The organism is Rhodoferax fermentans, assembly GCF_002017865.1.
Lineage (GTDB): Bacteria > Pseudomonadota > Gammaproteobacteria > Burkholderiales > Burkholderiaceae_C > Rhodoferax > Rhodoferax fermentans.
On sequence record NZ_MTJN01000002.1, the window covers coordinates 3544704 to 3598914 of the forward strand.

Consider the following 54211-nt stretch of genomic DNA (forward strand, 5'->3'; position numbering starts at 1 on the left):
TTTTTGATCTGGCGGCTTTCCAGCAGCTTGCCCAGGCCAAAGCCGTCCACGCCAGCGTTGTTGGAGATCACGGTCAGGTCTTTTTTGCCACTGTCACGCAAGGCATCGATCAGCGCCTCGGGGATGCCGCACAGGCCAAAGCCGCCCACGGCCAGCAACTGGGAATCCCGGACGATGCCACGCAGCGCGGCCGCTGCTGACGGGTAGATTTTGTTCACGCCAAGTTCTCCGGTGTTGGTGGTTGTGGCGCTAGCATACTACTTAGTTCACTACGTAGTTTTTCCTAAAGGACAACCCTAGGCCATGAACGACTTCGACTACCGCCTGGCGTTTGAGATGGCCCCGGTGGGCCTGGCGCTGTCACGCAACCGCACCATGGTGGACTGCAACCGCCACCTGTGTGACATGTTTGGTGCACACCGTGAACAGCTGGTGGGCCAGTCGTTTCAGCTGCTCTACCCCACAGTGCAGGAGTTCGAGCGCGCCGGTGCGCGCATTGCACCGCTGCTGAACCGCCACGGCACCTACGCAGACGACCGCATCATGAAGCGGCTCGACGGGCCCCACAAAGGCCAGCCCTTCTGGTGCCATGTGACCGGCCGGGCTCTGAACCAGGCTGCCCCGCATGAGGCCGGCATCTGGAGCTTTGAAGATCTCAGTGCCCGGCGCCCGATGAAGGCCGAGTTGACAGCGCGCGAACGCGAGGTGGCAGCGCAGCTGATGGGGGGTCTGTCAAGCAAGGAAATTGGCCGCGCGCTGGGCATCAGCCACCGCACCGTGGAAATTTACCGGGCCAAGCTGATGCGAAAATACGCAGCATCCAACACGGGTGACCTCGTGCACAAGCTGATGTCGGGCTGATGCCCCGAATGGCATGGATATTGCTAACCTTTGTGTGACTTGTATCAAAGCATGCCCCACAAGTTCGCCACACACTCTGATTGCGTTCAACCCAAAGGAGAAATCATGGCTACAACCACCAAGAAGTCCACCGCTGCTGATGCAGAAGCCAAACCAGCGGTCAAGAAAGCTGCCGCCAAAAAGGTGGCCGCTGCTGCGTTGGCACCTGCGGTCACAGCGCCTGTGGCGACCACGGCCGCGCCTGAGGCCAGCCCGGCTGTCGCAGCCAAACCGGCGGCCAAGGCGCCTGCCAAAAAAGTCAGCGCCACCAAACTCAAACCCTCGTCAGCGCCAGCACCGGTGCTCACCAGCGAACAACGCAACCACTACGTCTCGGTGGCGGCGTTCTACATCGCCGAGCGCCGTGGCTTCACCCTGGGCAACCCGGCAGACGACTGGCTGGCCGCTGAAGCTGAAGTGGATCGTCTGATTGCCAGCGGTCATTTCAGCGCCTGAGTCAATTCTTCTCTTTTGATAGCTACCAGCCCTTTATCCAAAAGGGCTAGAGCCTCTTTTATCGATCAACGGCGGCTTCCTCAGCTGACCACAGCGCGCAACCACTCGGGCAGGGCCACGGCCTTTTGCTGGGGAAAATCAATCCAGATGGTGGTGGCACCGCCCGCCGCACAGATCACCCCCGGGCGGTCAGCACGTTCCATCGTGACCCAGGTCTCAAAGGTGGTGCGCCCCGGGTCACTGGTGTAGAGCTTGGTCAGCACCTCCCCCGGGTAGGCCAGCTGTTTGTAGAAATTGCAGAAGGCGTTGACGATCACCGGCCCCTGCCCGGTGGGTGTGGGCATGGCAGCAATGCTGTGCATCCAGTCCACCCGCGCGATTTCCAGGTACCTGAAGTAAGTCGCGTTGTTGACATGGTTGAGTGCGTCCATGTCGCCCCAGCGGATCGGGATCAGCAACTCGTACACCAGCTTCTTGTGCTCCGGAATCTCGATCTTCATGGTCTACCCTTCCAATCTATTGGCTGCCACCGTGCCACCGGACCTGTCCAGGCGGCCGGGGGTGCCAGAAACACCTCCATCACCAGCAGCGGCGCCTGTTGGCGCAAAAACACCGAACGCCGCGCCGACAGGCTGCGTGGTGCACCGGGGCGCACGCGCTGGATCTGCCGGGGCAAGGCCGTGTTGGGTTTGAACTGCTTGAACTGCATCGGCTGGCGGGTGATGCCCGAACGCCGGAACAACACATCGGCCAGCGGCCGAGTGCCCAAACCACGCACCGAGCGCCAGGCCGCCAGCGAGTGCGCATGGGCGGTGACACTGCGGGCAAACACCACAGGGACCCCATCCACCTTGAGCAGCACCTCGCGCACGTAACCATCACGCCGCCCGGCCACACCCAGTGCCTGCGCCTCATCCACCGTCAAGGGCAGCCGCCCCTGACGCAGCACCTGCACCGAAAAAACATCACCACTGGCAGCCAGACGTGCGCTCAGCGAGCCGGTCGCCGCCAGCCAGCGCCCCAGGCCACCGTGGCCAAAGTTGTGATCTGTCCAACCGCTCATCGGTGTGCCCTGATCGAGGCAAGGGTGCCCAAGGTGAACAGCAGCACGGCCAGCCACTGCGCCAGTGTGGGCCAGTCGCCCTGCCAGACAAACGCGTAGAACAGGCCAAACAGGGTTTCGCTGACAATCAGTTGCCCAGCCAGACTGACACTCAAACGGCGGCTGGCCAGGTTCCACAACATGCTGCCAGCCCAGCCCGAGCCCACCCCGGTCGCTATACAGGCCATAGCTGCCAGCCCAATATTTTCCTGGGCCAGAAGCTCTTTTGGATCTGAACCGGCGATCAGCCACAAGAGCAAGGCCCCCACACCGGTGGCTATGCCCATCCAGTTGGTCCACTGCGCCGCACTCACCTGCGGGTGGCGTTTGAGCCAGAGTGCGTTCAGCAGCGCAAAAACGGTCCAGCTGAGCATGGCGACCACCGCCAGCAACACACCCCACCAGAAATCAGCCCCGTGCTGCGGCAGCACCAGGGCATGGGCCAGGCTGGCCTGCGTCATCAGCAACAAACCCGCTGCGGTCAGCACCAACCCGGGCAGCAGGGCCGACCATTTGAGCCCGAGCGGTTTGCCCAGCAGCATCACCCAGATCGGGATGGTGCCCACAATCAGTGTCGGCACTTCGGAGCCAGCCGCGCTGATCGCCTCGGCCAGCAACAGGTAGTAACCGGTGGCGCCCAGCAGGCTCATGCCCAGGGCGGTGGCCGCCTGCGACCAGGTCGGCAGGCTGTGGCTGCGTCGCCCCAGCACCATCATCACGGCGGCCATCAGCCCGAAACTGACAAACCGCCCGGCGGTCAAGTCCACCGAGGACAAGCCCGGCGTCAACTGTGGCACCACAAACACCAAACCCCACAAGGCCCCCGCCCCGACCCCGGCGGCGATACCGATCCAGATGGCGCGGGAAGGTGTGTGGGCGGCGCTAGACCCCAAAACCATCATCTGCAGAAATCACCGCGCCGTTGATGAAATGGCTTTGGTCCGAACACAACATCACCAGCAGCGCGTCCAGGTCTTGCGGCTGACCGACGCGTTTGCGCGGCAGCATCTGCAGCAACCTCTGACCGGCCTCGGTCTGCCAGTGGTGGTGGTTGATCTCGGTGTCGATGTAGCCCGGGCAGATGGCATTGACATTGATGCCATGTTTGCCCCATTCGAGCGCCATGGCTTTGGTCATCTGGATCACCGCTGCCTTGCTCATCGCATACACCCCGATCTTGGGCAACACCCGCAGGCCCGCCGCCGAGGCCACGTTGATGATGCGCCCACCGGTGAACGAGCCCGGCGCCTGCCCTTGGGCACGCCCCAGCATGCGTTTGGCGACTTCTTGCGCCATGAAAAACGCACCCTTGGTGTTGGTGTTGAAAACAAAGTCAAAGTCGGCATCACTCACGTCCTGCAGACGCTGGCTGGTGCTCACACCCGAGTTGTTGACCAGGATGTCGATCGAGCCGACCTCGGTCTCGGCGTGCGCCACGGCGGACTTGATGCTGTTGTGGTCGGTCACATCGAGTTCCAGCACATGGGCGTCCCCGCCCTCACCGTCAATCTGGGCACGCAGCTCTTTGAGCTTGTCGATGCGGCGACTCGCCAGAACCACCGCCGCACCGGCGCTGGCCAGGGTGCGTGCGAACTGGGCACCCAGGCCGCTGGAGGCGCCCGTCACCAGGGCCACACGGCCCGACAGATCAATGTTGTATGTCATGTTCTTCTTTCCAGAAAAATAGAACGACCGTTCTATTTAGTGCAGCTCAGCCTCTAGAATTCGTTTTATCTTCGACAATCCGTCATCTGCAGCAGATGCGCTGCACTCTGACCATTATCCAGCGAGAACCACCATGACCCCCCAGGACATCCTAGCTCAGTACGGCCCACGCGAATCGATGGAATACGACATCGTCATCGTCGGCGGCGGCCCCGCTGGCCTGTCGAGCGCCATCCGCCTCAAACAACTTGCCACCGAACAAGGCAAAGAGGTTTCGGTGGTGGTGCTCGAAAAAGGCTCCGAGCCCGGTGCCCACATCCTCTCGGGCGCGGTGCTCGACCCGCAGTCCCTCACCGAGCTGTTCCCCGACTGGAAAGCCATGGGCGCACCACTGGACCAGCCCGTCACCGACGAGGCCATGTTGTTCCTCAGTGAAGGTGGCGCCTACCGCACACCCAACTTTTTGCTGCCCGAATGCAGCCAGAACCACGGCAACTACATCATCAGTGTGGGCGCGCTGACCCGCTGGCTGGCCCAGCAGGCCGAAAACCTCGGTGTGGAAATTTTCCCGGGCTTTGCCGCCGCCGAGGTGTTGTATGACGAACAAGGCGCGGTGCGCGGTGTGGCCACCGGCAACATGGGCATCGAGAAAAACGGTGAACCCGGCCCCAACTTCCAGATCGGCATGGAGCTGCTGGGCAAATACACCATTTTTGCCGAAGGTGCGCGCGGCCACCTGGGCAAACAGCTGATTGCCAAATACCAACTCGACGCCGGTTGTGACCCACAAAGTTACGGCATTGGCATCAAAGAACTGTGGGAGGTCGACCCGGCACGCCACGAACCCGGCTTGGTGGTGCACACCGCTGGCTGGCCGATGGACAACAAAACCTACGGCGGCTCCTTCCTGTACCACATGGCCGACAACAAGATCGCCCTGGGGTTCGTGACCGGTCTGAACTACGAAAACCCCTACCTGAGCCCGTTCGAGGAATTCCAGCGCTGGAAAACCCACCCCAACATCCGCTGGTACCTGGAAAATGACAAGGGTGAAGTAACTGCGAAAAGAATAGCATACGGCGCACGCGCCATCACGGCTGGCGGCCTGTTGGCCCTGCCAAAGACGGTGTTCCCGGGTGGTGCACTGGTGGGCTGTGACGCGGGTTTCCTGAATGTCAGCCGCATCAAGGGCACCCACGCCGCGATCAAGACCGGCATGCAAGCCGCCGAGGCGGCGTTTGAGGCCGTCACCAGCGGGCGAGCGCAGGACGAACTCAGCGCCTACCCGCAGGCATTCAAAAACAGCTGGCTCTACACCGAGCTCAACAAAGCTCGCAACTTCAAGGCCTGGTTCAAATACGGCCTGGGCGTGGGCACCCTGATGAACGGGCTGGAGCAGTTTGGCCTCAAGGGCAAGATGTCCTGGACCATCCACCGCGACAAGCCCGACCACGCCTACCTGAAGCCGGCCTCTGAATGCAAGCCGATTGCCTACCCCAAACCCGATGGCAAGCTGACTTTTGACCGCCTCTCCAGCGTCTTCATCAGCAACGCCAACCACGAAGAAAACCAGCCTGCCCACCTGACGCTCAAAGACGCCAGCGTGCCGGTTGCCATCAACCTGGCCAAGTACGCGGGGCCCGAGGCGCGTTATTGCCCGGCCGGGGTGTACGAGTTTGTCAAGGACGCCAACGGCGCCGACCAGTTGCAGATCAGTGCCCAAAACTGTGTGCACTGCAAAACCTGCGACATCAAGGACCCGACGCAAAACATCGTCTGGGTCACGCCAGAAGGTGGCGGTGGCCCCAATTACGCGGAGATGTGATGCCACCTTCGATGCCTGTCAAACCACATTGGTCGACTGAGCCGCAGGGACGCTGGTACCGCTGGCGCGGCTACACCGTGCGCTGGCTGCTGTTTGGGCTGGTGGTCAATGTGTTTCAGCCGGTGGCCAAGGATGTGGAATCCGTCTGGGTGGACAAGCTCTACCAGGCCTGGATCGGCCTGGTGTTTGGCGCTGCCTGTGCCGTGGTCTTCACACTGGCCGAAAACCGTTTCAACACACCACGCATCAAGTGGAAATCCTGGCTGATTGTGCTGGCCACCTGGCTCGGTGTGAAAGTGGCTTTTGTCAGCCTGATCGCGGTGGTGGACTGAGTTAAGAGACAACGCCCCAGTCACACTGGGGGCAGCCAGCTCAGGGGCGGCGGAACGCCACGCGTTGTGAGGCCCAGTATCTGCTGGCCAGAGACTCCAGCCTGACCTCACCGCCAGTCGAGGGTGCATGCACAAAACGCCCCTCCCCCACGTAGATGCCCGCATGGGTCACCGTGTCGCGCTGGGCAAACAAGACCACATCACCGGAACGGATCGCCTCACCCGCCACCGGCGCGCCCCAAAACTGCAGTTTGGCCACGGTGCGCGGCGGCACCACACCAGCACGTGACCGGTACACATGGCTGATCAGGCCGCTGCAGTCAAAACCACTCTCAGGGGTGTTGCCACCATACCGGTAAGGTGTGCCCACCAATCCAACAGCGTACAGGGTGACATCACCCGCTTGCTCAGGCGTCAAGCGCGACGGGATGTCTGCCGCAGGAGCCGCAGCGCCGCCTGACGCCGGATAGGCTTGCCAGCCACGTTGCGCCGTTGGTGGGCTAGCGCAGCCCGCCAGCAACAGCGCCAACATCAGCGTCGACAGGGCAAGACACCTGGGGTGGCCCCAGCTGCCAGCCACTGGGCGAGAGGGTGTTTGGCGCAAAGCTCTTGTCACTTCCAGCGCACCGCCAACAACACCATCAGCGCCACACCAATCGACCACAACAACCAGACCTGCGACACCGCATAAGGAAACACCATCAGGGCAAAACCAATCGCGGTGAATTCGGCGCGTTTGGTTTGTTTGCCACGGCGAAAGGCCAGCAAGCCAATCACCAAGAACACCACGATGCCGGTGATGAACGCGGTCTGGTTGGACACCAGGCCCAGAAAGAGTGCTTTGTTCGAATCATTCATGCTGCAAGAGTCAACCCGTTGGAACAGAACCGCATTATCGGTGGTGCAGTTAGAATTCCGCGCGTCAGGAGAGAGCCGCCCAAGCCAACAGGTTTCAGGGCAGCCGCCGAAGGCGCAGAACCGCTGATTGCAGTCGTTTGAACGCTCAGGCAAAAGGACTGACAAACGTCACACTCTGTTCAGAGTGTTGACGCATCCCCACTGGAGAGAGACACACCCAACCTGATGTGGTTTGTGTGTCCACCGAAGGAGCAACCCGCAGTCGACCCGCCATCTGGTGGGTCTTGGCCCGGCGAATCTCTCAGGTAAAGCGGACAGCGGGGGCAGCCTGTGACAGAACAGCCGTTGTGTCATGGTTTTTTTGGTCTGCCCCTGGAGTGCTTGATGTCCGCATCACCTGAATCGCTTTTGAACGTTCCCCTCAATGACCTGCACATCGCTCTCGGTGCGCGCATGGTGCCCTTTGCCGGCTACAGCATGCCGGTGCAATACCCGGCCGGTCTGATTGCCGAACACAAACACACCCGCACCGCAGCGGGTCTGTTTGATGTGTCCCACATGGGCCAGTTGCGCCTGGTCGGCCCAGATGCCGCCGCCGCGCTGGAGAGCCTGCTGCCGGTCGATGTGATCGACCTGCCCATCGGCAAACAGCGCTACGGCCTGCTGCTCAATGAAGACGGCGGCATCATTGACGACCTGATGTTTTTTCGCAAAGCGGCTGATGAGATTTTTGTCATCGTCAACGGCGCCTGCAAGGTCGGTGACATCGCCCACATCCAGGCCAAGATCGGCAGCCGCTGCCAGGTCATCCCGATGCCCGAATTTGCCCTGCTGGCGTTACAAGGCCCACAGGCGGTGACAGCGTTGTCCCGACTCGCACCCGGCGTGGAAAAACTGGTGTTCATGACCGGTGGCAACTTCACGATCAACACCGGCACACAGAGTATCAACGTATTCCTGACCCGCAGCGGCTACACCGGTGAAGACGGTTTCGAGATCTCGGTGCATGCTTCCGAAGCCCTGGCACTGGCCAATGCCCTGCTGGCCCAACCTGAGGTCAAACCGATTGGCCTGGGCGCACGCAACTCGCTGCGCCTGGAAGCCGGTCTGCCGCTCTACGGCAACGACATCGACGCCAGCACCACACCGGTCGAAGCCAGCCTCAACTGGGCCATGCAAAAGGTACGTCGCACCGACGGTGCCCGCGCTGGAGGCTTCCCAGGTGCTAGCAAAATACTAGCTCAACTGGCAGATCCAACAAGGGCTACAAGCCGAAAACGTGTTGGATTGATCGCCCTGGAGCGTATTCCCGTGCGCGAACACACCGAGTTGCAAGACCTGACCGGCGCCCGTGTCGGTGAAGTCACCAGCGGCCTGCTTGGCCCCACCATCGACAAACCCATTGCCATGGGTTATCTACCGCCCGCCTTGGCAACCATCGGCACCCAGGTCAACGCCATCGTGCGGGGCAAACCCGTCAAGATGGAAGTTGTGACCATGCCCTTTGTGCCGACCAACTATTTCCGCGGGTAAAGTCTGCGCCAGCCTGGGCTGGCGTTGGGCCGTACCGTGACCCGGTTTTTTCTTTTTCCTTCTGATTTCAACCTGTTTCTTTGGAGCACCACATGAGCATCAAATTCACCCCCGACCACGAATGGGTCCAGATCGACGGCAACAACGCCACCGTGGGCATCACCCACCATGCGCAGGACGCGCTGGGCGACGTGGTGTTTGTTGACCTGCCCGAAGTTGGCAAAACCTACGCTGCGAAAGACGCCGCTGCGGTGGTGGAGTCGGTCAAGGCTGCCGCTGACGTCTACATGCCCGCCAACGGCACCGTCACCGAAGTCAATGAAGCCCTGCGTGCCGACCCCGCTTTGGCCAACTCCGACCCGCTGGGCGCAGGCTGGTTCTTCAAGATGACACTGAGCAACCCGGCCGAACTCGACGGCCTGATGGACGAAACCAGCTACACCAGCTTTGCCGCTGACGCACATTAAAACTGCAGCGTGCCGCCGCCAGTGACCTGACTGGCGGCGCATGCACTGCTCTGCACTCCTGTGATGGCCTTGTCTGGCCGCGTTTCCCCGCCTGTTGTTTTGTCACCTCTGAGTCACCGCCATGCCCAACACCCCACCCCTGTCCGAACTTGAAAACAGCAGCGAATTCATCGCCCGCCACATTGGTGTGGACGCCGCCGATGAAGCGCTCATGCTCAAGGCGGTCGGCGCCAATTCGCGCGCCGAACTGATCAACGAGATCGTGCCTGGCAGCATCCGCCGCAGCCAGCCGATGGCGATCCCACCCGCCATCACCGAGGCCGCTGCACTGGCCGAACTCAAAGCCATTGCGGCCAAGAACAAGGTGGCCAAGAGCTACATCGGCCAGGGGTATTACGACACCCTGACCCCGGGTGTGATCCTGCGCAACATCCTTGAAAACCCGGCCTGGTACACCGCCTACACCCCCTACCAGGCTGAAATCAGCCAGGGCCGCATGGAAGCGCTTGTGAACTTCCAGACCATGATCACCGACCTGACCGCCATGCCGATGGCCAACGCCTCGATGCTGGATGAAGCCACCGCCGCGGCCGAGGCGATGACGCTGGCGCTGCGCATGAGCAAGTCCAAGTCGACCACCTTTTTTGTCGACAATGAGGTGCTGCCGCAGACCCTGGAAGTGATCCGCACCCGCGCCGAGCCGCTGGGCATCACCGTCAAAACCTGCACTGGCGACGAGGCCCTGGCCGACGAGAGTTTTGCGGTGCTGCTGCAATACCCCGGCGTGAGCGGTGTGGTGCGTGACGACCGCGAATGGATCGCCAACTACAAAGACAAAGGTGGTGTGGTCATTCTGGCTGCCGACCTGCTGGCGCTCACCCTCTTGACACCCCCCGGTGAACTTGGTGCCGACATCGCCATTGGCACCACCCAGCGTTTTGGCATGCCCATGGGCAACGGCGGCCCACACGCCGCCTACATGGCCTGCCGTGACGAGTTCAAGCGCTCGATGCCCGGCCGCCTGGTGGGGGTCAGTGTCGACGTGCACGGCAACCCGGCCTACCGGCTGGCCTTGCAAACGCGTGAACAACACATCCGCCGTGAAAAAGCCACCTCCAACATCTGCACCGCGCAGGTGCTGCCCGCCGTCATCACCAGCATGTACGCGGTCTACCACGGCCCGCAGGGCTTGAAGCGCATCGCCCAACGCGTGGCCAGCCTGACCGCTGTGCTGGCTGCTGGCCTGGAGTCGCTGGGCTACACCGTGGCCAACGCCACCGCGTTTGACACCCTCACCGTGGAAACCGGCGACGCTACTGCTTCGATAGCTAACAACGCCCTGCAGGCGGGGGCTAACCTCCGATTGGTGTCTAAAGACAGCTTGGGCATCTCGCTCGATGAGACCAGTACCCGCGCCGATGTGGAGGCGCTCTGGTCCTTCTTTGCTGACGCAGTGAGTGGCTGGCCCAACACCGCCCGCCGTGGTGAAACTGGCGGCCGTGGCCGCACCCTGACGTTTGCCCAGGTGGAGCCGCTGGCCGACTCCCTGCTGCCCGCCAAGCTGCTGCGCACCAGCACCTACCTGAGCCACCCGGTGTTCAACAGCTACCACTCTGAGACCGGCATGCTGCGTTACATCCGCCGCCTCTCGGACTTTGACCTGGCGCTGGACCGCACGATGATCCCGCTGGGCAGCTGCACCATGAAGCTCAACGCCACGTCCGAGATGATCCCGATCACCTGGCCCGAGTTTGCAGGCATCCACCCGTTTGCCCCGGCTGACCAGCGCCAGGGTTATGCCGAGCTGGACGCCCAGTTGCGCACCTGGTTGTGCCAGGCCACCGGTTACGCGGGCATCAGCCTGCAGCCCAACGCGGGCAGCCAAGGTGAATACGCCGGCATGCTGGCGATTCGCGGTTACCACGCCTCGCGTGGTGAAGCGCACCGCAACATCTGCCTGATCCCAAGCAGCGCCCACGGTACCAACCCCGCCAGCGCCACCATGGTCGGCATGAAGGTGGTCGTGACCGCCTGTGACGCCCAAGGCAATGTCGACATGGCCGACTTGAAGGCCAAGTGTGAACAATACAGCGCCAATCTGGCCGCGATGATGATCACCTACCCCAGCACCCACGGTGTGTTCGAGACCAATGTCAAGGAACTCTGCGCGCTGGTGCACAGCCACGGCAGTCGCGTCTACGTGGACGGCGCCAACATGAACGCACTGGTCGGCCTGGCCGCGCCAGGTGAGTTTGGCGGTGACGTGAGCCACCTTAACCTGCACAAGACCTTCTGCATCCCACATGGCGGTGGCGGCCCCGGTGTGGGCCCGGTGTGTGTGGTGGCCGATCTGGTGCCCTTCCTGCCCGGTCATGACGCGGGTGGCTTGGCGGGCTCGGGCGTCGGTGCAGTATCTGCGGCCCCGCTCGGCAATGCCGCTGTGCTACCGATCAGCTGGATGTACTGCCGCATGATGGGCTCGGCTGGCCTGCAGGCCGCGACCGAAGTCGCCATTCTGAGCGCCAACTACATCAGCGCGCGCCTCAAAGACCACTTCCCCACGCTCTACACCAGTGTGCCGGTAGACGGCAAACCGGGTCGTGTGGCGCACGAATGTATCCTGGACGTGCGCCAGCTCAAAGAAGCCACCGGTGGCGCCAACGGCATCAGCGCCGAGGACGTGACCAAACGCCTGATGGACTACGGCTTCCACGCCCCGACACTGAGTTTCCCGGTGCCCGGCACCCTGATGGTGGAGCCGACCGAGAGTGAAACACTGGAAGAGCTGGACCGCTTCATCGACGCGATGATCGCCATCCGCGCCGAAATCGCCCAGGTCGAACAAGGGGTCTGGCCGCAGGACAACAACCCGCTCAAAAACGCGCCACACACCGCCGCCACGCTATTGGAAGAAGAGTGGACCAAGCCCTATGCACGAGGGCTGGCGGCCTTCCCGGTGCCAAGTCTCAAACAAAGCAAATACTGGCCACCCGTGGGACGTATCGACAACGTCTATGGCGACCGCAACCTGTTCTGCTCGTGTGTGCCGGTGGGTGATTAAACCCTGAGGGTTTCGGCCCACTGTGAAGCTTGTTGGAAGGTCGTACCTGTCGTGGGTACGACCTTTTTCATTGGGCACGAGGTGCCACTAGACTCCAGAAAACTTCGCAACGCACACAGGGAGCCAGATTGACCACAAAACCGCTTCGCATCGTGACCTGGAACTGCAATGGCGCGCTGCGCAAAAAGTGGAGTCGACTCGCTGCTCTCAAAGCGGATGTCTACGTGGTTCAGGAGTGCGAAGACCCCAGCCAAACCACTGACGCTGCGTACACCGCCTGGTGCGGCAAGCACCTGTGGGTCGGCACGCACAGAAGCAAGGGCATCGGCGTCTTCGCGTCAGGCGATCTGACCCTGCAGGCAGTCCCCCTGGATGTGGGACGCTTGGAACTGTTTCTACCCTGCATCGTCAACGGCGACTGGCCGCTGCTGGCCACTTGGACCAAAAAGGCCAACTCTCCCAATTTTGGGTACATCGGGCAGTTATGGAAGTTCCTGCAGATGCATCAAACCTTTCTGATTCATCCGCGCGCCATGCTCATAGGCGACCTCAACAGCAATACCCAATGGGATCAATGGGACCGCTGGTGGAACCACTCCGATGTTGTGCGCGAGCTGTCTGAACTGGGGCTGGAAAGCTGCTATCACAGGCACTACTCAGAGGTGCAAGGTAAGGAAACGCGGCCCACGTTCTTTCTGCACCGCAACGCGGAGAAGCCCTACCACATCGACTATGGTTTCACCGCAGCGCAATGGGTCGTGCAAAACGTGGCCGTTGGCGCCAACTCAGACTGGCTGGCAGACAGTGACCACTTGCCCCTGGTCTTTGATTTGGAGCGGTCAGACTGACGTCAAAAACAAAGGCACACAACGCCTCTTTGTGATATTGTCGGCAATATCATGATAATCCGCGCTGTACTGGACACCAACATCCTGGTCGCTGGTATTTCCAGTCAGCTCGGTGCGTCGTTTATATTGCTGACGCATGCCTTGAACCGGAACTTTGAGCTGGTCGCCTCGCCAGCGCTGTGGCTCGAATACGAGGCGGTGCTCAAACGCCGCGAGATCATGAACCTGCATGGCCTGGCGGCCAACGATGTGGATGACATCCTGAACGCCTTGGCGCAGGTGGTCACGCCGGTGCAATCACACTTTTTGTGGCGGCCGCAGCTGCGTGACCCCAACGATGAGATGGTGCTGGAGGCTACCGTCAATGGCCACGCCGACTATCTGGTGACGCTGAATGTGAGAGATTTCACATTGGCAACGAGTCGCTGGCAGTTCAGGCTGCTGTCACCTGGCCTCTTTTTACGTTTATTGGAGAACACATCATGAGCCAAGTCGCCCTGCGTTTGCCCGACTCACTGCACCAACACGCCAAGCAACTGGCAGCCCAAGATGACGCCTCGCTCAACCAATTCATCGTGACAGCTGTTGCCGAGAAGATTTCGGCCCTCAACACCGAGGCCTTTTTTCAAGAGCGCGCCCGCCGCAGCGACCAGGACAAAGCGGTGGCAGCCCTAGCCAAAGTTCGGCGGGTTGCACCACAAGCAGGTGACGAACGCTGAGCCGGTGCACACACACTCAGGTCCTGGATACGGCCCGCTTGCATCCGTTTCGCGGTCAGTCCAGTCATTAAAAAAACCGCCTGGGGTAACCCCGGCGGTTTTTTTGTTGGGCGGGTCGATCAGACCCGGGGTCCAGCTCAGGCCTTGCGCTGCTTGAGCGCGGTTTGGATCTGGCGCACATCCATGCCGAGTTCAGCGGCGAAGTCTTCCACGGTCTTGCCGCTGGCATCAAAGGCCCGCAGCAGCGCCGCCTGGCGGGCACGTTGCTGTTCGACCTCGTCGATCACCTCGTCGAGCAAGGCGGCAACTTTCTCATCCAGCGTGGTCAGGCGCGACAGGTAGTCCTGGCGGGTCAGGCCGCTGGCCTGGTAGGCGGCCAGCATCTGCTTGCGCAGTTTGGGCAGCAAATCTTCGTCAGAGCGCGCCTGGCGGCGCTGGAACACTTCTACGATCGACAGCAGCACATGCTCGGGCGCCACCGGCTCCACCACCTGGCCTAACAAGTCATGGCGCGGCAGGCCTTGGGCCACACTTTGCAAATAGCGGGTAGAGCGGGTGTGCACACCCAGCGCCACTTTGAGCTCGTCCTTGGCAAACACCTCGGGGTGGGCCGCCAGCAGGTCCTGGAACACACCCAGCTTGAGCGGCACAAAACGCTGGCCAAACAGATGGGGATACAGCTCAAACAGCTTCTCCAGCACCGGCTGGGCACTGGCAAAGCGGTTTTTACCCTTGGCAGGTGGTGTGCTGGCAGCTGCTGGCGCAGTGGCCGGGGCAAGGTTCTCCGAAGGTGAATCGGTCATGGTCTCAGCGGAAACTGGCAGGATATCGGTCATGGCGTGAATCGGGTCGATCAGTTTGTTTAACCCGCGATTGTCATTCAAAGCGCGACTTCGCTGGCATACTCAACGCCATGAAGCCCGCCAAATCGTCACCCACCCAAGAAGCTGGCCCAGGCAACCCCAGCTTAGCCGACTTGGTGGCGGGCTACAAAAGCGCCAAAGGGCACTTTGACGAACTCGCGGGTGTGGTGTCAAACGGCGCTCTGCCCGGCCCCGAAGACACTACACAAAACATAGCTACCAGCCCTTTTATTACAAGGGACTGGGGCGATTTCTTTGCCACATTGGGTGACGACACCGCCGCCGACATGAACCAGCGCAGCGTGGCGCTGGCGCGCCAGATCCGTGACAACGGCATCACCTACAACGTTTATGCCGACGAGAACGGCCCGCAGCGCCCCTGGTCGCTGGACCTGTTCCCGCTGCTGGTGGATGCAGCGAGCTGGCAACACATTGAGGCCGGTGTGCTGCAACGTGTGCGCCTGCTGGAGCGGGTCATGGCCGATGTCTATGGCCCGCAAGAACTGCTGGCCTCGGGCTTTTTGCCACCGGCCCTGGTGCACGGTCACCCGGGCTATTTACGCGCCATGCACGGCATCCGGCCCGTGGGTGGGCGTTATTTGCACATTGCCGCGTTTGACATGGCCCACGGCCCCGATGGCAACTGGTGGGTAGTGGGGCAGCGCACCCAGGCGCCCTCGGGCCTGGGTTACCTGCTGGAAAACCGCCTGGCGATCTCGGCTCAGTTTGGCACCGCTTTTGACAGCCTCAGAGTGCAGCGCCTGGCCAGCACCTACCGCGCGCTGATGGACAGCCTGCGCACCCTGAGCCCGATGGGGATGGATGCACACCTGGCCCTGCTGACCCCCGGCCCCTACAACGAAACCTATTTTGAACACGCCTACCTGGCGCGTTACCTCGGTCTGACCCTGGTCGAAGGCAGTGACCTGCTGGTGCGTGACGAGCGCCTGTACCTCAAGACCCTCAAAGGCCTGGTGCCGGTGCACGGCCTGCTCAAACGTGTGGACGACCAGTACATGGACCCGCTGGAGTTGCGTGCAGACTCCACCCTGGGTGTGCCGGGCCTGCTGCAGGCGATCCGTGCGGGCAACGTGCTGGTGGCCAACACCCCGGGTTCGGCGTTTCTGGAGTCTGCGGCGCTGCTGGGCTTTTTGCCCGCGCTGTCGCGCCACCTGTTTGACGAAGAGCTGCGCCTGCCCGCCCTGCCCACCTGGTGGTGTGGTGAAAGCAGCGCCATGTTTGACGCCATGGTGCGGCTGCAGGAATGCGCCATCAAACCCACCTACCCGGGCTCCAGCAGCCACGCCAGTTTTGACGCGGTGCTGGGCGCCCGCCAGACACCCCAGTCGCTCAATGAGTGGGCTGGCCGCGTTGCCCGCCACCCCGAAGAACACACGGTGCAGGCCTACACCCCGCTGTCACAAATGCCTACCTGGCAGGCCGAGCCCGACAAACAGCCCGGCCTGGTGCCGCGCTCGGTGATGCTGCGGGTGTTTGCGGTGTCTGACGGTGAACAGGGCTGGCGCGTGTTGCCCGGCGGCTTGGCCCGCGTGGCCAGCAGTTCACAAGAGATCACCTCCATGCAGCACGGCGGCAGCAGTGCCGACGTCTGGGCGCTGACCACCGGCGAGGTCGACCACGCCACCCTGCTGCACCCGCACCTGACACCTGAGAGCCTGATGCAGCGCAAGCGCCTGGTCACCAGCCGCGCCGCTGAAAACCTGTTCTGGCTGGGCCGTTACACCGAACGCACCGAAAACGCGCTGCGCCTGGCGCGCCTGACCCTGGAATGCCTGCACGGCGAAGACCCCTCGGGTGTGCCGCTGCTGACCTGGCTGGGCCAGATGGCGGTGGCCAACACCCTGGTGCTGCCCGGTGTACCGACACCCTTGCAGGCGCCCCGGGTGTTTGAGCGCGCCCTGATCGACAGCCTGGGCAGCACCCGCAACGCCACCAGCGTGGGCTTTTATCTGCGCGCCCTGAAAATGGCCGCATCGAGCGTGCGCGAACGCCTGTCGCAAGAGCACTGGCGCATCATCACCCGTGCCGAAGAGGTGCTGTTTGCCCGTTTTGCCGAACACCGCCAGCGCGGTGACTTTCCGGTGCAACAGGCGCTGCAAATCCTCAAGGACACCAGCGACCACATGGCCGCGATCACCGGCGCGCAAACCGACCGCATGACCCGCGACGACGGCTGGCGCCTGCTGAGCATTGGCCGCCACATCGAACGCCTGGGCTTTTTGTCGACCGCCTTGAACCAGGCGCTGGCCTGCAAGAGCCTGGAGACCGACAGCGGCTTTGACGCCATGCTGGAGCTGTTTGACAACGCCATCACCTTCCATGCCGAGTTCCAGCAAAGCCGCGACATGGCGGCGATGATTGACCTGCTGGTGATTGACCGCGACAACCCGCGTTCGGTGTCCTGGGTGGCCCATACCCTGCGCGGGCGCCTGGCCAAGCTGGCTGGCAGCGATGCCAACCAGCTCTCGCCCTTGGCGCTCAAGGTGCCCAACCCCAATGCCTGGGGGCTGGCGCAACTGTGTGAAGTGGCCCCCGACCTGGTGACACCGGCCATGGCCGGTACAAGCGGCGCCACGCCCCAGTACGAGTTGCTCAGGTCGGTGCTGCAGCAGTGCAGCAACGCCGCCTATGAGGTCTCTGAAGACATCAGCGCCACCTATTTCACCCATGCAGGCCTGAGCAACCACAGCGTTGGCTTTTTATGAAGCTCAGCATCACCCATGAAACGATGTACGACTACCGCCCGGCGGTAGAGACGGCACAACACATGGCCTACCTGACACCGCGCGACCTGCCCAGCCAGCAGCGGCTGCACCACCTGCTGGAGATCACGCCCCAGCCCGCCCAGATCAGCAGCACCGAGGACGTGTTTGGCAACACCCGGCATTTTTTCTCCTTGCAAGTGCCTCACCGTCGGCTGCAGGTGGTTGCCACCAGCGAGGTCACCACCCAAACCAGCACCCTGCCGCGCCACCTGACCAGTTGGGAGGTGGTGCGCGAACGCTTTCGTTACCACGCGGCTGCGGTGTTTGACGCCGCCAACGAGTTTGTTTTTGCCTCCAGCATGGCGCCGCACCACAGCGACTTTGCGGCCTACGCGCGGCCCAGCTTCCCTCCTGGCCAGAGCCTGCTGCTGTGTGCGCTGGACCTGATGCACCGCATCTACCACGACTTCAGCTACGAGAGCCTGAGCACCGAGGTCAACACCCCGGCGCTGCAGGCACTGGCGCAGCGCAAAGGGGTGTGTCAGGACTTTGCCCACATTTTTGTCGCCTGCCTGCGCTCCATGGGCCTGGCCGCAAGGTACGTCAGCGGTTACCTGCTGACCAATCCGGCGCCGGGCACCGTCAAGTTGCGCGGCAGCGACGCCTCCCACGCCTGGGCCTCGGTCTACCTGCCGGCCCAAAGCGCCAGCAACGACCTGCCCGCACTGCCCGCCTGCTGGGTGGATCTGGACCCCACCAACGACCGCGCGGGCTGGCCCTCGCCCGGTGAGGACTATGTGACTCTGGCCATTGGCCGCGATTTCTCCGATGTGTCACCGATGCGTGGTGTGATCCACGGCGGCGCCAGCCATGTGCTCACCGTGGGTGTGACGGTGGAGCCGGTGCCGTCGATGAGTTTTGGCTCGGAACAAAGCCAAACGCAATCCCAAAGCCAATCCCAATCTCAGTCACAAAGACAAGGTCCGCCCCCCGCAGCCGCCAAGTCGGGCGAACCATCCCGCGGACAGGGCCTGTAGCCACACGCCAGCTCCCTGCCCGGTGCTGCGAGTTTGGGGTCTAGCCGCTCCACAACATGGCAAAGGAGCCGTCTGAGGGACAATAGCGGCTTTGCCTGATCTTGTTTACCGCCCTGCCCCCCACTTCTATGACCTACTGCGTCGCCATCAAACTCAATGCCGGACTGGTGTTCCTGTCCGACTCACGCACCAACGCCGGGCTGGACCAGATCAGCACCTTTCGCAAGATGATCGTCTACGAAAAGCCCGACGACCGTTTTATGGTGCTGCTGTCAGCTGGCAACCTGAGCATTTCGCAGTCGGTGCGCGAGATCCTGCAGGTCGAAAAACTCAAGGACAACGACGACGAAGACGGCCTGACCATCTGGAACGCCAAAAGCATGTTTGACGCCGCCCGTGTGCTGGGCTCGGCCATCCGCCATGTGTACGAGCGCGACGCCGCGTCGCTCAAGCTCGCCGGGGTCGACTTCAACGTCAGCCTGATTTTTGGCGGCCAGATCAAGGGCGAAGGCATGCGCCTGTTCCAGGTCTACTCGGCGGGCAACTTCATCGAAGCCACGCCCGAGACACCTTACTTCCAGGTCGGTGAATCCAAATACGGCAAACCGGTGCTCGACCGTGTCATCACCCCGCACACCCCGCTCGACGAGGCCGCCAAGTGCGCCCTGGTGTCAATGGACTCCACCCTCAAGTCCAACCTGTCGGTGGGCCTGCCGCTGGACCTGGTGGTCTACGAGGCTGACCGCTTCCAGACCGACAAGGTGGTGTGTATCGACGAGAACAACCCCTACTTCCAGATGCTGCACAACAGCTGGGGCGCCAAGCTGCGCGAGGTGTTTGACAGCATCGAAGACCCGATGTGGAACGGCGAAGCCACCGACGTGCCGCTGATGCAAACCGCCGGCCGCAGCCTGCCCCTGAAAAAAATCACCACCCCGCAAGAGAAACTGATCTGAACATCGTTTTTTCACACGCCAACAGTTTTGGCGCCAGCACCTACCGCCTGATGTTTCAGGCGCTGCAGGCGCGTGGTCTGGTGGCGCATGCGGTGGATCAGTTTGGCCACGACCCGCTTTACCCGGTCACCAGCAACTGGCCGCACCTGGTGCGGCAACTGCTGGACTTTGCGCGGCCTGTGGTGGCGCAAGCGGGTGAACCCCTGTTTTTTGTCGGCCACTCTTTGGGTGGTTTTCTGAGTCTGATGGCCGCGGCCAGGGCGCCGGATCTGGCGCGGGGTGTGCTGCTGCTGGACGCCCCCATTCTGGGTGGCTGGCGAGCCAACCTGGTGGGCGTGGCCAAACGCACCCAGCTTGTGGGCGCCATCTCACCCGGCAAGGTCAGCCGCAACCGGCGCAACCAGTGGCCCGACGCCGCTGCAGCCCTGGCCCACTTCCAGAGCAAACAAGCGTTTGCCCAATGGCACCCGCAGGTGCTGGCCGACTACATCAGCCATGGCACGGTAGACACACAAGTCGACGGGGAACCCCGGCGTGTGCTGCGCTTCGAGCGCGAGGTCGAAACCGCCATCTACAACACCCTGCCCGACAACCTGGACGCCATGTTGCGCCAGCACCCCGTGCGCTGCCCGGTGGCCTTTATTGGTGGCACCCGCTCGGCCGAGATGAAACAGGTGGGCATGGCCCTGACCCAGCGGGTGACGCACGGCCGCACCATGATGCTTGACGGCAGCCACCTGTTTCCGATGGAGCAGCCCCTGGTGACCGCCGCCGCCATCGAGGCCGCGCTGCTGAACCTGTCCGCCCTGCAGTTCTGATCAGGGGGCTTATTCCGCCCAGGTCACCAGGCCGCTCCAGGCGGTGGCCAGCACCACCAGGCCAAAAACAATGCGGTAGTAGGCAAAACCGACAAAACTGTGGGTCGAAATAAACCGCAGCAACCAGCGGATACACAGCCAGGCACTCAGGAACGACACCACCAGCCCAACCCCGAACAGCGGCAAGTCTGCTACAGACAACAGAGCACGTTCCTTATACAGGCTATAGGCTCCCGCCCCAATCAGCGTAGGAATAGCGAGGTAGAACGAAAAATCGGTGGCGGCCTTGCGCGACAGGCCCATCAACATGCCACCAATGATGGTGGCGCCACTGCGGCTGGTGCCCGGAATCATCGCAAAACACTGCACCAGGCCCACCTTCAAAGCGTCCATCGCGGTCATGGCATCCACGTCCTGGATACGTGCCACGGCCGGGTTCTTTTCCTGGCGGCGCTCAGCCCACAAAATGATGAAACCACCAATGATGAAGGTGCTGGCCACCACCACCGGGGTGAACAAATGCGCCTTGATGGCCTTGCCAAACAGCAGGCCCAGAATCACCGCTGGCAAAAAGGCAATCACCACATTCAGCGCAAAACGTTGCGCCTGTTTGTCGGTGGGCAAAGCCACCACGGTGTCGCGGATCTTTTGCCAATAAACCAGAATCACCGCAAAAATGGCACCGGTCTGGATGGCAATGTCAAACACCTTGGCCTTGTCGTCATCAAAACCCAACAAAGCCCCTGCCAGAATCAGGTGACCGGTGGATGAAATGGGCAAAAACTCGGTCAAACCCTCTACCAGGCCCATGATGGCGGCCTTGATCAGCAACACAATATCCACGCGCACTCCTTCTTTTGTTGCGGCATTATCACAGCGCGCATGTTTGGCCCATTCGTGGGATCATGCATGCCATTTCTGACAAACACACGACATGACTGACACGCTGGCGCTCCAATCCGTTCCGCTGTTTCCGCTGAGTACGGTGCTGTTTCCAGGCGGCTATTTGCCGCTGCAGATTTTTGAGGTGCGTTACCTCGACATGGTGGGTAAATGTTTCAAAACCGGCGCACCGTTTGGTGTGGTCACCTTGAACCAGGGCAGCGAGGTGCGCCAGCCCCCCAGCGGCCTGCCAGACAGTGCCCAGGTGGCTGACGAGATTTTTTACCCCACTGGCACCCTGGCGCGTATCACCGCGCTGAGCCGACCGCAGCCCGGCCTGATGCTGATCCAGTGCACCGGCGCACAACGTTTTACCGTCAAAACACACCAGCTCCTCAAACACGGCCTGTGGGTGGCCGATGTGAACCTGCTGCCCGCCGACCAGAGTGTGCCCATCCCGCCTGACCTGCAGGCGGTGGCCAGCACCCTGCTGCGGGTTATCAACACCCTGCTTGAGCAAGAGCTGCCCGCCGACCAGATGCCAATCCATGAACCCTACCGGCTGGACGACTGCGCCTGGGTGGCCAACCGCTGGTGTGAGCTGCTGCCCATGCCGCTGGAACTCAAACACCAGCTGATGGCGCTGGACAACCCGCTGGTGCGCCTGGAGCTGGTGAGCGACCTGCTGGAGCGCAACGGCATCGCCACCTGAAGTTACATCAAACAAAGCACTTGCAAGACTTGCCAAGTGGCCCCATTTGGCACACGATAGCGCACTGCTTTCAGCCCCCACGACAACCGCACCCACCGAGCCCCCACCATGAGCATCCGCTACGCCAACGTCCTCAACCACCTGCCCGAAACCAAGATGCGCCTGTACCCCACCAAGGTGATCAACATCATTGGTGGCCCGGGCAGTGACAAGTCGCTGTTTTCAGCGGCCATCGTGTTGCACCTGAGCCTGCAGGGCAAAACGGTCGAAACCATTCCCGACTTTGCCAAGTCGCTGGTCTGGCAGCAAAACTTTGAGGTGTTGAAGAACCAGTATTTCATTGCCCAGCGGCAGTTTGAGATGCTCAACCTGATCGACGGCCAGGTGCATTTTTTGATCACCGAATGCTCTTTGCCCCAGGTGCTGTTCTACAACGAGAACTACTCGGAAAACATCTGCGACATTGCCAAAACCCGCGAGCAAATCCTGCAGTGGTACCGGCAAAACGACAACGTCAACGTGCTGGTCAAACGTGGCGACAAAAAATACGTGCGCTCAGGCCGTTTTCAGGACGAAGAACAAGCGCGTGAGGTGGACCAGGGCCTGCGCGAAATCCTGGTGCGTGAACGCCTGCCCTTCACCGAGCTGGCGCCCGACCTCAAAGCCATCCACGCCTTTGCCAACACCTTGTTGGTCTAATCCTTGGGCCGGGGCCGCAGCCCCGGTGGCAGCCAGGCTGAAAAATAGGCGTTGATCTGCGCCTCATGCCGCTGCCACCAGACCCCCAAAGCCACCACACCCAGGCCCAGCAGGCTCAGCACAAAGGCAAAACCCAGGCTGTCACCAAACACCCGGTGTGACAAATAACCCAGGTAAATCGCCACCCCCAGCCCGCCAAACACGGTGAACACCCGCCGCCCGATGGCCGCCCCGGCAAACACCAGCAGCAGGTTGATCAGGCAATACAGCGCCTTGCCCACCTCAGAGTCCGAGTCGCGCAGGCTCAGGCCACCCCAGAACATGATGGTGCCAAACAGGTACAGCCAAAACGCGTAGTCCTGCCGCCACTCTGCCTCACGCGCTTGGCGGCTGCGTGCATCCACCCACAGCGCGATAAACACCGTGGCGATGCCAAACACCAGCGACACATCGCGGGTGAACTCCCAGTCCCAATAACCCACGTCCGACCACAGAGCCTGCGCCACATCCATGCTCATGTACCACAGCGTCACCGGAATCGGCATCACCATGAACGGCAGGCGGTAGCGCCAGAGCATCACCACACCGGCGGCCAGGGTCACAAACTCCAGCGTGAGCCAGCGCCAGTTGATGTGCGTGTGGTAGGCCGAATAACTGGTTGGCCCGCCCGGCGGCCACCAGCCCAGACCATGCTGGGCACACCACACCACCAGCGGCACCAGCACCACCGCCAGCGTGGCCAAAATGCCCGCAGGCACACGCAGTTGGCGGCTTGCCAGGTGGTCGGCCACCTTCATGCAGGCCAGCAGATAGGCCGCACTCAGCAGCATCAGGCCCCAAGGGCCAAAAGCGTCCCAGCTCAGGCGCAAAAACAACGTCATGGCACCAATGGCCACCATCCCGCCAAAGTAATACAGCGTGTTGGTGAAGCTGAAACCCGGCCCGGCCGGCGCTGCAGCCGGTGACAGCCCGCCAGCCCCCGCCACCGGCTGCGCCAGCCGCGACCAGCGCGCCCACAAGGCATCGGCTTGCTGGCGGGTGATCAGCCCGTCCAACACGGCCTGGCTCAGGTCGGCCGGGCCAAGCCGCACCTGGGCGGGTTGATCGGGGTTGGGAACGCGCGGTGGGGACATGGCTATAGGTGCTTGGGTTGAACAAAGATGCGGCGCAGGGTACGCACAATACACGCCCAGCGCAAGGGCGCCGCCTAAAATGGCTGGTATGAGCCATCCTTCCCACCCAGCCTCCACCGCCGCAGCCAACAGCGCCGCAGCCCCAGACACCACCAAATCCAGCAACTTTTTGCGCCAGATCATCGAATCTGACCTCGAAAAAGGCACCTACGCATCCCGCCGCTGGGCTGGCAGCCCCGGCGACGCCGCCCACCACGCCCAGGGTGAGCCCGACCCGGCCAAGATCCGCACCCGTTTCCCGCCCGAGCCCAATGGTTACTTGCATGTGGGCCACGCCAAAAGCATCTGCATCAACTTTGGCCTGGCGCGCGACTACAACGGCGTGTGCCACCTGCGCTTTGACGACACCAACCCCGAGAAAGAAGACATTGAATACGTCAACAGCATTGTTGACGCCATCAAATGGCTGGGCTTTGACTGGAACGGCGCACCAGACGCCGCGCCCTACCAGGCCAGCGACTACTTCGACTTCATGTACCGCGCAGCGGAATATTTGATTGAAGCGGGCCTGGCCTATGTGGACGAACAAACGCCCGACCAAATGCGCGCCAACCGGGGCGACTTTGGCAAACCCGGTGTGGACAGCCCGTTCCGCAACCGCACAACGGCCGAAAATTTGGCACGTTTTCGCGAGATGCGCGACGGCAAGTATGAAGACGGCGCTATGGTTTTGCGCGCAAAGATCGACATGGCCAGCCCCAACATCAACATGCGCGACCCGGCCATCTACCGCATCAAACACGCCGAACACCACAACACCGGCAACAAGTGGTGCATCTACCCGATGTACACCTTTGCCCACCCGATTGAAGACGCGCTGGAGCAGATCACCCACAGCATCTGCACGCTGGAGTTTGAAGACCAACGCCCGTTTTACGATTGGCTGATGGACCGTTTGTGTGAAGGTGGCCTGCTGGCCGCGCCCGCGCCGCACCAGTATGAATTTGCCCGTCTGAACCTCACCTACGTGATCACCAGCAAACGCAAGCTGGCCGCACTGGTGAACGAGAAAAAGGTCAACGGCTGGGACGACCCACGCATGCCCACAATAGTTGGCCTGCGCCGCCGGGGCTACACCCCCGCTGCGATCCAAGCCTTTGCCGAACGCATTGGCGTGACCAAAAGCGACAGCTGGATCGACTACAGCACCCTGGAAGGCTGCCTGCGCGAAGACCTGGAGCTCAAAGCCCACCGTGGTTTTGCGGTGCTGAACCCGGTGAAACTGGTGCTGACCAACTGGGACGAGGTCATGGGCGCTGGCCACCTGGAGCCCTGCACCCAGCCCGCCCTGCCCCACCCGCCCGAGGGAGTGGAAAGCCCCACCCGCCATTTCACGATTGGCAAAGAGGTGTGGATCGAACGTGAAGACTTTGAAGAAGTGCCACCCAAGGGCTACAAGCGTTTGTTCCCGGGCAACAAGGTGCGCCTGAAAGGCGGCTACGTCATCGAATGCACCGGCTGCACCAAAGACGCCGACGGCAAGATCACCGAAGTGCATGCCACCGTGGTGCCCGACACCAAAAGCGGCACCCCCGGCAGCGACAGCGTCAAGGTCAAAGCCGCCATCACCTGGGTGGGCGTGGCCGATGGCGTCAACGCCGAAGTGCGTATGTACGACCGCCTGTTCCTGGACGCCCAGCCCGACGCGGGCGGCAAAGACTACCTGGAAAGCCTGAACCCCAACAGCCTGAAAGTCATCACCGCGATCGTCGAGCCCTCACTGGCCAACGCCGCAGCGGGCCAGAACTTCCAGTTTGAGCGACATGGGTACTTTGTGGCGGACCGGGTGGATCACGTTACGGGAGCTAAGCCGGTGTTTAACTTGGCGGTGGGGTTGAGGGATAGTTGGGGGAAGTAGTAATCGAATTAACAACGCCAAGTGGCAACAATAGCCATCAAATCAAAAAATAGGGAGAGGCAAAATTGGGACAATCAGAAAGCATATTCACTGACAAAAATCCGATGCAACTTTGCGATGCAACTGTTGAAAGTCACAGAGAAATTTGCCGCAAATTGAATATATTTGATTCGTACGAGGAAGAATTGACCAAAGGTGGTGCAAAAGGAGGCGAAGGCGCACCGGAAAGTTGCAAACACCTACTCACCCGTTTTTTGAATAGTGCAGCACGAACCCAACTAGCAATTTTCCCTCTTGACGGAGATTTGCCTGAAATCAATGAAGAATTGATTGCTCAACTGTCAGCCAAAAACTTGTACATCATCGATATAGCATCTGGACACGGCGCTGGCACACTATCGATAATTAACAGCATCCATCATCTGCGCATTAAAGAAGAATCCTTTCCAACAGATCCACTAGATATTGATATACATGCACTGGATTTCAGTGAGACTTCGCTGAGTTATTACGAGAATCTAATTGAAATTCTCAGATCCGACTATCTAAAAGTCGGCATAACAATCAAATTCCACAGACACATAGTCGACCTTAGAAGTGACGAAAATATAAAAACTGCTGTCGAGAATATAAAGACTAGTATTGGAAAAAATCCTCAATATTTACTAACATGCTCAGCAATATCTGGCGTTAAAAGAACGGTTTTTCAGGAGTCCTTCGCTCGCTCATACAGCTACATCGTCACAGAATTTCGTGAAGAAAATAGCTTATTTTTTTGGGTGGAGCCGCAGACCAAGGGAGACTGGATAAAGGAAAGCTGGCAAGAGCTCGCAACAGAACAAAAAATTGAATACCCATCCGATGGTTGCAAAACAAAGAACATCAGGTTCCATTGGTCTGATCCACATACAAAATCGGTTTTGCACGCGGATGCCGAGTACCTACTAATGGGACTGGCGACATGAATTCCTATTTACTAAGTCGTCCAGTTAATGCTCTAAAGAAGTTATATGCTCCTTCATATTTAGGTGCAAAAATTCGCGCATCAAAGGCGAGCGCCACTTTCATAAAAATTCAAGAGCTCGCCATTAAGAAGCGTCTCCATTCATCTGAACAATGGAACTACCGAAAATTTCAGGTATTCAAAGGACACACCGAAGATCAGCAGCCTGAATATCGTGAATATTTTGCCCCTAGCCCAAGCACTGCAGCAGCCGAGGCATACATACTGAACGATCTTTGTGATGACTTGGCAAGTACACAAATTTCAAACATTTATAGTTATATACGAACTCCGAAAGGGTCCTCGTATAACTATGAACACTACTTGCATTCTTATAGAAAAAGGAATCAAAATATTCTAGAGGCATTGAGTAGTCAGAAAAAGGCGGCAGCTCTCTTCTTGGACTTGAAGAACTACTATGCGTCAGTAAACAAAGATCTACTCATTGACGCAATAAAAAAACATCCAATATTGACCACCAAGAAAAATCGGTACTCTGTAGATTTTCTAGTTGATCAAGTTAATCAATCACCTAGCGGCATCCCAATTGGAACCGAGCTTTCACATTTACTTGGCGATATTTATATCGAGCCACTAGACAAGATTCTAAAAAAGCTACTTGGCAATAACTACTTTCGTTACGTAGATGACATCACTGTAGTATGCGATCAAGGAAAGCTCGAGCAAATTGAAAAGGATGTACGAACTGTCGTTGAGTCCTTGGGATTGATGCTTAACGACTCAAAGCGAGAGGTTTTCAACACGTCACAATGGCGTAGTGCAATAGACACATCACCCGTGGATGGGGACGATTTTTACGAGTACTGCCAAATGTTAGGGCACTGGATTGGTACTGACATCGGCAAGAAAAACTGGCTGCAGATCGAACTAGAAAATCAAGGATTTCAAATTCCTATCAGAAAAATATTCAGTAGAAACCGCAAGACCCATAACCATTTCGCAGTCAACGAAACCGAGAAAAGTGTAATAGAAAAATCTGTTGCAATTAGAAATAAATACGTAACCGCATTGGAGAAAGTGGTCGAAAACCTTTCTAAAAATTCAAATCGATGGTATCTACAGAAGACAAAAAGAGCAATAAATCCTCTTTTCTACTTACTAAACAAGCAGAACTATCAGACTATTACTGATGCAGCAAAAGAGAGCATCAAACTTAAGACTCAAGAAGAGGTATCGAATGCCCTATTGAAGAGCAGTTGCGACTGCATCATCAAGTATCCTGGTGTGACTGTGAGTACTTTCTGTGAAATTTGGGAGACTGTTCAACCGGCGGGTTTTCAATTGCGCAACTTGAAAGTTAACAACCCAAGCGTCCAAGAAATTGAATCACTGACTACCCTTGCGCTATATGGAATAGTGCCTCCCTTGGAGCAAATCAGTACATCAACCATTTGGCAAGCACTGAGGCCAGAAGTGCAATACAGAAGTGCGGCCTTAAATGGCTTTGAGGCTGAAATTGAATCCTTAAGAATAGGCATTACTGCTGATAAACAGCAATCGCTGCTTGATGACAGACTGAATGACGACGAGGATATTATTCTCAGCGGCCTTGAATTGGGCAATCAATCGATTTCCCCTTGAATAAAAGGGGCCAGCACGAGTTACTGCGGGACGGAAGTTGCGCGGCCTATCGCGGCATCAAAATAGTTCAATCAGGGATACAAATAGATGGCAAAGTTCCTAACCACCACCGGCACCAACTACCACCTAGAAGAACTGATCAAAGGCGCGTCTGACCGCCTGATCCTGATCAGCCCCTTTCTCAAGCTCAATGACCGCATGAAAGAACTTCTGGCCGACAAAAACCGGCTGAAGATCGATGTGCGTATCGTCTATGGCAAAAGCGAGTTGCAGCCACAAGAGATCGAATGGCTGCGCGGCCTGACCTACATCCGCACCAGCTTCTGCAAAAACCTGCACGCCAAGTGCTACATGAATGAGGAGCTGTGCATCATCACCAGCCTGAATCTGTACGAGTTCAGCCAGGTGAACAACAACGAGATGGGCATCCTGATCCAGCGCAGTGAAGACAGCCAGCTCTACAAAGATGCCTACGAAGAGGCGCAGCGCATCATTCGTATCAGCGAAGAAGTGCGTATTTCACTGGAACGTGTCACTAGCGAACCCGCCGCCACCGCAGCGCCAACAGATTCCAGTGACGAGGCTGACGCCACAAACGACAAGCTGCCTTCCGGTAAGCTGGCGCAAAAGCTGGGCATGAAAGCCGCCGACCTGTTGAGCCACGCCACACAACATGGTTACTTGGCATTGAACGGCGACAAACATGTTGTCACGCCCAAGGGTGAGGCAGCCGGTGTTGAGTTCGTGGCCAAGGGGCGGTTTGGACCGTACTTCTTGTGGCCGCAGGACTTTCAGCTGCGCTGAGTAGTGGCACCAATTAGCTACATTAATTGCAGCTGCTAGCTCTTATTGAAAAAGGGCTAGAGCCGTATTTCTTATAAATGTCCCCGCGACACTGACGAAGGTCGACACCACTATGCCCCGCCCCCAAACCATCCAGATCTACCTCCCAGCTGGTGACCCACGCGGTATGCGGGTCGCAGAGATCACCACGCGCATTGTTCGGGTTATTGAGGTGCCACGCAGCCAGTTGGCGGACTTTCTGAAATTGCCCGAGGCGCAGCAGGTGGGCGTTTACTTTTTGATGGGCGATCTGTCGGATGCTGGCTTGCCACGCGTCTACATCGGTCAGTCTGGCTGTGTGGGCAGCAGGTTAGCGCAGCACAACCAGAACAAGGACTTCTGGAACCGGGCGCTGGTGATCATTTCGCTTACCAACAGCTTGACGCAAACACACGCACTGTTTCTGGAGTGGTTTGCCATCGCAGAGGCCACCAAGGCCGGACGCTACAGCCTGGAGAACGGCAACACCGGCTCACAGCCCTACACCCCCGCGCCGCTGCAAGCCGATTGCCATGAGATACATGAGACAGCGGCCACCTTGTTGGCAACCTTGGGGCAACCGATCTTCGAGCCATTGACTGCCCTGGCAACAGCAGGCAATGGCCAAACAGCACCGCCCGAGTTGTTTTACTGCAAAGGCCCCGATGCCAATGGCGTGGGGGAGTACACCGCTGAAGGTTTTGTGGTTTACAAAAACTCCACTGCCCGCATAGACAACGTGGCATCGATCAAAGGCACATCACAAGAGCGATTCCGCGAGCAACTCGTCACCGATGGTGTGCTGCAACCACAAGGCAAGCAGTATGTTTTCACCCGGGACTACCTCTTCTCCAGCCCCAGCATGGCTGCGATTGCAGTGCTGGGCCGCTCGGCCAATGGCTGGATGGAATGGAAGACGGAGCAAGGGCAAACGCTGGATGGGGCGAAGCGGCAAGCAGTCATAGAAGCAGACTGAAGGATGCTACTTTTTGTAGCTGCTAGCGTTTATTTCAGTTGGGCCAGACACCAATTCGCAAAAAGAGGCCAGGCTCGATTTCCCCTTTGATCGAATGACCCGTTCTGGACAGCGGTATGCGCGCTAATCACTAGATTTTTGCTACTCTATTAGAAGCATCTAGTTCAATCTGTATGAGGTCCAGAGGTCGATTTAGCACCAAATCGTTTGACGCCGCTAAACTCCAGCCTATGCCTGTCGTGTTTCGCTACAAATCTTTTCGCTTTTTCTTCTATTCAAATGAAGGGAACCCGCGTGAGGCTATGCATATCCATGTACGTGGTGCAGAGGGAGAGGCTAAGTTTTGGTTGACTCCGACTGTTTATCTTGCAGACAGTGATGGTTTTGACGCTCGAACACTGCGCGAGTTACGAGATGCCGTCATAACAAACAAAGATCTGATTGAAAGGACCTGGAATGATCACTTCGCCTAAAGCCGTCCGGTTTGATGAAGACACCTTGTGGGTCAGCCTCTCAGACGGCCGCACCATTGCAGCGCCTCTGGCTTGGTTTCCTCGCTTGATGGAGGCGACACCTGTGCAGCTTGCCCAGGTCGAGCTGAGCAAAGGTGGTTTGCACTGGGATGCATTGGACGAAGATATTTCCATCGCAGGCCTACTGGCTGGGCAACCGGATCTGTCCAGGCACAGCAAGCAACTGACAGCCTAAGGCAGATTGGCGTAGACCCTAGGTCAGCCGCTGGCTATGCGCGCTATCCTCGCGCCCATGCAAGCCACCAACATCCTCAGTTTCTGGTTCAACGAGTTAAGTCCGCAGCAGCACTTTGCCAAAGACGCTGCGCTGGACGCCGCCATTCGCACGCGTTTTGGCGCCACGCTGGAGGCGGCTGCGCGGGGTGAGTTGGCGGCCTGGCGCGCCACGGCGGCGGGGCGGCTGGCAGAGATCATTGTGCTGGACCAGTTCTCGCGCAATGTGTACCGCGACACACCGCTCTCCTTTGCGCAGGACGCGCTGGCGCTGACCCTGGCGCAAGAGCTAGTGGCCCTGAAGCAAGACCGCAACCTGCCGCTGGCACAGCGCAGGTTTGCCTACATGCCCTACATGCACAGCGAGTCCGCGCTGGTGCACACCCAGGCCGTGGCGCTGTTTTCGCAGCCGGGTCTGGAAGAGACCCTGCGCTACGAGTTGCAACACCAGGCCATCATTGACCGCTTTGGCCGTTACCCGCACCGCAATGCCATTCTGGGCCGCACCTCCAGCGCCGAGGAGCTGGCTTTTCTGAGTGAGCCGGGGTCGTCGTTCTAAGTCAGCGCCGTCAGAAAGATGCATCTTTTGTAGCTGCTTGCCCTTATATCAAAAGGGCTAGAGGCCAATTTGGCATACAAAGCCTGGCCATTGGCTAGCGCAAACCACATTCGCCCGCTGCGGCGCCGTGAATGGGCTGCGGTGCTAAGGTCCACCCCTTTTTGACCCACTGGACATTCACCATGCTGTTTACCCCCTTGCAAGTTGGCCGCCTCACGCTGCCCAACCGCATTTTGCTTGCCCCCCTCACCCGCACCCGCGCTGGATCAGAGCACCAGCCCAACGAGCTGATGGCCGAGTACTACGCCCAGCGCGCCAGCGGCGGCCTGCTGATCACCGAGTGCACCATGGTGCTGCCCAACACCTCTGCTTTTGTGGCCGAGCCCGGCATTTACTCTGCCGAGCAGATTGAAGGCTGGAAGAAGACCACCGCCGCCGTCCACGCCAAGGGCGGGCGCATCTTTTTGCAGATCTGGCACAGCGGGCGCGCTGCGCATGCCGACATCAACGGTGGCCAGGCCAGCGTGTCGTCCACCGCGGTGCCGATTGAGGGCGACATCCACACGCCCAAGGGCAAGGTGCCCTACGCACCGGCCCGTGTGCTGACCGAGGCCGAGATTCCTGCCATCGTGGCGGGCTTTGCCCAGGGTGCCAAAAACGCCATTGAGGCGGGTTTTGACGGTGTGGAGGTGCACGGCGCCAATGGTTACCTGATCGACCAATTTTTGCGTGATGGCGCCAACCAGCGCACCGACGGTTACGGCGGCTCGATGGAGAAGCGCGCACGTTTCCTGTTTGAGGTGTTGACCGCAGTGACCGACGCCATTGGTGCGGACCGCGTGGGCCTGCGCCTGTCGCCGCTGAACAGCTTCAACAGCATGATCGACAGCGACCCGATCGGGCTGACCAGCTACCTGGCCGAAAAGCTCAACGCCTACCAACTGGCCTATTTGCACCTGATGCGCGCCGATTTTTTTGGTGTGCAGCAGGGTGATGTGATGACGGTGGCGCGCGACAAGTACAAAGGTGTGCTGGTTGGCAACATGGGCTACACCGCCGACGAGGCCACCCAAGCCATTGCAGACGGCAAGCTCGATGCGGTGGCCTTTGGCACCAGCTTCCTGGCCAACCCGGACTTGCCCGCGCGTTTCCAGGCCGGTGCCGCTTTGAACGCGCCCGACGCCAGCACCTTCTACACGCCCGGCGCCAAGGGCTATACCGACTACCCCACGCTCTAAGCCCCTGCGGCGGGGCGGCCCGCGTGCCACTATCATGGCGGCAACCACCCCGCCCACGCCATGCCCCGCCGCAAGCACCACCACGTTTATGTGGTTGAACTCTCTCCAGACGTGCTGCTGGAGCCGCGTTTTCGCAAAAGCAACCCGAACTACATCGACGGCAAGCCTTGTGTGTATGTGGGCATGACCGGGCTGGACCCCGATGTGCGCTTTGACAAACACAAGGCGGGCATCCAGGCCAACCGCTTTGTGCAGCGCTACGGCCTGCGCCTGCTGCCCGATTTGTTTGAGGGCTTCAACCCGATGCGTTACGACGACGCGGTAGACCGCGAGATTGAGATCGGCATTGACCTGCGATCAGCCGGGTTTGGTGTCTGGCAGGCCTGAGGCGGCTTGTAAACTCGCAGGCTTTGCACCTGGACCCGGAGAACGTATGCCCAAAACAAACCACAAACCCTTCGTGATCGGTGTTGCAGGGGGCAGCGGCAGTGGCAAGTCAACGGTCACACGCCAGGTGCTGGCGTCGGTCGGGCCGGACATGGCCACCGTCTTGTACCAGGACGACTACTACCTGGACCAGACCGAGATGTCGCCCGAGGAGCGGCGCAAAACCAATTACGACCACCCCGATGCGTTTGACTGGCCGCTGATGATGCAGCACCTGCAGGCGCTGCGCCGTGGTGAGGCCATCGAGATGCCCACCTACGACTTCACCGCGCACAACCGCGCCAGCAAAACCATCACCCTGCAACCCGCGCCGGTGATTGTGGTGGAAGGCCTGTTTGCGCTGTATGACGCCGAGCTGCGCAAGATGATGTCGCTCAAGATTTTTGTGGACACCGCGCCCGACGTGCGTTTTATCCGCCGCCTGCAGCGCGACATGGCCGAGCGCGGCCGCACCGCCGAGAGCGTGATCAACCAATACATGGACACCGTGCGCCCGATGCACAAACAGTTCATCGAACCCACCAAACGCCGCGCCGACGTGATCCTGCCCCACGGCGCCAACGATCCGGCCGTGGACATCATCACCACCAAAGTCAAAACCCTGATCCACGATCTGGGGCGGGCCTGAACACCCTGCAGCGCTGGGCTCTTACCAGCCATCGCCAAACGGTCACCACCCTCACCATGCTCACCCCTTTCAAAAACCTGCTGACCAGTTTTTTCATGCCCGACGAGGCCGCTGGCCCAAGCCGGGCGCAGCACCTGCAACTCGCCACGGCGGTCTTGATGGTGGAGGTGATGCGCGCGGATGCCAACATCAGCGTGGCCGAACGCGATCAGACGCTGGCCACCTTGCGCCAGCGTTTTGCGCTGGACGACGCGGCCCTGACGCAGTTGTTGGCACAAGCGGAGCAAACCGCCCAGCGCGCCAACGACTACTTTCACTTCACCAGCGCCATGAACGACGACTTCACCCAGGCCGAAAAAATCCAGGTGGTGGAGTACATGTGGCAAGTGGCCTACGCAGACGGTGCGCTGGACGCCAATGAAAACCACCTCATCAGCAAGGTGGCGGGTCTGCTGCACGTGACCCACGGTGACTACATCGTTGCCAAGATGCGCGCCAAAGAAGCCGCACAAGGCCAGGGCTGAGCCGCATTTGCTCTATTTATCAGAGCGATATGCCCTTATCTGATAAGGGCTAGAGGCAGGTTTTGCATATAAGCACGCGGAGATTTTGTCAGCTTGACAGATTGGTCATGGTGATCGTGCGCGGAGAGCCTGCACATGCAAGCCCTCGAAAAACCCCAATTCGGGTATGATCAAACCCAATATGGGTATTTTCATTTCACCAACCGAGTCACCATCTCTTGCTGACGCCCTTTTCCCTAAGGTGCGCCAGCGGATATTGGCTGTGCTGTTTGGTGCGCCTGACCGCAGCTTTTACGCCAACGAGTTGATAGCGCTGGCGGCTTCGGGCACAGGCGCGGTGCAGCGAGAGTTGGCCAGTCTGTCGGAGTCTGGGCTGCTGACCGTCAGCAAACAAGGCAACCAAAAGCATTACCAGGCCAACGCTAATACACCGGTGTTTACCGAGTTGCGCGCTCTGGTGCTCAAAACCATGGGGCTGGCTGATGTGCTGCGCAATGCGCTCAGCCCGCTGGCGGCGCAGATCGACTTTGCGTTTGTTTATGGCTCGGTGGCGCGCCAGCAAGACACAGCGCAGAGTGATGTGGACGTGATGATCATCAGCGCCAGCCTGGCTTATGGGGAGGTGTTTGGCGCGCTGGAGGATGCAAGCTTGTCACTTGAGCGCAAGGTCAACCCCACGCTCTACTCCCCGTCGGATTGGGACAAACGCGTGGCGCAAGACAGCGCCTTTGTCACCCGCGTGTTGCAGCAACCCAAAATTTGGTTGATTGGCAGCGAGGAGCAAATCCATGCACCCAGCGCTTGACAACCTGTGTGGCCCCGGCAAATCGCTCAAGGCAGAAGCCCCGGACGCCAACGAGTTGGCCGGACTGATCCGCACCGGCGTGGCCCGCCTGCAAGATGCACGCAACCCGGCCCTGGCGCTGGAAAGCCAATTCGACCTGGCCTACAACGCTGCGCATGCACTGTGTCTGGCCGCGCTACGGCGCATGGGCTACCGCGCCAGCAACCGCTACATCGTGTTTCAGGTGTTGCCCCACACCTTGGGCCTGGGACCAGAAGTCTGGCGCGTGCTTGACAAGTGCCACAACACGCGCAACCTGGGCGAGTACGAAGGTTTGCTGGACGTGGATCACCGCTTGGTCGCGGACTTGATTGCCGCGACCGATGCGGTGGCGCAAGCGATTCAAAAATAGGCTGGCAACCGGCTTGCTCCGGACATCGTTTTTTTGCAGCTACCAGCGCTTAAACAAACATCCCACCCGACACCTCGATGCGTTGTGCATTGACCCAGCGGTTGTCGGGTGACACCAGCGAGGCGACCATGGCGCCGATGTCGTCGGCCTCACCCACCCGGCCCAGCGCGGTTTGGGATGCGACAAAAGCATTGAGCTGTGGTGTGTCGCGCACGGCGCCGCCGCCAAAGTCGGTGGCAATGGCGCCGGGCGCCACGGTGTTGACGGCAATACCTCGCGCGCCCAGTTCCTTGGCCATGTAGCGGGTCAGCACCTCTACCGCGCCTTTCATCGCGGCATAGGCCGCGTAGCCCGGCAAGGCAAAACGTGTCAGCCCGGAAGACAGGTTGACGATGCGCCCGCCGTCGGCCATCAGCGGCAACAGTTTTTGTGTCAAGAAGAAAACGCCTTTCAGATGGATGTTGACCATGTCATCAAACTGGGCTTCGGTGGTGTCCATCAGGCTGGCGTGGGCGCCGGTGCCGGCGTTGTTGATCAGCGCATGGAAGGTGCTGCTGCCCCACTGCGCCAGCAGCACCTCACGCACCTGGGTGGCAAAGGTGGCAAAGCTGCTGCTGTCCGACACTTCAAGCGGCAGCGCCACCGCCTTCTGGCCCGAAGCCTCGATCTGCGCAACCACTTCGGCGGCTTCTGCCTGTTTGCTGCGGTAGGTCAGGATGACGCCGTGGCCTTGTTTAGCCAAGTGCAGTGCGGTGCTTTTGCCCAGGCCACGGCTGCCGCCGGTGACCAAAACGATGGAGGGTGATGTCGACATGGTGTGTTTCCTTTGTGATGGGTTTGTGGTGGAAACGAAGTCTATTGATCAACTTCATCCAGATAAATAGGATGATTACGATTTGTTTGTTCTCTAAAATTGAACAATGAGTTTTTTAGACCAGATGAACATCTTTGCGCGGGTGGCCGAACTGTCGAGCTTTACCCAGGCGGCCGACAGCCTGGGGCTGCCCAAGGCCAGTGTGTCCAACGCGGTGCAGCAGTTGGAGAACCAGCTGGGTGTGCGCCTGTTACACCGCACCACCCGCAAGGTGGTGCTGACCAACGACGGCCAGTCGTTTTACGAGCGCTGCAAAGACGCCCTGGCCGACATGGACGAGTTGCAAACCATGTTTCAGCTGCAACGTGCCAACCCTTTGAAGGGGCGAGTGCGGCTGGACATGTCTACCGTGGTCGCCCGGCAAGCGGTGTTGCCCCGTTTGCCAGAACTGTTGCAGCAACACCCCCAGTTGCAGCTGGAAATCAGCAGCACCGAGCGGCGGGTGGACCTGGTGCGCGAAGGTTTTGACTGTGTGGTGCGCGCCGGCCCGGTGACAGACCCCGGGCTGATCACCCGGCCCGTGGGTGCCATGCGTATGGCCAACTGTGTGAGCCCGGCCTACATCGCTCGCTGGGGTGTGCCACAGAGCCTGGCAGATCTGGCCCGGCACACCCAGGTGATTTACACCGCCACACTGGGTGCCAAACCCACCGGTTTTGACTACTCCGAGGCGGGTGAGGACCGTAGCCTGCCCATGCCCGGCCCGGTTACCGTGAACAATGCTGAGGCTTACCAGGCCGCCTGCCTGGCGGGTCTGGGGCTGATCCAGGTGCCATTTGTGGGCGTGCGGGAGCTGATTGAGCAAGGCCAACTGGTCGAGGTGCTGCCCGACTGGCCCGCACCGCCCATGCCCTTGTCCCTGGTCTACGCCAACCGCCGGAACCTCTCCACCCGCGTGCGTGTCGTGATGGACTGGTTGCACGCTGTGCTGCTGGACTACCTGGCTGAGTAATCCGCCGGACGCTGAGCCTGGTCAGTTCACCTCGCCCCCGCTGTCGTGCACCACTGCTGCTCACACGGCACACCATCGTGGTTGCCATCCATTTCCACGCCGGGGCAATGTTTCAGGAAGTATTTGGCTTCACTGCAAGAGGTCATTTGGGAGCAGTGTGTGCGGCCATCACAGCCAAAGGTGCTGGTGCTGGTACTGCTTTGGGTTGGAGCCAGCGCGGTGGCGGGTGGTGAAACCTGCACCCTGCTCTGAGTGACGTGTTTGTCGTACTGGCTGTAGCCATACCCAGCCAATGCGGCCAGCACAAGCCACGCAATCAGCTTGCTGCCCCTTGAGGCGCCGTCGGTGTTGTGGCTCAGGCGCTGCGACCTGGTGCTGGGCCGGGATGTGGTGGCTCTGGCGGGTGGCGTCACACCCAGGTGCTGTACCCGCACCGCTTGTTTTCTGCCCCGGTTGTCGGGCTCCACTTCAAAGCTGAGTTCATCACCCTCTTGGGGCACGCAGCCATCGCGTGGAAAAGCACTGATGTGGACAAACACATCTTGCCCACTGTCACTGGCCAGAATGAAGCCGTAACTGCGCTCGATGTTCCATTTGCGCAGCCTGCCCTGATAACGCGTTGCAGTCATCTTGCCCTCCCGTTTCACATGCACCTAGGCGCTGTGTTGTTTAAATCGTTGAAAACATTCTAGGGTGGCAGCCGGGAGAAACTGCTATGCAATGCGTAGCTATAAGCCCTTTTGATACGAGGGCTACAACCCAATTTCCCCAAAAACCCTGGAGGCGCCCTATTTGCAGATGATCCAGGCCAAGTTGGGGACAAAGCAACACTGGCAGTGGCCTTGAGCCCCCGACACGCCGGCCAAGCTCAACACACAAAACATCTGCCCACACCATTCCCACAGGGCGGTGTCACGCACATCAAAGCTGTGTAGCATGGTGTCATCTTTGCACCTTGAGAGGTCCGCCATGTCCAGCTACATGCTTCTGATCATCGAGCCACCGGGCCAGCGCGCCACCCGCACCGAGGCGCAGGGCCGTGAGGCCTACGCCAGCATGCAGGCGTTTGGTGACAGTCTGCGCCGGCAGGGCAAGCTGCAGGCGGGCGCGGCCTTGGCCTCGCAGGCCAGCGCGGTGCGGGTGAGCGGGGTCAACACCAGCCCCCGCGTGCTGGACGGCCCGTTTTCTGAGGCCAAGGAAATGGTGGGCGGCTTTTTCATGGTCGACTTCGCCAGCCTGGACGAGGCGGTGGCCCTTGCCCATTTGTGCCCAGCAGCGCAGTGGGCCACGGTGGAAGTGCGCGCCCTGGCGCCGTGTTACGAAGACATCCAGGCCTGATCAGGGTTTGTACTGAGCCGGGTGGTGTCGAAAACGCCCGGCCTGTTTCGTCGTACCTCTAGAAGCGATTGAATTGGCTTCCCATGAGGCTCGGCAAGCCCGCCGCCGCCCGTGGCCATACTTTGGAGTACCCATGAGCACCGCGACCTTTCCCATGTGTTCCGTTGTGCATTTTGAAATGCCGTACAAGGACCGCGAACGCGCAGCGCGTTTCTACGCCGCCGCCTTTGGCTGGAACCACCAGTTCCTGGGCCCCGAGATGGGAGACTACATGCTGGTCAGCACCGCGCCCGCAGGTGCGCGCCCACCGGTGCCACCCGAGGCCGCGTTGGGCTCTATCAACGGTGGCCTGTTCCCCTTCCAGGCTGACGGGCCCATCCATCACCCCTCGGTGGTGATTGCGGTGGAAGACATCCACGCCGCGATACAACGGGTGACCCAAGCAGGTGGCAAGGTACTGGGTGAACCGATGGCCATTCCTGGTGTGGGCAATTACGTGGCGTTTTGCGACACCGAGGGCAACCACAACAGCATGCTGCAGCCCGACATGGCAGCCCCCGACTGCCCGGCCTGAACCACCCAGGGAAACACCATGCGATTCATGATCATCGTCAAGTCCTGCCCCGAGTTCGAGGCCGAGCTCAGCCCAGAAGCGCCTGAAGAACTGATGGCCGAGATGGCGGCCTACCACGACGAGCTGGCGCGTGCGGGGGTGCTGCTGGACGGCAGCGGCCTGCACCCCAGCCGCACCGGCTGGCGCATCCACTACGACGCCTCCGGCCAACGGGTGGTGGACGGCCCCTTTGCCGAGGCCAAGGAACTGATCGCCGGTTACACGCTGATCCAGGTGCGCTCGCGCGACGAGGCTCTGGAATGGAGCCGCCGTTTCCCCAACCCCGCCGGACGTGGCAAAGAGGCGGTGATCGAACTGCGCCAACTCATGGATCTCAACGAATTTCCGCCCAGCGATGCGCTGGACAAGTTCAAGCAATTGGAAGCCCGTCAGACAAGCTGAGCCCCGACTCACCCACCACCAGGAGAACCCAAGGTGTACAAACAAATTTTTGTCAACCTGCCCATCCAGGACATGGCCCGCTCCAAAGCCTTTTTCCAGGCGCTGGGCCTGAGCTTCAACCCGCGTTTCACCAACGAACAGGGCGCCTGCCTGGAGATTGGTGAAAACTTCTACGCCATGCTGCTGGTGGAGCCCTTCTTCCAGGGCTTTACCCAAAAGCCGATTGGCGACGCCCAGAAAACCACCGAAGTGATCTTGGCGCTGTCAGTCGACAGCCGCGCCGAGGTTGACGACGTGATCAACAAGGCCGTGGCCGCCGGTGCCACCACACCCAACGCACCGCAGGACCACGGCTTCACGTTCCAGCACGGTTTTGCCGACCTGGACGGCCACCAGTGGGAGGTGCTCTGGATGGACGAAGCAGCGGCGCCCGCGCAGATGTAAAAACGGCGCGTGTCTTCCGCCGTCCGCCACACCCTTGCCGCTATCTGGCGCATCGAGTCAGCACACATCGTCGCTGCCGTGGCGCGGCGTGTGCGCGACCTCGGCGTGGCCGAAGAACTGGCGCAAGACGCCCTGGTGGCCGCGCTGGAGCACTGGCCCAAAGACGGCCTGCCAGATAAGCCCGCTGCCTGGCTCATGACCACCGCCATCAACCGCGCGCTGGACTGGCTGCGCCACCGCCTGATGGTGGAGGCGCGGCACAACGACATTGCAAGCGATCTGCAGGCCCAGCAAGCCCATGTGGTGCCCGACTTTGTGGATACCCTCGATGCCGCGCGGCAGGACGAGATGGGTGACGACCTGTTGCGCCTGATCTTCACCGCCTGCCACCCGGTGCTCTCCAGCGACGCGCGGGTGGCGCTCACCCTCAAGCTGCTGGGTGGCCTGAGCACCCAGGAGATTGCCCGAGCCTTTCTGGTGCCCGAGGCCACCATCGCCCAGCGCATCGTGCGCGCCAAACGCGCGCTGGCCGATGCACAAGTGCCGTTTGAGGTGCCGCGTGGCGGACAGTTGGCCGAGCGCCTGGCCTCGGTGCTCGAAGTGGTCTACCTGGTGTTCAACGAAGGCTACACCGCCACCAGCGGCAGCGACTGGATGCGCCCGGAGCTGTGCTCTGAGGCCCTGCGCCTGGGCCGTATGCTGGCCGAACTGGCCCCCGATCAGGCCGAGGTGCATGGCCTGGTGGCGTTGATGGAAATACAAGCCTCACGCAGCGCGGCCCGCACGGACGCCCAGGGCAAGCCGGTGTTGCTGAACCAGCAGAACCGCGCCCGCTGGGACCATCTGCTGATCCGCCGTGGCCTGGCCGCGCTGGAGCGCTCCGAGCGCCTGGGCCAGGCGCCGGGCAGTTATTTCCTGCAGGCAGCCATTGCCGCGTGCCATGCCCGTGCGCCCACCGCCGAAGAGACCGACTGGGCACGCATCGCCGCGCTCTACACCCAACTCATGCAAGTGGCGCCCTCACCGGTGGTGCAGCTCAACCGCGCTGTGGCCGTGTCCATACACGAGGGCCCGGCCGCAGGCCTGGCCATTCTCGACACGCTGCTTCTGGACAAAACCCTGCAGTCTTACCACCTGCTGCACGCCGTCCACGCCGACCTGCTGCAAAAACTCGGGCGCCAGGACGAGGCTCGGGCCGCGCTGCACCACGCCGCCGCCCTGACCCACAACGAACAAGAACGCGCCTTGCTGGTGCAACGCGCACAAGAATAAGTCGAGTGCGTGCTGCATTTTTAGAAGCTGTTAACCATTGTTTCAAAAGGGCTGGAAGCCAACTTCCTCACTAAAATCAAGTCACCAAGGTGCGCAGACACCACTTTCTTGAACTTGAGGGAGGACCCCATGGCTTCACGACCCCGGCACACACGTCAGCGCAACAGCACATCAACGATCAAAAACATGGGCCAACGAGCCACGCTGCTTGGTTTGGGCTTTTTGATCTTTCCCTTCTTTTTGGGCAACTCCATCATGGGCCAGGTGGTGGCTTCGGGCTTGTTCGTGCCGGGATGGCTGCTGTTGGTGTTTGGCGCCGTCGCTTGGGGGCTGTCCGTGGCGGCAGAGAAGTCGTCATTGACCAAGCTGCAACCCTTGCCGCCCACCACGACCCAATGGCCGAAACAGCCACCGACCTACACACACCAACCCAACAGCAAAACCCGTGTTGAGCCCGCCTTCGCCCGGCCCAGCGGCGCGGAAACACCTGCACCCAAGCCAGAGCCCGATCCGGAGGTTTTTAAGGTGCCGGGGAAATTGGCCCAGTGGAGCCCAGCTGTTTTCGCTGCCATCGAATGGCGCCGTTTTGAGGCGGTGTGTGAAAAGTTATTTGCGCAAGCGGGGTTTGAGACCCGCTCCCAATCCCATGGTGCCGACGGTGGCGTGGACATCTGGCTCTACAGCCGCAACGCCGAAGGCCCGGTGGCCGTGGTGCAATGCAAACACTGGCAGGGCAAGCTGGTGGGCGTGCGGGAGCTGCGCGAGTTTTTTGGTGTGATGACCGCCCAAGGGCTCAAGCGCGGCACCTATGCCACCACATCCACCTACACCACAGACGCCCAGCAATTCGCAAAAGATAACCACATCAATGCGCTGGATGCCAGCGACCTGCTGGCCATGATTGCCAAACGCAGCACCGAGCAACAACAAGCTCTGCTGGACGTGGCGTTTGAAGGTGAGTACTGGCGGCCCACTTGCGCCAGCTGCGGTGTCAAAATGGTGGAGCGCACCCCAGCCAAAGGTGGCGCCAAGTTTTGGGGCTGCAGCCACTACCCCCGATGCAAGTCACGGCTGCCGATGGCGGGGGCTTTGCGTCGATAACCGCTACTTTATCAGTAGCTACAATCTCTTTTATCAAAAGGACTAGAGGCCACTTTAGTCTCATATCGGACTTGACACTCATGTCGTGCCAGAGGCCTCTCAGATCGCTTATTTGTCGTGCAAAAGTCGTATCGCGACACTTTATTTGTCGCGATACAACTTTTGCGTCAATTTAAGTGACGCGATACTGCACAAAAATCCTGATTTAATAGCTACAAGCCCTTATTGAATAAGGGCTAAAGGCCAATTTAGCTTACAAACACCACACCAAGCAAGCCAAATCACTGCGCCAGCACCAGCTTCACCCCGGTGCTCTGCAGGCTGTCAGACACACGGTCAGGAATGTTTGCTGGCACCACCAGTGTCGCCAGGGCGTTGAGCGGTGCCACGGTAAAGGCAGACGCGGCGCCGAGTTTGTCGAGGGTGGCCAGCACCACGGTTTCGGCGGCACGTTCGTGCAAAGCACGTTTCACAGCCGCCTCTTCAAAGTCGCCGGTGGTTAAGCCCGCCTCGGCGTGCACACCGGTCACGCCCATCAGGTACAGGTCGGCGCGCACACGGGTGATGGCTTCGATCACGCTGGCGCCCACGGCCACCATCGAGTGGCGAAACAGGCGGCCACCCAGCAACAGCACCTCAATATTCAGATGCTCACTCAGCGCCACCGCCACGGTCGGGCTGTGGGTGACCACAGTGGCAGACAAGTCAAGCGGCAGATGCTGCACCACCTGCAAGGACGTGGTGCCGCCGTCCAGAAACACCACCTGCCCGGCCTGAACCAGTGCAGCCCCGGCCCGACCCAACAGGCGTTTGTCATCGGGGGCGAGTTGCGCGCGCACCCGCATGTCGCCCACCGCCGCCGAGGCAGGCAGCGCGCCACCATGCACACGCTGCAGCAGGCCCTCAGCAGCCAGTTCACGCAAATCGCGCCGCACCGTGTCCTCTGAAATGCCCAGCTCTTCACTGAAGGTTTTGGCGACAAACTGGCCGTCGCGTGTGAGGCGGCTGAGGATGAGTTGTTTGCGTTGGGTGGTGAGCATCTGGGTGGGCCGCGTGTTGGGTCAAAACGTGTATGCACGATTTTACGCAATAATGCACGATATTGCACGTTTAACTTTTTGGAGTCACCATGTCCATAAGCAGAGAACCCGCCCCCATCCACATCAACGCGGCGCACGTGCGGCTGCTGGATGCTCAAGTCTTGTCCAAGGATTGGTATGTGTTGCGCAAGATCACGTTTGAGTTGCGCCGCCGCGATGGGCATTGGCAGCGCCAAAGCCGCGAAGCCTATGACCGGGGCAACGGCGCGGCCTTGCTGTTGTTTGACCCGCGCAGAAGCACGGTGGTGCTGACCCGGCAGTTCCGTTTGCCCACCTTGATCAATGGCAACGCCGATGGTTACCTGATCGAGGCCTGCGCCGGGTTACTGGACGGCGACGACCCGGAAACCTGCATCCGCCGCGAGGCCGAGGAAGAAACCGGCTACCAGATCCGCGCACCGCGCAAGGTGTTCGAGGCCTACATGAGCCCCGGGTCAGTGACCGAAAAGCTGCACTTTTTTGTGGCCGACTACCGGGCCGAAGACCGTCTCCATGCTGGTGGTGGCAAGGCCGATGAAGGGGAAGACATCGAGGTCATCGAGATGCCGCTGGCCGAAGCCCTGGACGCCATCCGCAGCGGCCAAATCCAGGACGGCAAAACGATCTTGCTGCTGCAACATGTGGCGCTGATGGACACCGAAGCCTCTCGAATCTGATCGATGCCCCCCAGATATACAGCCGTTCTACGCGCCGTCTTGTCGCGCAGAACGCTCTAACTTTTGGAGCAATCAGCCCTTTATTCAAAAGGGCTAGCGGCCAATTTCACTCACAAATTCCAGCACCGCACCCACCGCCGCCACCTGCGCGGCGATACATTGTTCGGGGGTGGCGCGGGCGCTGTCGGGGTATACCTCGGTGGTGCTGGTGTACTTGGCGCCGCTGATGCCCGCGCACAGGCCCAGATCTTTCATCGCGTAGTGGATCACACCGTGTGCCACCAGCGGTGAGCCGATGATGCCGCCGTGGACATCAGCCGGGGCAATGTGGGTCACTTTCTCCACGGCTTCGATGATGGCCTGCTGGAAGGCCGGTTGCGGGTTGGCGCTGTCGTCCACCAGGTAAAAACCGTCGGGGATGGTGCTGGGCTCAAAAGCTTTGCCGTCACGTGCCGCCACCGCCGGGCGGAATTCGGACTCGTCGCTGTCGGTGGTTTCGTGCAGGTCGATGTGGGCCACCAACTGGCCACGCAGCGGTGCAACCAAAGCCATCAGCGCGGCCGACTCCTGCGCCGGGCTGGTCGCACGGAAGGACCGGTTGGGGTCGATGGCGTCAAAGTTCCAGCGCTGGACACGTTCATAGGCCCAGGGGCTGACACAGGGCGCCACCAGCAGGTTGACCCGGCCTGCATAAGCGGGCGCCAGGTCCTGCAAAACACGCAGCGCGCCATGGACACCGCTGGTCTCATAACCATGCACGCCGCCAGTCACCAACACACCGGGCAGGCCCGGCTGCCAGTGGCGGCTGCGGATGGCCATCAGCGGAAAGTGCTCGTCGCCATAGACCACCTCGCCGTAACTTGCCACGTCAAAAGACTCGCGCAGTTGCTCAATGGCGGCCAACACATCGTCAACATAACTGCGCTGGCGTACCTGGCGTGCGCGCCACTGGGCCAACTCTGCGGCGCCCCAGGGCTGGCCCGGGGTGCCAATGGGATAAAAGGGAGATGAAGGCATGGACAACTTGCCCGAACTGGGCCGCTTTAAAAATGAGAGCACCATTATCTGGCCGGTGCGCTGGTTAACAGACGGCTTGGCCCTGGCGACATGTAATGCGTTTTTTGAGGAGCCCACCCATGACCCAACGCGCCACCATCAACGACCATGTGACCTACCGCCCCGGTGACGGGGTGCCGCTGGTGATTCCGCTGGGTCCAGTCGAGGTCGACCTGTCTGCCGCCAACAGCGCCACCCTGAGCTGGACCGAAGACAACGGCGCCGCTGGCCTGACCGCGATGCCGCTGACACAGTTCAACGAATACGTGCGCCAAAAACGCATCACGCTGGCCAAGAAGTGAGTCAGACTCTTCATTTTTGATAGCTATTAGCCCTGACGAGAAAAGGGTTGGAGCCCGATATCATTCGTGGATTCTCAGCTCTGGATCCCTGCCATGCCGCCACCCGACTTCAGCCCGTCTGCCGAGCAGAACAAACACCCGATCCTGGACAAGTTGCTGGCCGTGTTGCCCGCACAGGGTGCGGCGCTGGAGGTGGCCTCGGGCACCGGCCAACATGCAGCCTGGTTTGCAAGGCACCTGCCGGGCTGGACCTGGCAGCCCAGCGATCAACAACCCCAGGGGTTTGCCAGCATCCAGCACCATGTCACGCAGGCGGGTGTGTCCAATGTGCAAACGCCGTTGGTGCTGGATGTTTGCGCTGCAACCTGGCTGCCAGTCGATCCGACCACCCGCGAGTTGCCCTGCTTTGACCTGATTTTTTGCGCCAACATGCTGCACATTGCATCCTGGGAAGCCTGCGCCGGGCTGATGCGTGGCGCGGCGCGGCATCTGGCACCGCAGGGCCGGTTGATCACCTACGGCCCGTATTTTGAAAAGGCCGTGCCCACCACCCAGAGCAACCTGGACTTTGATGCCAGCCTGCGCCAGCGCAACCCGGCCTGGGGTGTGCGCTGGTGTGAAGACGTGGCGCTAGAGGCCGCGAAAGCGGGTCTGCAACTGCAACAGCGCCACCCCATGCCGGCCAACAACCTGCTGCTGGTGTGGCAACGTGTGCCTGGCTGATCGGGTATGCCAGACGGGTGAGATCACACAACTCGGCTAAGCTCGCTGGTTTCTCACCCACAAAGGCCCTTATGAAAAAGCTCCATGTCACCATCCAGTTGGAAATGTCGGTTCCTGACGACTGGGAACTGGTGGAAACCTCCAACGGCGGCCACGTCGTCCAGCTGCCCAACCAGCAGTTTCTGGACCTGGCCATCGAGCCCCTGTTTGCCAGCGACCCGGAAGAAACCTGGACCAGCACCGAAGACGAAGCGGTGCTCAATGACATCCTCGACATGGTCGAGACCGAAGAGGTGACCTACACCTTTGTCACCCACTGAGACACCGCCCTTGCGAAAACGCAAGGCGCCCCCAGTTAAATCCGATGCCGCTGCCAGCGGCATCGTTGTTTACCCCTGATGAAAGCCCCCCATGTCTGAACTGCTCGACAAGCTCGAATGGCGCTACGCCGCCAAAAAAATGAACCCAGCCAAGGCCGTGCCCCAGGACAAGGTGGACCGCATTGTGGAAGCCGCCCGCCTGGCCCCCACCTCCAGCGGCCTGCAGCCGTTTGAGCTGATTGTGGTCACCAGCCAAGCGGTGCGTGAGCAGATCAAACCGATTGCCTGGAACCAAGGCCAGATCACCGACGGCTCGCACCTGCTGGTGTTTGCCGCCTGGGACAACTACACGCCTGAGCGCATCAACGCCATGTTTGACCTGACCAACGCCCAGCGTGGTGGCACCAACCCCGGCTGGGAAGCCTATCGCCAGAAACTGCTGGCCGCCTACCCACCGCGTGACGCGCAGGTCAACTTTGAACACGCCGCGCGTCAGGCCTACATTGCCCTGGGTGCAGCGCTGATTGCCGCCGCCTTTGAAGAGGTGGACGCCACCCCGATGGAAGGCTTCGACCCGGACGCGCTGGACAAGATCCTGGACCTCAAAGCCCGTGGCCTGCGCAGCGTGGCGATTGTGCCGCTGGGTTACCGCCAGGCCGACCAGGACTGGCTGGTGAACCTGAAAAAGGTGCGCCGCCCGCGTGAACAGTTCGTCACCGAAGTCAAATAAGCCAATTTCATGGACCAACGGGGTGGATCAGGCCCCGGGGGTGACTACACTGATGCCCATGTACTTGGGCTCATCTGATGGCTAGTCAGCACTGGTTTGTGTTGATCGGGGCCTTGCTCCTGGTACGGGGTTTGACCGCCACGCTGCTGCAGCGCTCGCCGGTGACCTCGTCCATTCTGTATCTGGTCTTTGGTTTGCTGGTGGGGCCAAGTGCGCTCCACCTGTTCCACTTCAATCCCCTCCAAGAATCAGCCTTGCTCGAGACCTTGACCGAAGTCGCGGTGCTGATTTCGCTGTTCTCGGCCGGTGTCAAGATGCCGGTGCCCTTTAACCTGCCACGCTGGCGCACACCGATCCTGTTGGCCACGGCCTCCATGGGCATCAGCGTGGGGCTGGTGGCGGCCTTTTGTTATTACCTGCTGGATTTGCCACTGGGCGCCGGCGTCTTGCTGGGTGCCATCGTGGCGCCCACCGACCCGGTGCTGGCCACCGATGTGCAGGTGCGCCACCCGGGTGACCGCGACCTGCTGCGTTTCACCCTGACCAGCGAGGCCGGCATGAACGACGGCAGCGCTTTCCCGTTTGTGATGCTGGGCCTGGGCCTGCTCGGGCTGCATGACCTGGGCGGCGAGCACCTCACACGCTGGTGGTTGGTGGAGGTGCTCTGGGCCACGCTCAGCGCGGTGGCCATTGGTGTGGCCGCCGGTGTGGCCCTGGCCCGAATGGGCTGGAAATTACGCCGAGCACCCCACCAGCACCAACTGATGGACGACTTTCTGGGTCTGGGGCTGATTGCTGTGGTCTACGGCCTGTGTGTGATGGTCGACGCCTGGGGTTTTCTGGCGGTGTTTTTTGCTGCGGTGGCACTGCGCCAGACCGAACAAAAACTCGCCAGCTCAGTGCCTGCCGCTCACACCACCACGCCACTGCCCACCGTGAGTGAAGGCTCGCTGGTGTTCAAGGAACATCTGGAGCGCCTGTCCGAGATGCTGCTGGTGATCCTGGTGGGTGGTACGCTGTACCTCAACTCCTGGACCTGGGCGGCGGTGGGCCTGTCGCTGTTTTTGTTTCTGGTGGCGCGCCCGCTCAGTGTCTTTGTGGGCCTGGCGGGCAGCGGCACACCGTGGCGCATTCAGGGTCTCGCGGCCTGGTTTGGGGTGCGTGGGGTCGGCTCCTTGTATTACCTGATGTACGCCATCCAGCATGGCCTGCCGCAAGACCTGGCCCTGCAACTGATCCAGTTCACCCTGATTGTGGTGACGATGTCGATCCTGCTGCACGGCATCAGTGTCAAACCGCTGCTGGGCCTGTTCTGGCGCCGTGGCAAACCCAAAAGTCAGTGATTTTGATAGCACCTGGCCCTTTTATCAAAAGGGCTAGAGGCCAATTTCATCCATTTTTACCGAGCCAGTTCGGGTGCTGCCCCGGTGAGGATGTCACACACCCCTTGCACAGTTTCGCGCAAGGCCAGTGCCCGCTGCGGGGTGGCGGGCAGCCCGCCAAAACGCACTTCGCCGTAGTTGTCGGCAGCGGCCCCCAGCCAGCGCCGTGCCAGCGGTGCCAAGCCGGGCGCGGTCAGCCAATGCTCACGCACCGACTGGCCCGGCTGCCTGGGGTGGCCATGGGCCTGTAAACACCAGCGCAAAGCACGTGCCGACAGCCACATTGACGCCAGCGGGTACAGATGCGCCAGCAACCAGGCGCAGCCCAGTGTTGCCACCAAACCGACACGCCAGCGCCATCGCCACAGCAGGTAGGTGATCAACAAGGCGGCCAGCACCCAAGCCAGCAGGTGCCACAAGTTGATGCTGAACAAGGGCACCATCTCAGCCTGCATCGTGAACGACCCGCTCAACCCATCACGCAGGGACTGCGCTGCATCCAGCAGCTTCTGCATCAAGCCGCGCTGCCAATCGGGGATAAAACCGTCGGACAAGGCGCGGCGCATGTCCTGCAATAGGACGTCCCAGGGACTACCCGTATCGCCCAAAGCCCCACCTGAAACACCGCCCTGCCCTGGCCCCTGACCACCGCTGCCACCCTGGCCTAGGGTGGATAAGCCATCCCCGGGACCCGCCGGTTGCGTGAACCGGCCCGGGGTGTCGGTACCCGGTGGCAAAAAACCAAAACCCAGCACCGTCGGGCGGGGTGCAAAGAAAAACAAGCCCACCGTCAGCAGCAGCGCCACCGCCATAAAAACCAGCGTCATCCCCCCCTTGACCCAGCGCGACAACTTGACACCCGCCGCGTGCTCCCAAGCCAACGCCAGGCCACCCAACACCCAGGCGGGCCCCAGATAAAACCACAGCGTCCAGTCGGCGTTGCCATGGGTGCCAACCAGGAAGCTGACCACAAAAATGACCATCAACGTCAGGTAAAAATCACGCCGGGTGCGCATCAACACCGCCCGCGCCCCCATGACGATCATCAGTGTCAGACCGGTCCAGCGCAGCAGGTTGAACATCAGAAAACCCGGAAACAGCGCCAACACACCCCCCACCGCACCCATCAGCAGCCACAAGCCGCGCCCGGCCTGTGGCGAACGCAAAGCGTTGAGGGTGCCCGCTCCAAAACCCAGCAGCGCCCAGATCAGCCACAACGTGCCTTCGAGCGCAAAGTGGCCATAACGCCGATCCAGGTACGAAAAACCCAGCCCCACAAACAGGTAACTCAAGCCCGTCAGCGCCACCACCGTGCGGCTGTTGAGCCGGGGCTCGGCCTCAGGCAACACCACACGGCCTCGGGTTGGGAGGCGGCTCATGGCAGCTCCAGCAGCGTGGCAAAACCGGCCTGGTTCAGCGTGTGGGCCAGCTGGCGGGCCTGCTGCAGCTCCTGCGCTGGCGCCCGGCGCCCGACCGCGATACAGGCCAGCACCCGGCAAGCCTGGTTGGCCAACACGGTCAGTGCGGCCAGCAGTTCCGGTGCGGCCTGGCTGCCACTCACCACCACAGCCACCTGTTCTCCGGGTGCAGTGTCCTGTGCCAGCCGGACCACGGCCTGGCTCAGGCTGGTGTCTGTGGGCAAGGCCTCGGCCAAGGCGCGACGCAGGCGCAGGCCGTCACGCAGCGGTGTTGGCTGGGTGTCGAGGTACAAGAACAGCTGTGCACCGTTGTTCAAGGCGGCCTCACCCACCCCGGCCGCCAGGCGCATGCTTTGTTCACCGGCGCTATCGGGTTCCCCCAGCGCCGGGGCGCGCGGCGCCTGGACCAGCAGCCGCAGCCGGATTGAGCCACTTTGCTGAAAGTGCTGGATCACCAGCTCACCCACACGCGCCGAGGCGCGCCAGCTCACCCGACCCACCGGTTCACCCTGCTGGTAGGGGCGCAGCATGCCCAGCTCAAACGACTGGCCCAAACGCCGGGTGCTCAATTCACCCTGCGGGTCGTCGGTGACGTCCCAGGGCAGCGGCCAGTGCACCGGCTGTGGCTGGGGCAACACATATCGCGTGATCTCGGGCCGCTGCAGGCCGTGCCGGGCAGACACCAGGCCCAAAGGGAACCCGCTGGACAGCCGCACGGCGTTCAACTGGTACAAGCCACGGCAGGGAAAGCGCAACAGACCGCCCAGGTCCGGCAGATGCCCGGAGCGCAGCACCGGCACCGTCTGGCTCAGCACCACACGTTGTGAGGCCCAGACCCACTCGGTCTCTACCATCACCATAAACGCCGGCCAGGGTGTGCTGCGCGCCAGGACCAGGTCCAGTGGACAAACCTCGCCCTCGGTGACCTCGGTGTTGGCCTTGGCGGACAGGCGCACCGTGGTGCCACGCAGCGACAACCAGGGCAAGCCAAAACCCAGCACCGTCACCACCACCAGAAACAGGAACATGGCGTAGACCATCGGGTCGTGGCGGTTGATGGCGGCCATCAGCAGCACCGCACACAGCGCCAGCAACACGCGCGACTTGCTGAGCCAGCTTTCCATGACGCAGGCCTACTGCGGGGTGCGTTGGGACAACAAAATGTCTTGAATCACAGCCTCTGCCGACTTCGGGGTGCTGCCCTGGTTCTGCAGAATGATGCGGTGCGCCAGCACCGGCACCGCCACCTCACGCACCACCGCCGGGTCAACATAAGAGCGCCCCCGCAGGCAGCTCAGCGCCCGCGCCATCCGTGCCAGCCCCAGCGTGCCACGCGGGCTGGCACCAAAACGGATGGCTGGGTGGCTGCGGGTGGCGGCCACAATGGCCGTCATGAAACGGGCAATTTCGGGGGTAACGGTGACATCGTGCGCACAAGCCACCAGCCGGGCAAAGTCCCCCACAGCACACACCGGCTGCAAACGGGTGATCGGGTGCGAAAACTGCTGACTGGTGATCAGCCCGGCCTCGGTCTCGGCATCGGGGTAACCGAGTGACAGGCGGATCAAAAAACGGTCCAGCTGCGCCTCGGGCAGCGGGTAGGTGCCCGCCATGTCAATCGGGTTCTGGGTGGCCAACACGGTGAACGGCGCCGGCAGTGCCACCGTCTGGCCGTCCAGCGTGATCTGGCCCTCTTCCATACATTCCAGCAGCGCCGACTGGGCGCGTGGGTTGGCGCGGTTGATTTCATCAGCGAGCACGATGTTGGCAAACACCGGCCCCGGGCGCAGCACAAAACTGCCATCTTTGGGGTTGTAGACCGGGCCGCCCACAATGTCCGAGGGCATCAAGTCGGCGGTGAACTGGATGCGTTTGAACGACAGCCCAACCGACACCGCCAACGCCCGCGCCAGCATGGTTTTGCCGAGGCCGGGCACGTCTTCGATCAACACATGACCACCCGCCATGACAGCAGCCAGGGCCTGCTCCACCTGCAGGTGTTTGCCTTGTAAGACTTGCTCGACGTTGTGGACGATGGTGTGTGACAGGTTCGCTGCGTCTTTGGCCGACCAGACCGGCGCTTGTGATGTGCTCAATTGGCGTCCTCCCTTTTGGGAGAAATTCTAAGGGCAGCCAAAGAGCAGCCGGGTCGTGGCAAAACCAAGCGCTCAGCCCGTCCCTGAGACGCCAGACGCAGGCCCTTCAAGCACGGTTCAGCTCACACCGGCGGTCGCAGCGGCTGGTCTTCAAACTCGGTGTTCAGCACCACGGTGCTGGTGGTGCGGGCGACCCCGGGGATGGCCTTGATCTGGTAGAGCACGGCTTCGAGCTCGCGGGCCTGACTGGTGCGGATTTTGGCCAAAAAGTCATACTCACCGGCCACACTGTGCAACTCTTGCACCGCCGCTATTTCGCGCAAGCGTGGTGCCACTTCGCGGCAGTGGACACCCCCGTCGTTGCGAATGGCCACAAAGGCGGTAAAACTCAAACCCACACTCTCTGGGTCCACACTGATGGAGAAGCGTCGGATCACGCCTCGCTCCAGCATCTTCTTCACCCGCTCGTGCACCGCCGCGGTGGACAAGCCAACATCAGCCCCCACGTCAGCGTAAGAACGTCGGCCATCCTCCCCAAGGGCCGTAATAATTCCTGCATCAATCGCGTCAATCTGAACATTTGTTTGCATGATGGTTATTTTTGTGTAATATCTACAAAATTGTTTCAATTGCCGAAAATTTTACGGCCCTCTCGACGATATGCCTACCAACTTACACACATCCTTGCGCCAACCGCCTTTTTGGGCGCTGCTGACGGCTTTGTTGCTGGTTTACATCGTTTGGGGCACCACCTACTTTGCCACGGCCATCGCGTTGAAAAGCATGCCCGCCATCTGGATGAATGGGGCCCGTTTTGTGTTGGCTGGGGTGGTGATGCTGGCCTGGGGGCTGTGGCACGGCGAGAAGCTGCCCACCGCCCGGCAGTGGCGCAATGCGGCGCTGGTCGGTGGGCTGATGGTGTTTGGTGCGATGAACCTGGTGGTGTTTGCCCAAAAAAACGGCATCGGCTCCGGGCTGATGGCCACCGTGATCACCACCATGCCGATGTGGCTGGCCTTGTGGACCCGCTGGGGTGGTGAAAAAGTCCCCTACACCAGCTGGATCGGGCTGGCGCTGGGTGTGGCGGGTGCGGCCCTGTTGTCACTCGAAGGTGACTTTTCTGCCAACTGGTTGGGGGCGCTGGCCGCTTTTGCTGCGCCTCTATGCTGGAGCATGGGTTCCTACGCCTCGCGTCGGCTGGATTTGCCCAGTCCCGCCATGGCCGCCTCGTCGGAGTGGTTGGCAGGTGGGGCCATGGGTTTGTTGTTGTCCAGCTGGCTGGAGCCGCACGACAGCTTGGCCAAGGTCACCAGCACCGGCTGGTTGGCCTGGGCCTATTTGCTGGTGTTTGGCACACTGATTGCGCTCAACGCTTATCTGTGGTTGTTGAAAAACACCAGCGCCGCAGTGGCTGGCAGTTATTCATTTGTGAACCCGGCGGTGGCGCTGCTGGTAGGTGCGGGTTTTGGGCATGAGGTGTTGACCGGCTGGGTGTTTGCCGCCCTGCCCTTGATTGCCGCTGCGCTGGCCATGATTTTGTATGGCCCCTCGCTGGTGGCCGCCTTGACAGAGAAGAAGCTGGGGCGATGGTCTGCCAACACCTCAACAGCCAAGAAATGCTACCAACAAAATAGCTGACAGCCCTTTCACCAAAAGGGCTACAGGCCAAAAACACGATCAATCGAGAGTGCCAGAGCAGAGAGGTCTGGCTTGCGTGCTCAGCCGGTCACGCCAAAGCCAGCGCCTCATACACCCGGATCGCCGCATACGCGTCGTTGGCGGCATAGACCAGCTGGGCTTCGCTCAGGCGCGGGTTGGCCCAGTTGCTGGTGGCGGCTTTTTTGGACTTGATGAAGCGCTGGTTAAACAGCACCGCCACCGCGCCTTTGACACCCATGTCTTTGCGGTAACCGCGCTCCAGGAACACGCTGTTGAGCTCCAGCACCCCCATGGGTTGCACACCGAGCTTGGCGATGATGCGTTTGCGGTCATCCCCCAGGCCAAAACCAGCCTTGACGAAACCAGGCAGCGCCAACAACTCGGCTGCAACAGCGCGGCAGGCCGGATCATGTAACTGGAACACCCAGGCGCGCTCGCGGGTGGAGAGCTGCAGGATGTGGGGCCCATCGGACATTTCACCGACCCGGAAGGTGGGTTTGGACTCGGTATCAAAACCCCAGG

Annotated in this window: 63 protein-coding genes and 2 riboswitches (2 of these 65 only partly in view); of the genes, 44 read left to right on the forward strand and 19 right to left on the reverse strand. The window is 60.6% G+C overall.

Annotation, left to right across the window (positions count from 1 at the left end; all coding sequences use genetic code 11):
• A protein-coding gene (locus RF819_RS16470; RefSeq protein ID WP_078365981.1) for a CoA transferase subunit A crosses the window boundary here: on the reverse strand, positions 1 to 218 show its beginning. Its footprint begins 490 nt before the window's first position; 218 of the gene's 708 nt are visible here — the first part of the coding sequence; the start codon lies at positions 216 to 218; its stop codon lies off the left edge, out of view.
• Between the two features lie 85 nt (positions 219 to 303).
• Here RF819_RS16470 and RF819_RS16475 point away from each other — a divergent pair, with 85 nt between their 5' ends.
• Positions 304 to 861 carry a LuxR C-terminal-related transcriptional regulator gene (locus RF819_RS16475; protein WP_078365982.1) on the forward strand — a complete coding sequence of 186 codons (558 nt, stop codon included), beginning with the start codon at positions 304 to 306 and terminating at the stop codon, positions 859 to 861.
• A gap of 105 nt (positions 862 to 966) precedes the next feature.
• On the forward strand, positions 967 to 1356 hold the full coding sequence (locus RF819_RS16480; RefSeq protein ID WP_143541739.1) for a DUF2934 domain-containing protein: 390 nt from the start codon (positions 967 to 969) through the stop codon (positions 1354 to 1356).
• Between the two features lie 80 nt (positions 1357 to 1436).
• Here the strand turns inward: RF819_RS16480 and RF819_RS16485 are convergent, their stop codons facing one another.
• Genes RF819_RS16485 through RF819_RS16500 form a run of 4 tightly spaced genes read right to left on the reverse strand, consistent with a single transcriptional unit; the run spans position 1437 to position 4123 of the window.
• Positions 1437 to 1856 carry an acyl-CoA thioesterase gene (locus RF819_RS16485; RefSeq protein ID WP_078365984.1) on the reverse strand — a complete coding sequence of 140 codons (420 nt, stop codon included), beginning with the start codon at positions 1854 to 1856 and terminating at the stop codon, positions 1437 to 1439.
• Complete coding sequence (locus RF819_RS16490) at positions 1853 to 2419, reverse strand: chorismate--pyruvate lyase family protein (protein WP_078365985.1); 567 nt, start codon at positions 2417 to 2419, stop codon at positions 1853 to 1855. Before RF819_RS16490 ends, RF819_RS16485 begins: the two co-directional genes overlap by 4 nt.
• Positions 2416 to 3357, reverse strand: a complete 942-nt coding sequence (locus RF819_RS16495; RefSeq protein ID WP_078367004.1) for a DMT family transporter — start codon at positions 3355 to 3357, stop codon at positions 2416 to 2418. Before RF819_RS16495 ends, RF819_RS16490 begins: the two co-directional genes overlap by 4 nt.
• Entirely contained in the window at positions 3341 to 4123 is a 783-nt protein-coding gene (locus RF819_RS16500) for an SDR family oxidoreductase (protein WP_078365986.1), read from the reverse strand. The genes RF819_RS16495 and RF819_RS16500 overlap by 17 nt, the downstream gene beginning before the upstream one ends.
• Positions 4124 to 4256: 133 nt before the next feature.
• Here RF819_RS16500 and RF819_RS16505 point away from each other — a divergent pair, with 133 nt between their 5' ends.
• Both RF819_RS16505 and RF819_RS16510 read left to right on the forward strand, forming a co-directional pair.
• On the forward strand, positions 4257 to 5948 hold the full coding sequence (locus RF819_RS16505; protein WP_078365987.1) for an electron transfer flavoprotein-ubiquinone oxidoreductase: 1692 nt from the start codon (positions 4257 to 4259) through the stop codon (positions 5946 to 5948).
• A complete protein-coding gene (locus tag RF819_RS16510; protein ID WP_078365988.1) occupies positions 5948 to 6280 on the forward strand; it encodes a hypothetical protein in 333 nt (110 codons plus the stop codon). Before RF819_RS16505 ends, RF819_RS16510 begins: the two co-directional genes overlap by 1 nt.
• 40 nt (positions 6281 to 6320) lie before the next feature.
• Here the strand turns inward: RF819_RS16510 and RF819_RS16515 are convergent, their stop codons facing one another.
• Both RF819_RS16515 and RF819_RS16520 read right to left on the reverse strand, forming a co-directional pair.
• Positions 6321 to 6812, reverse strand: a complete 492-nt coding sequence (locus RF819_RS16515) for a C40 family peptidase (protein WP_078365989.1) — start codon at positions 6810 to 6812, stop codon at positions 6321 to 6323.
• An 80-nt stretch (positions 6813 to 6892) separates the two neighbouring features.
• Entirely contained in the window at positions 6893 to 7138 is a 246-nt protein-coding gene (locus tag RF819_RS16520; RefSeq protein WP_078365990.1) for a hypothetical protein, read from the reverse strand.
• A 55-nt stretch (positions 7139 to 7193) separates the two neighbouring features.
• Positions 7194 to 7309: riboswitch (glycine riboswitch) on the forward strand.
• A 20-nt stretch (positions 7310 to 7329) separates the two neighbouring features.
• Positions 7330 to 7466, forward strand: a riboswitch (glycine riboswitch).
• 56 nt (positions 7467 to 7522) lie between these two features.
• Between RF819_RS16520 and gcvT the strand changes: the two genes are divergently transcribed.
• From gcvT to RF819_RS16550, 6 genes are all read left to right on the forward strand, one after another.
• A complete protein-coding gene (gcvT, locus tag RF819_RS16525; protein ID WP_078365991.1) occupies positions 7523 to 8671 on the forward strand; it encodes a glycine cleavage system aminomethyltransferase GcvT in 1149 nt (382 codons plus the stop codon).
• Between the two features lie 92 nt (positions 8672 to 8763).
• A complete protein-coding gene (gene gcvH / locus RF819_RS16530) occupies positions 8764 to 9138 on the forward strand; it encodes a glycine cleavage system protein GcvH (protein ID WP_078365992.1) in 375 nt (124 codons plus the stop codon).
• 121 nt (positions 9139 to 9259) lie between these two features.
• Positions 9260 to 12199: an aminomethyl-transferring glycine dehydrogenase gene (gene gcvP / locus RF819_RS16535; protein ID WP_078365993.1), complete on the forward strand. Its 2940-nt coding sequence runs from the start codon at positions 9260 to 9262 to the stop codon at positions 12197 to 12199.
• A gap of 128 nt (positions 12200 to 12327) precedes the next feature.
• Positions 12328 to 13047, forward strand: a complete 720-nt coding sequence (locus RF819_RS16540) for an exonuclease/endonuclease/phosphatase family protein (RefSeq protein WP_078365994.1) — start codon at positions 12328 to 12330, stop codon at positions 13045 to 13047.
• Between the two features lie 51 nt (positions 13048 to 13098).
• Positions 13099 to 13533, forward strand: coding sequence for a putative toxin-antitoxin system toxin component, PIN family (locus RF819_RS16545; protein ID WP_078365995.1), 435 nt, complete (start codon positions 13099 to 13101; stop codon positions 13531 to 13533).
• A complete protein-coding gene (locus tag RF819_RS16550; RefSeq protein WP_078365996.1) occupies positions 13530 to 13766 on the forward strand; it encodes a YlcI/YnfO family protein in 237 nt (78 codons plus the stop codon). Before RF819_RS16545 ends, RF819_RS16550 begins: the two co-directional genes overlap by 4 nt.
• Positions 13767 to 13903: 137 nt before the next feature.
• Here RF819_RS16550 and RF819_RS16555 read toward each other — a convergent pair whose 3' ends face one another.
• On the reverse strand, positions 13904 to 14602 hold the full coding sequence (locus RF819_RS16555) for a ProQ/FINO family protein (RefSeq protein WP_244899927.1): 699 nt from the start codon (positions 14600 to 14602) through the stop codon (positions 13904 to 13906).
• A 77-nt stretch (positions 14603 to 14679) separates the two neighbouring features.
• Here RF819_RS16555 and RF819_RS16560 point away from each other — a divergent pair, with 77 nt between their 5' ends.
• From RF819_RS16560 to RF819_RS16575, 4 genes are all read left to right on the forward strand, one after another.
• Complete coding sequence (locus RF819_RS16560; protein WP_078365997.1) at positions 14680 to 17355, forward strand: circularly permuted type 2 ATP-grasp protein; 2676 nt, start codon at positions 14680 to 14682, stop codon at positions 17353 to 17355.
• On the forward strand, positions 17352 to 18392 hold the full coding sequence (locus RF819_RS16565; RefSeq protein WP_078365998.1) for a transglutaminase family protein: 1041 nt from the start codon (positions 17352 to 17354) through the stop codon (positions 18390 to 18392). Before RF819_RS16560 ends, RF819_RS16565 begins: the two co-directional genes overlap by 4 nt.
• A 128-nt stretch (positions 18393 to 18520) precedes the next feature.
• Complete coding sequence (locus RF819_RS16570) at positions 18521 to 19348, forward strand: proteasome-type protease (protein ID WP_078365999.1); 828 nt, start codon at positions 18521 to 18523, stop codon at positions 19346 to 19348.
• A 2-nt stretch (positions 19349 to 19350) separates the two neighbouring features.
• The gene (locus tag RF819_RS16575) at positions 19351 to 20166 is read left to right on the forward strand and encodes an alpha/beta fold hydrolase (RefSeq protein ID WP_078367006.1); all 816 of its coding nucleotides are present in this window, start codon (positions 19351 to 19353) and stop codon (positions 20164 to 20166) included.
• Positions 20167 to 20175: 9 nt separating this feature from the next.
• Here RF819_RS16575 and RF819_RS16580 read toward each other — a convergent pair whose 3' ends face one another.
• Positions 20176 to 21009, reverse strand: coding sequence for an undecaprenyl-diphosphate phosphatase (locus RF819_RS16580; RefSeq protein WP_078367007.1), 834 nt, complete (start codon positions 21007 to 21009; stop codon positions 20176 to 20178).
• A gap of 91 nt (positions 21010 to 21100) precedes the next feature.
• Here RF819_RS16580 and RF819_RS16585 point away from each other — a divergent pair, with 91 nt between their 5' ends.
• Together RF819_RS16585 and RF819_RS16590 are read left to right on the forward strand one after the other, a co-directional pair.
• Positions 21101 to 21760, forward strand: coding sequence for an LON peptidase substrate-binding domain-containing protein (locus RF819_RS16585; protein ID WP_078366000.1), 660 nt, complete (start codon positions 21101 to 21103; stop codon positions 21758 to 21760).
• 108 nt (positions 21761 to 21868) lie between these two features.
• Positions 21869 to 22459 carry a hypothetical protein gene (locus tag RF819_RS16590; RefSeq protein ID WP_078366001.1) on the forward strand — a complete coding sequence of 197 codons (591 nt, stop codon included), beginning with the start codon at positions 21869 to 21871 and terminating at the stop codon, positions 22457 to 22459.
• On the opposite strand, the gene RF819_RS16595 is transcribed toward RF819_RS16590, so the two are convergent.
• Positions 22456 to 23592 (reverse strand): DUF2157 domain-containing protein, encoded by a 1137-nt coding sequence (locus tag RF819_RS16595; protein ID WP_200223927.1) that lies wholly within the window; start codon positions 23590 to 23592, stop codon positions 22456 to 22458. The genes RF819_RS16590 and RF819_RS16595 overlap by 4 nt on opposite strands.
• Before the next feature lie 88 nt (positions 23593 to 23680).
• On the opposite strand from RF819_RS16595, the gene RF819_RS16600 reads away from it, so the two are divergent.
• The 14 genes from RF819_RS16600 to RF819_RS16665 all read left to right on the forward strand — a co-directional run bounded on the left by RF819_RS16600 (position 23681) and on the right by RF819_RS16665 (position 35251).
• Complete coding sequence (locus RF819_RS16600) at positions 23681 to 25510, forward strand: glutamine--tRNA ligase/YqeY domain fusion protein (protein WP_078366002.1); 1830 nt, start codon at positions 23681 to 23683, stop codon at positions 25508 to 25510.
• A gap of 65 nt (positions 25511 to 25575) precedes the next feature.
• Positions 25576 to 26475: a hypothetical protein gene (locus RF819_RS16605; RefSeq protein WP_143541740.1), complete on the forward strand. Its 900-nt coding sequence runs from the start codon at positions 25576 to 25578 to the stop codon at positions 26473 to 26475.
• The gene (locus RF819_RS16610) at positions 26472 to 28115 is read left to right on the forward strand and encodes an RNA-directed DNA polymerase (protein ID WP_078366004.1); all 1644 of its coding nucleotides are present in this window, start codon (positions 26472 to 26474) and stop codon (positions 28113 to 28115) included. Before RF819_RS16605 ends, RF819_RS16610 begins: the two co-directional genes overlap by 4 nt.
• A gap of 87 nt (positions 28116 to 28202) precedes the next feature.
• Complete coding sequence (locus RF819_RS16615; protein WP_078366005.1) at positions 28203 to 28919, forward strand: phospholipase D family protein; 717 nt, start codon at positions 28203 to 28205, stop codon at positions 28917 to 28919.
• Positions 28920 to 29031: 112 nt separating this feature from the next.
• Positions 29032 to 29913 (forward strand): GIY-YIG nuclease family protein, encoded by an 882-nt coding sequence (locus RF819_RS16620; RefSeq protein WP_078366006.1) that lies wholly within the window; start codon positions 29032 to 29034, stop codon positions 29911 to 29913.
• Positions 29914 to 30143: 230 nt separating this feature from the next.
• Positions 30144 to 30386, forward strand: coding sequence for a DUF4160 domain-containing protein (locus RF819_RS16625; RefSeq protein ID WP_078367009.1), 243 nt, complete (start codon positions 30144 to 30146; stop codon positions 30384 to 30386).
• Positions 30370 to 30621, forward strand: a complete 252-nt coding sequence (locus RF819_RS16630; RefSeq protein ID WP_078366007.1) for a DUF2442 domain-containing protein — start codon at positions 30370 to 30372, stop codon at positions 30619 to 30621. Before RF819_RS16625 ends, RF819_RS16630 begins: the two co-directional genes overlap by 17 nt.
• Positions 30622 to 30657: 36 nt before the next feature.
• Positions 30658 to 31218, forward strand: coding sequence for a DUF924 family protein (locus RF819_RS16635; protein WP_420853889.1), 561 nt, complete (start codon positions 30658 to 30660; stop codon positions 31216 to 31218).
• 182 nt (positions 31219 to 31400) lie between these two features.
• Entirely contained in the window at positions 31401 to 32456 is a 1056-nt protein-coding gene (locus tag RF819_RS16640; protein WP_078366009.1) for an alkene reductase, read from the forward strand.
• Positions 32457 to 32516: 60 nt separating this feature from the next.
• Positions 32517 to 32843, forward strand: coding sequence for a hypothetical protein (locus RF819_RS16645; RefSeq protein ID WP_078366010.1), 327 nt, complete (start codon positions 32517 to 32519; stop codon positions 32841 to 32843).
• 46 nt (positions 32844 to 32889) lie between these two features.
• Complete coding sequence (gene udk, locus RF819_RS16650) at positions 32890 to 33531, forward strand: uridine kinase (protein ID WP_078366011.1); 642 nt, start codon at positions 32890 to 32892, stop codon at positions 33529 to 33531.
• A gap of 56 nt (positions 33532 to 33587) precedes the next feature.
• Positions 33588 to 34055, forward strand: a complete 468-nt coding sequence (locus RF819_RS16655; protein WP_078366012.1) for a tellurite resistance TerB family protein — start codon at positions 33588 to 33590, stop codon at positions 34053 to 34055.
• Positions 34056 to 34221: 166 nt separating this feature from the next.
• Positions 34222 to 34860, forward strand: a complete 639-nt coding sequence (locus RF819_RS16660; protein WP_078366013.1) for a transcriptional regulator — start codon at positions 34222 to 34224, stop codon at positions 34858 to 34860.
• Positions 34844 to 35251: a hypothetical protein gene (locus RF819_RS16665; protein WP_078366014.1), complete on the forward strand. Its 408-nt coding sequence runs from the start codon at positions 34844 to 34846 to the stop codon at positions 35249 to 35251. Before RF819_RS16660 ends, RF819_RS16665 begins: the two co-directional genes overlap by 17 nt.
• A gap of 49 nt (positions 35252 to 35300) precedes the next feature.
• On the opposite strand, the gene RF819_RS16670 is transcribed toward RF819_RS16665, so the two are convergent.
• On the reverse strand, positions 35301 to 36065 hold the full coding sequence (locus tag RF819_RS16670) for an SDR family NAD(P)-dependent oxidoreductase (RefSeq protein ID WP_078366015.1): 765 nt from the start codon (positions 36063 to 36065) through the stop codon (positions 35301 to 35303).
• A 106-nt stretch (positions 36066 to 36171) separates the two neighbouring features.
• On the opposite strand from RF819_RS16670, the gene RF819_RS16675 reads away from it, so the two are divergent.
• Complete coding sequence (locus tag RF819_RS16675) at positions 36172 to 37077, forward strand: LysR family transcriptional regulator (RefSeq protein WP_078366016.1); 906 nt, start codon at positions 36172 to 36174, stop codon at positions 37075 to 37077.
• A gap of 26 nt (positions 37078 to 37103) precedes the next feature.
• Here the strand turns inward: RF819_RS16675 and RF819_RS16680 are convergent, their stop codons facing one another.
• Positions 37104 to 37706, reverse strand: coding sequence for a cold shock domain-containing protein (locus RF819_RS16680; RefSeq protein WP_078367010.1), 603 nt, complete (start codon positions 37704 to 37706; stop codon positions 37104 to 37106).
• 340 nt (positions 37707 to 38046) lie between these two features.
• On the opposite strand from RF819_RS16680, the gene RF819_RS16690 reads away from it, so the two are divergent.
• The 6 genes from RF819_RS16690 to RF819_RS16715 all read left to right on the forward strand — a co-directional run bounded on the left by RF819_RS16690 (position 38047) and on the right by RF819_RS16715 (position 42247).
• Positions 38047 to 38415, forward strand: a complete 369-nt coding sequence (locus RF819_RS16690) for a YciI family protein (protein WP_242473273.1) — start codon at positions 38047 to 38049, stop codon at positions 38413 to 38415.
• 133 nt (positions 38416 to 38548) lie between these two features.
• On the forward strand, positions 38549 to 38989 hold the full coding sequence (locus RF819_RS16695; protein ID WP_200224435.1) for a VOC family protein: 441 nt from the start codon (positions 38549 to 38551) through the stop codon (positions 38987 to 38989).
• Positions 38990 to 39007: 18 nt separating this feature from the next.
• The gene (locus RF819_RS16700; RefSeq protein WP_078366018.1) at positions 39008 to 39430 is read left to right on the forward strand and encodes a YciI family protein; all 423 of its coding nucleotides are present in this window, start codon (positions 39008 to 39010) and stop codon (positions 39428 to 39430) included.
• Positions 39431 to 39463: 33 nt separating this feature from the next.
• On the forward strand, positions 39464 to 39874 hold the full coding sequence (locus RF819_RS16705; RefSeq protein ID WP_078366019.1) for a VOC family protein: 411 nt from the start codon (positions 39464 to 39466) through the stop codon (positions 39872 to 39874).
• A gap of 9 nt (positions 39875 to 39883) precedes the next feature.
• A complete protein-coding gene (locus RF819_RS16710; RefSeq protein ID WP_078366020.1) occupies positions 39884 to 41146 on the forward strand; it encodes an RNA polymerase sigma factor in 1263 nt (420 codons plus the stop codon).
• Positions 41147 to 41275: 129 nt separating this feature from the next.
• Entirely contained in the window at positions 41276 to 42247 is a 972-nt protein-coding gene (locus RF819_RS16715; protein WP_078366021.1) for a restriction endonuclease, read from the forward strand.
• A 281-nt stretch (positions 42248 to 42528) separates the two neighbouring features.
• Here RF819_RS16715 and RF819_RS16720 read toward each other — a convergent pair whose 3' ends face one another.
• Positions 42529 to 43287, reverse strand: coding sequence for a DeoR/GlpR family DNA-binding transcription regulator (locus tag RF819_RS16720; RefSeq protein ID WP_078366022.1), 759 nt, complete (start codon positions 43285 to 43287; stop codon positions 42529 to 42531).
• A gap of 89 nt (positions 43288 to 43376) precedes the next feature.
• Between RF819_RS16720 and nudK the strand changes: the two genes are divergently transcribed.
• A complete protein-coding gene (nudK, locus tag RF819_RS16725) occupies positions 43377 to 44003 on the forward strand; it encodes a GDP-mannose pyrophosphatase NudK (protein ID WP_078366023.1) in 627 nt (208 codons plus the stop codon).
• Positions 44004 to 44096: 93 nt separating this feature from the next.
• Here the strand turns inward: nudK and RF819_RS16730 are convergent, their stop codons facing one another.
• On the reverse strand, positions 44097 to 45020 hold the full coding sequence (locus RF819_RS16730) for a M14 family metallopeptidase (protein ID WP_078366024.1): 924 nt from the start codon (positions 45018 to 45020) through the stop codon (positions 44097 to 44099).
• 119 nt (positions 45021 to 45139) lie between these two features.
• Between RF819_RS16730 and RF819_RS16735 the strand changes: the two genes are divergently transcribed.
• The 5 genes from RF819_RS16735 (at position 45140) to RF819_RS16755 (ending at position 48477) form a co-directional block, all read left to right on the forward strand.
• Positions 45140 to 45361 carry a hypothetical protein gene (locus tag RF819_RS16735; RefSeq protein ID WP_078366025.1) on the forward strand — a complete coding sequence of 74 codons (222 nt, stop codon included), beginning with the start codon at positions 45140 to 45142 and terminating at the stop codon, positions 45359 to 45361.
• Between the two features lie 93 nt (positions 45362 to 45454).
• The gene (locus RF819_RS16740; protein WP_078366026.1) at positions 45455 to 46084 is read left to right on the forward strand and encodes a DUF938 domain-containing protein; all 630 of its coding nucleotides are present in this window, start codon (positions 45455 to 45457) and stop codon (positions 46082 to 46084) included.
• A 71-nt stretch (positions 46085 to 46155) separates the two neighbouring features.
• On the forward strand, positions 46156 to 46404 hold the full coding sequence (locus RF819_RS16745) for a hypothetical protein (RefSeq protein ID WP_078366027.1): 249 nt from the start codon (positions 46156 to 46158) through the stop codon (positions 46402 to 46404).
• A 91-nt stretch (positions 46405 to 46495) separates the two neighbouring features.
• Entirely contained in the window at positions 46496 to 47134 is a 639-nt protein-coding gene (locus tag RF819_RS16750; protein WP_078366028.1) for a nitroreductase family protein, read from the forward strand.
• A 77-nt stretch (positions 47135 to 47211) separates the two neighbouring features.
• The gene (locus RF819_RS16755; RefSeq protein WP_078366029.1) at positions 47212 to 48477 is read left to right on the forward strand and encodes a cation:proton antiporter; all 1266 of its coding nucleotides are present in this window, start codon (positions 47212 to 47214) and stop codon (positions 48475 to 48477) included.
• A 56-nt stretch (positions 48478 to 48533) separates the two neighbouring features.
• On the opposite strand, the gene RF819_RS16760 is transcribed toward RF819_RS16755, so the two are convergent.
• The 4 genes from RF819_RS16760 to RF819_RS16775 all read right to left on the reverse strand — a co-directional run bounded on the left by RF819_RS16760 (position 48534) and on the right by RF819_RS16775 (position 52620).
• Positions 48534 to 49895, reverse strand: a complete 1362-nt coding sequence (locus RF819_RS16760; protein WP_078366030.1) for a DUF4129 domain-containing protein — start codon at positions 49893 to 49895, stop codon at positions 48534 to 48536.
• A complete protein-coding gene (locus RF819_RS16765; protein WP_078366031.1) occupies positions 49892 to 51058 on the reverse strand; it encodes a DUF58 domain-containing protein in 1167 nt (388 codons plus the stop codon). The genes RF819_RS16760 and RF819_RS16765 overlap by 4 nt, the downstream gene beginning before the upstream one ends.
• Positions 51059 to 51067: 9 nt before the next feature.
• Positions 51068 to 52030 carry an AAA family ATPase gene (locus tag RF819_RS16770; protein ID WP_200224433.1) on the reverse strand — a complete coding sequence of 321 codons (963 nt, stop codon included), beginning with the start codon at positions 52028 to 52030 and terminating at the stop codon, positions 51068 to 51070.
• Positions 52031 to 52152: 122 nt separating this feature from the next.
• On the reverse strand, positions 52153 to 52620 hold the full coding sequence (locus tag RF819_RS16775; protein WP_207160808.1) for an Lrp/AsnC family transcriptional regulator: 468 nt from the start codon (positions 52618 to 52620) through the stop codon (positions 52153 to 52155).
• A gap of 70 nt (positions 52621 to 52690) precedes the next feature.
• Here RF819_RS16775 and RF819_RS16780 point away from each other — a divergent pair, with 70 nt between their 5' ends.
• The gene (locus RF819_RS16780; protein ID WP_078366032.1) at positions 52691 to 53668 is read left to right on the forward strand and encodes an EamA family transporter; all 978 of its coding nucleotides are present in this window, start codon (positions 52691 to 52693) and stop codon (positions 53666 to 53668) included.
• A gap of 88 nt (positions 53669 to 53756) precedes the next feature.
• On the opposite strand, the gene RF819_RS16785 is transcribed toward RF819_RS16780, so the two are convergent.
• Positions 53757 to 54211 carry the 3' portion of a 3'-5' exonuclease gene (locus RF819_RS16785; protein WP_078366033.1) on the reverse strand. Its footprint extends 199 nt past the window's final position, so the window shows 455 of its 654 coding nt (coding positions 200-654); the start codon falls outside the window, past its right edge — the gene reads right to left on this strand; the stop codon is at positions 53757 to 53759.

Excerpts from the sequence above, each read along its gene's own strand:
- RF819_RS16475 (WP_078365982.1), top strand. The coding sequence starts at position 304 with ATGAACGACTTCGACTACCGCCTGGCGTTTGAGATGGCCCCGGTGGGC.
- RF819_RS16480 (WP_143541739.1), top strand. The coding sequence starts at position 967 with ATGGCTACAACCACCAAGAAGTCCACCGCTGCTGATGCAGAAGCCAAA.
- RF819_RS16485 (WP_078365984.1), bottom strand. The coding sequence starts at position 1,856 with ATGAAGATCGAGATTCCGGAGCACAAGAAGCTGGTGTACGAGTTGCTG.
- RF819_RS16490 (WP_078365985.1), bottom strand. The coding sequence starts at position 2,419 with ATGAGCGGTTGGACAGATCACAACTTTGGCCACGGTGGCCTGGGGCGC.
- RF819_RS16495 (WP_078367004.1), bottom strand. The coding sequence starts at position 3,357 with ATGGTTTTGGGGTCTAGCGCCGCCCACACACCTTCCCGCGCCATCTGG.
- RF819_RS16500 (WP_078365986.1), bottom strand. The coding sequence starts at position 4,123 with ATGACATACAACATTGATCTGTCGGGCCGTGTGGCCCTGGTGACGGGC.
- RF819_RS16505 (WP_078365987.1), top strand. The coding sequence starts at position 4,257 with ATGACCCCCCAGGACATCCTAGCTCAGTACGGCCCACGCGAATCGATG.
- RF819_RS16510 (WP_078365988.1), top strand. The coding sequence starts at position 5,948 with ATGCCACCTTCGATGCCTGTCAAACCACATTGGTCGACTGAGCCGCAG.
- RF819_RS16515 (WP_078365989.1), bottom strand. The coding sequence starts at position 6,812 with ATGTTGGCGCTGTTGCTGGCGGGCTGCGCTAGCCCACCAACGGCGCAA.
- RF819_RS16520 (WP_078365990.1), bottom strand. The coding sequence starts at position 7,138 with ATGAATGATTCGAACAAAGCACTCTTTCTGGGCCTGGTGTCCAACCAG.
- gcvT (WP_078365991.1), top strand. The coding sequence starts at position 7,523 with ATGTCCGCATCACCTGAATCGCTTTTGAACGTTCCCCTCAATGACCTG.
- gcvH (WP_078365992.1), top strand. The coding sequence starts at position 8,764 with ATGAGCATCAAATTCACCCCCGACCACGAATGGGTCCAGATCGACGGC.
- gcvP (WP_078365993.1), top strand. The coding sequence starts at position 9,260 with ATGCCCAACACCCCACCCCTGTCCGAACTTGAAAACAGCAGCGAATTC.
- RF819_RS16545 (WP_078365995.1), top strand. The coding sequence starts at position 13,099 with ATGATAATCCGCGCTGTACTGGACACCAACATCCTGGTCGCTGGTATT.
- RF819_RS16550 (WP_078365996.1), top strand. The coding sequence starts at position 13,530 with ATGAGCCAAGTCGCCCTGCGTTTGCCCGACTCACTGCACCAACACGCC.
- RF819_RS16555 (WP_244899927.1), bottom strand. The coding sequence starts at position 14,602 with ATGACCGATATCCTGCCAGTTTCCGCTGAGACCATGACCGATTCACCT.
- RF819_RS16560 (WP_078365997.1), top strand. The coding sequence starts at position 14,680 with ATGAAGCCCGCCAAATCGTCACCCACCCAAGAAGCTGGCCCAGGCAAC.
- RF819_RS16565 (WP_078365998.1), top strand. The coding sequence starts at position 17,352 with ATGAAGCTCAGCATCACCCATGAAACGATGTACGACTACCGCCCGGCG.
- RF819_RS16570 (WP_078365999.1), top strand. The coding sequence starts at position 18,521 with ATGACCTACTGCGTCGCCATCAAACTCAATGCCGGACTGGTGTTCCTG.
- RF819_RS16585 (WP_078366000.1), top strand. The coding sequence starts at position 21,101 with ATGACTGACACGCTGGCGCTCCAATCCGTTCCGCTGTTTCCGCTGAGT.
- RF819_RS16590 (WP_078366001.1), top strand. The coding sequence starts at position 21,869 with ATGAGCATCCGCTACGCCAACGTCCTCAACCACCTGCCCGAAACCAAG.
- RF819_RS16595 (WP_200223927.1), bottom strand. The coding sequence starts at position 23,592 with ATGTCCCCACCGCGCGTTCCCAACCCCGATCAACCCGCCCAGGTGCGG.
- RF819_RS16600 (WP_078366002.1), top strand. The coding sequence starts at position 23,681 with ATGAGCCATCCTTCCCACCCAGCCTCCACCGCCGCAGCCAACAGCGCC.
- RF819_RS16610 (WP_078366004.1), top strand. The coding sequence starts at position 26,472 with ATGAATTCCTATTTACTAAGTCGTCCAGTTAATGCTCTAAAGAAGTTA.
- RF819_RS16615 (WP_078366005.1), top strand. The coding sequence starts at position 28,203 with ATGGCAAAGTTCCTAACCACCACCGGCACCAACTACCACCTAGAAGAA.
- RF819_RS16620 (WP_078366006.1), top strand. The coding sequence starts at position 29,032 with ATGCCCCGCCCCCAAACCATCCAGATCTACCTCCCAGCTGGTGACCCA.
- RF819_RS16625 (WP_078367009.1), top strand. The coding sequence starts at position 30,144 with ATGCCTGTCGTGTTTCGCTACAAATCTTTTCGCTTTTTCTTCTATTCA.
- RF819_RS16630 (WP_078366007.1), top strand. The coding sequence starts at position 30,370 with ATGATCACTTCGCCTAAAGCCGTCCGGTTTGATGAAGACACCTTGTGG.
- RF819_RS16635 (WP_420853889.1), top strand. The coding sequence starts at position 30,658 with ATGCGCGCTATCCTCGCGCCCATGCAAGCCACCAACATCCTCAGTTTC.
- RF819_RS16640 (WP_078366009.1), top strand. The coding sequence starts at position 31,401 with ATGCTGTTTACCCCCTTGCAAGTTGGCCGCCTCACGCTGCCCAACCGC.
- RF819_RS16645 (WP_078366010.1), top strand. The coding sequence starts at position 32,517 with ATGCCCCGCCGCAAGCACCACCACGTTTATGTGGTTGAACTCTCTCCA.
- udk (WP_078366011.1), top strand. The coding sequence starts at position 32,890 with ATGCCCAAAACAAACCACAAACCCTTCGTGATCGGTGTTGCAGGGGGC.
- RF819_RS16655 (WP_078366012.1), top strand. The coding sequence starts at position 33,588 with ATGCTCACCCCTTTCAAAAACCTGCTGACCAGTTTTTTCATGCCCGAC.
- RF819_RS16660 (WP_078366013.1), top strand. The coding sequence starts at position 34,222 with ATGATCAAACCCAATATGGGTATTTTCATTTCACCAACCGAGTCACCA.
- RF819_RS16665 (WP_078366014.1), top strand. The coding sequence starts at position 34,844 with ATGCACCCAGCGCTTGACAACCTGTGTGGCCCCGGCAAATCGCTCAAG.
- RF819_RS16670 (WP_078366015.1), bottom strand. The coding sequence starts at position 36,065 with ATGTCGACATCACCCTCCATCGTTTTGGTCACCGGCGGCAGCCGTGGC.
- RF819_RS16675 (WP_078366016.1), top strand. The coding sequence starts at position 36,172 with ATGAGTTTTTTAGACCAGATGAACATCTTTGCGCGGGTGGCCGAACTG.
- RF819_RS16680 (WP_078367010.1), bottom strand. The coding sequence starts at position 37,706 with ATGACTGCAACGCGTTATCAGGGCAGGCTGCGCAAATGGAACATCGAG.
- RF819_RS16690 (WP_242473273.1), top strand. The coding sequence starts at position 38,047 with ATGTCCAGCTACATGCTTCTGATCATCGAGCCACCGGGCCAGCGCGCC.
- RF819_RS16695 (WP_200224435.1), top strand. The coding sequence starts at position 38,549 with ATGAGCACCGCGACCTTTCCCATGTGTTCCGTTGTGCATTTTGAAATG.
- RF819_RS16700 (WP_078366018.1), top strand. The coding sequence starts at position 39,008 with ATGCGATTCATGATCATCGTCAAGTCCTGCCCCGAGTTCGAGGCCGAG.
- RF819_RS16715 (WP_078366021.1), top strand. The coding sequence starts at position 41,276 with ATGGCTTCACGACCCCGGCACACACGTCAGCGCAACAGCACATCAACG.
- RF819_RS16720 (WP_078366022.1), bottom strand. The coding sequence starts at position 43,287 with ATGCTCACCACCCAACGCAAACAACTCATCCTCAGCCGCCTCACACGC.
- nudK (WP_078366023.1), top strand. The coding sequence starts at position 43,377 with ATGTCCATAAGCAGAGAACCCGCCCCCATCCACATCAACGCGGCGCAC.
- RF819_RS16730 (WP_078366024.1), bottom strand. The coding sequence starts at position 45,020 with ATGCCTTCATCTCCCTTTTATCCCATTGGCACCCCGGGCCAGCCCTGG.
- RF819_RS16735 (WP_078366025.1), top strand. The coding sequence starts at position 45,140 with ATGACCCAACGCGCCACCATCAACGACCATGTGACCTACCGCCCCGGT.
- RF819_RS16740 (WP_078366026.1), top strand. The coding sequence starts at position 45,455 with ATGCCGCCACCCGACTTCAGCCCGTCTGCCGAGCAGAACAAACACCCG.
- RF819_RS16745 (WP_078366027.1), top strand. The coding sequence starts at position 46,156 with ATGAAAAAGCTCCATGTCACCATCCAGTTGGAAATGTCGGTTCCTGAC.
- RF819_RS16750 (WP_078366028.1), top strand. The coding sequence starts at position 46,496 with ATGTCTGAACTGCTCGACAAGCTCGAATGGCGCTACGCCGCCAAAAAA.
- RF819_RS16755 (WP_078366029.1), top strand. The coding sequence starts at position 47,212 with ATGGCTAGTCAGCACTGGTTTGTGTTGATCGGGGCCTTGCTCCTGGTA.
- RF819_RS16760 (WP_078366030.1), bottom strand. The coding sequence starts at position 49,895 with ATGAGCCGCCTCCCAACCCGAGGCCGTGTGGTGTTGCCTGAGGCCGAG.
- RF819_RS16765 (WP_078366031.1), bottom strand. The coding sequence starts at position 51,058 with ATGGAAAGCTGGCTCAGCAAGTCGCGCGTGTTGCTGGCGCTGTGTGCG.
- RF819_RS16775 (WP_207160808.1), bottom strand. The coding sequence starts at position 52,620 with ATGCAAACAAATGTTCAGATTGACGCGATTGATGCAGGAATTATTACG.
- RF819_RS16780 (WP_078366032.1), top strand. The coding sequence starts at position 52,691 with ATGCCTACCAACTTACACACATCCTTGCGCCAACCGCCTTTTTGGGCG.